Raw genomic sequence first — 51,651 nt, 5'->3', positions numbered from 1 at the left:
GCCGCCCTGCCATTCGTGGCCGTCGGCAAGGCCGATCGTCAGATCTGTGCCGGGGCCCGTATAGTGAAGCGAGTCGAAGCGCTGCCCATTGAGCCATTCAGTCCGCTCGCGAAGCCTGGCGTTGTGCTTTTCCCAGGATGCGACGGCGTCGTCGTTATCGACCCGCGAAGCACTGAAAATCGCCTCGGCGAGTTTGGCCAGCGCGACCTCTTCGCTCTCGTTGGGGAAAACCTGCTTTGCCCATGGCGTGGTGGGATACGCGACGATGTTCCAGTTGATGTCGAAGCCGACAATTTTCTCCAGAGCAGGCTTGTAGGCCATTGAATTGGCCTTGCTGGCGCGCGTAACTTTCGCGGGATCTTGCCCCGAAAGTAACATCGGATCGTCTCCGACGATCGCAAGCCTCGCCGTGTTGCCGGCAAACGCTTTGGCCATTCCTTCGTACAACCAACCGGCGGCGCGATCGAAGCCGATGTCCGATCCGAAGCGATAACGTGCCAATGTGATCTCATCATCAGAGAAAAAAGGCGTTACCAGACCGGCGCCGGCCTTGTAGGCATGTTCGGCAATTTTTCGCACAAACGGCAGTGCCGCGGTCGGCGCCGTGACCAGCAAATCCTGTCCCGGTTGGAGCCGAAGCCCCACTTTGATCGCGACTTCAGCGAGACGATCCAGCTTAACGGGATCGATTGGAGCGATGATCTTGCCGTCTTGAGGGTGCATGATGGGAGCGGGGCCTGACTTGAAATGTTACGTTTGCGCAGCATCCCCCGGTCCTGAACGAGATGGCATTGTCGGGTCTGATCAATAAAACGAATAAATAGTATTCAGCCGATCTTGAGCCCAAAGAGCGTGCGGTCATGCTCGTCTCTTGGGCTCGTGCTTCCGCGCACTCCTCGTCATCTTACATCGGATCACGATATTGCGACTGTGCCGGGAGCTAGTCGGAACGAGAAGATAACACGGTGTATCTTGTGCTGCTGACCTTTCCGATCCCACTCGGTAGTGCCAACAGCTAGATTTCCATAACAAGGAACATCGACGAAATATGGAGGTTATGGAGGTATTCGGAGACCTCCTATGCACATCACGGCGAAAGAAGAAACGACCTCCCGAGGACTAACCTCCACAGCACGCATTGGATCGCATCCTCTCCATCCAATGTTGGTGTCATTTCCCATCGTCTGCTTTGTCGGAGCGCTAGTTACGGACATCGCCTATTGGCAGACGGCGCAAATGATGTGGGCCGACTTCTCCGCGTGGCTGCTTGCCGTAGGTCTTGTGATGGGCGTGCTGGCGGCCATTGCCGGGCTGATCGATTTTCTCGGCAACCGACAAATCCGGAAACTGTCGGAGGCGTGGGTTCATTTGGCGGGAAACGTCTTGGTGCTGATTCTCGCCCTGTTCAATTCGTTCGTTCACAGCCGCGATGCCTGGACATCGGTGGTGCCGACCGGTCTCATTCTCTCTGCGCTGACCGTGCTCACGCTGCTGGTGACGGGATGGATGGGATGGGCCATGGTCTATCGCCATCGCGTGGGAGTGACCCGGTCATGACCGTGAACTCCTTTCTTCGCAATCGAACTTACCTCAGCCTCGCGACCTGTGTGATCGCGGCGCTCGGCCTGGCGAGCTGCAACGATCCCGGCGGCGATCCCAAAGAGCAACTCGGGGCGAAGTACAAACTTCCTGAATTGCAGCAATTTCTGATCCCGCCGATGCACGTCGCGTCGGTTGTCGGCTGGAAAGACGGTGAAACGCCGACGGTGGCGGACGGTCTGCAGATCAAGGCTGTGGCGTCCGGTTTGCAGCATCCGCGCTCGCTCTACGTGCTTCCCAACGGCGACATTCTGGTGGCGGAGTCGAAGGCACCGGGGACCGAGCCGATCAAGCGGCCGAAAGACTTCATCATGAACTGGGTGGAGTCGTGGGCGACATCAGGCGGCGATACCGGCAAGAGCAATCGAATAACGCTGCTGAGAGATGCGGACGGCGACGGCAAAGCGGAGGTGCAGACAACGTTTCTGGATAATCTGCATTCGCCCTTCGGCATGGTTTTGGTCGGCAATGACCTCTATGTCGCCAATACAGATGCCATCGTTCGCTACGAATACCACACGGGCGATACGCAAATCACCAAGCCAGGCACGACTCTGACCGAGTTACCCGGCGGACCGATCGATCATCACTGGACCAAGAGCCTCACCGCCAGTCCCGATGGTTCGCTGCTCTATGTCGGCGTCGGCTCGAACAGCAACATCACTGAAAACGGCATGGAAGCCGAAAAGAACCGCGCGGCGATCTGGGAGGTTGATCGCGCCACCGGGAGGTCGCGGATCTTTGCGAGCGGGCTGCGAAACCCGAACGGGCTGACATTCGAACCGAACAACCACACGCTATGGGCTGTCATCAACGAGCGCGATGAAATCGGTCCGGATCTGGTGCCGGATTATCTCACCTCGGTGAAAGACGGCGCGTTCTACGGCTGGCCGTACAGCTACTACGGCCAGCATGTCGACCCGCGCGTGCAGCCGCAGCGCCCGGATCTGGTGGCGAAAGCGATCCCGCCGGATTACGCGCTGAGCTCCCACGTCGCCCCTTTGGGTCTGACGTTCTACACCGGCGACAATCTGCCGGCGTCCTACAAGGGTGGCGCGTTTGTCGGCGAACACGGCAGCTGGAATCGGCCAAACCTGAATGGATACAAGGTTGTCTTTGTGCCGTTCGCTGATGGCCGTCCCAGCGGACCCGCGCGGGACGTGGTGACCGGATTCCTTAACTCGGATCAAAAGTCCAGAGGTCGGCCGGTCGGACTCGCGGTTAGTAAGAGCGGTGATCTGCTCATTGCCGACGATGTCGGCAACAAGGTCTGGGCCGTTTCTTCGAAGAAGTAGCGGCTTTCGCCGCTATCTCTCCATATCCTCCAAATTCAATGAGGCCAGCCATGAGGCATAAAGTTAAAGTCAAACCTTATGGGGGTGACGCCGGCGGTTGGGGATCAGTGAAGGTTGTTGCCAGTATCTTGACGCAGGAAGAGGTTGCGTTGCTGGGCAGTGAAATACTTATCAAGCAGAACAAGCCGGACGGCTACATGTGCGTGAGCTGCTCGTGAGCCAAGCCCAAGACACCGCGGCCGTTTGAATTCTGTGAGAACGGTGCGGAAGCGACGGCGTAGAAGGAGTTGCCGGGAACGGGTTAGTTGTCAGCGCGTACCGATGCGTTGCTGTCGCGGGCAGAAACCGGAAAAATGGCACCGCGTTCAACATCCCCATTGTGTCCGGTTGTCACCCGGCAAGACTCAACGCCATTTCGCACCTTTTGTTCTACGACAGCGGAGCAAGCCACTAACCGTGCTTCTAGGGTGGGGCATAGCTTTGGCCGTTTCGGCCTCGTTCACATCAATGGATGGCTTGAACGCGGCTCGAATGCCCGCGCAACCTGTCGCGGGCGTGCATTATAGGCATGTTCCAGGCTGCCGCCTCTCTCCTTGCTATCGGTTGTGGGAACAGGCTTGAGCTGGCTAATATCGTTCACAAAGGGATGCCGCCCGCGCGGTGCGAGGGGACGGATCGATCCGAAGAAAACGGCGACCGTCCAGCACCACGCTGCCTGGGATTATGCCAGACGACGTAAGGAGCGCAGAAGAAGTGTCAATAACCGACGACGTTTTGCCCGCTGACGATTACAAACCACACACATCGCATTGGGGAGTTTTTTCGGCGCGTTGGCGCGATGGCACGCTTGATGTTCGTCCCTATCCGAAGGATCCGGATCCCAATCGACTGATCCATAACTTTACAAATGCCCTGCGTCATAAGGCTCGGGTTGGGGAGCCAATGGTCCGGCGTGGCTGGTTGGAGAGAGGTCCGGGGCCCGACACGCGGCGCGGACGGGATGAATTCGTACCCGTGACATGGGAGAAAGCGATGACACTTCTCGCGACCGAGCTTGCGAGAGTGAAGGATCGCTACGGTCCAGAAGCGGTGTTCGGAGGATCATACGGATGGTCAAGTGCCGGCAGATTTCACCACGCACAAAGTCAGGTTCATCGCTTTCTGAATATTGCTCTCGGTGGCTACGTTAAATCCGTGAACACCTATAGTTCGGGAGCCGCTTCCGTACTCATTCCAAAGGTCATCTGTGATTATGAGGAGATGACAAAGAACAATGTGTCCTGGAATCAGATTGCTGAACACACTGATATCGTATTGGCGTTCGGCGGTATGGCTCTTAAGAACAGTATGGTTGCCGGGGGCAGCATCAGCCAGCACATCGAACGCCAGAGCATGGCCCGCGCAAAAGCGAGAGGCTGCAAATTCGTACTCATCAGCCCGTTGCGCGGCGACCTGCCGGAGGAAGCCGGCGCTGAGTGGCTTGGCATAACACCGGGCACGGACATCGCGTTGATGTTGGCGCTGGTCCACACGCTGGTCCGCGAAGGCCAGCACGATCAAGCGTTTCTAGATCGGTATACGGTGGGTTGGCCTATCTTCAAGGATTACGTCTTTGGGGCGGTCGATGGCCAACCAAAGGACGCCGCATGGGCCTCTCAGATTTGCGGGATTTCGGAAGACACGATCCTATCGATCGCTCGTCAACTCGCAGGTCGGCGTGTCTTAATTGGCGTCTCCCATTCGCTGCAGCGCTCCGAGCACGGCGAGCAGCCGGTGTGGATGGGAGCCGTCCTTGCATCAGTGTTGGGACAGATCGGTCTTCCGGGAGGAGGTTACGCATACGCGCTGGGATCGATTGCGTACTACGGACGGCGTTACAATGCTGTTTCGGGACCAACCCTTTCACAGGCCAAAAATGGAGTGAAAGACTTCATCCCGGTGGCTCGTATCGCGGACATGTTGCTAAATCCTGGCACGACATATCGCTACAGTGGTCAAACCCGAACATATCCCAACATCAAGATGGTTTATTGGGCTGGTGGAAATCCGTTCCACCACCATCAGGATATCAATCGACTGCGGGATGCTTTCGCAAGGGTGGATACATTGGTTGTTCACGAGCTTGCATGGACTGCGACCGCGCGGCATGCGGATTTCGTTTTGCCGGCCACGATGACCCTCGAACGAGAGGACATCGGCTACTCTTCAAATGATCCGCTGATGGTCGCCATGCACCCGGTGGCGGAGCCTTATGGTCAAGCCCGAGACGATTACGCAATATTCGCGGAACTCGCACAGAGACTCGGCAGGGGAGAGGCGTTCACTGAAGGCCGTACGGTGAGGCGGTGGCTTGAATATCTGTATGAAAGGACGCGCTCCGAATTGGTTGACCTTGGAGCCAACGCCCCGAGCTTCGAAGAATTTTGGGCCGCCGGTACACTTGAGATTCCGCAGGCACCGGATGACGGTGGGCAGCTACGTTCATTTCGGACGGATCCGATCGGCAATCCGCTGCCAACGCCAAGTGGAAAAATCGAGATTTTCTCGGAGGAGATTTCGAGCTTTAACGATGCGGACTGCCCCGGGCACCCGACGTGGTTGGGACCGACGAATGTTCCCAGCAAACTCGCGCCGTTCGTCCTCGTTTCGAACCAGCCGAAAACCCGCCTCCATAGCCAGCTCGATTTTGGCGATCACAGCGCCAACGCAAAAATGCGGGGACGAGAAATCGCGTCTATGCACCCAGAGGACGCAGCTCCGCTCAAGATCAAAGACGGAGATATCATCCGGCTCTTCAATGAGCGCGGAGCCTGCCTCGCCGGTGTCACTCTTACGCAAGATATCGTTCGAGGCATCATTCAATTGCCAACCGGTGCTTGGTACGACCCATCAGACCCCGAAGAGAACATGCCTCTTTGCGTTCATGGCAATCCAAACGTCCTGACGCGCGACATTGGGACATCCGCATTTGCGCAAGGATGTACGGGGCAACTCACCACGGTGAATGTCGAACGCTTCGAGGGAAATCTTCCGCCGATACGGGCTTATGATCCGCCGAATAGCGCAGACGGGTAGAGGACGCACACTCGGGCGAACATTGACGCTCGCGAGACTGTGACTGCGAAAGCCTCGACCGCCCGAGTTTGTCACGAAACAGTCAAGTCAACGCAGATAGAAGGACCGCTTAGGCGTATGTCGCCAGTCGGGAGCGTTGAGTGTTTGTTCGAAGGTGCTTAGTTGCGGCGTTTGCCATTGTCATGGCTGTGGTTGTCCAACAAGCCTTTGCGTTTCCCGTCGATGGCAACCAAACGACTTTACCCGCGGGAAGCGAGCTGAATGAGGATGCTCTCGACCTTCCGCGCGAGGTGTTTCATTCCGAGGCTGTCGGAGGTCGCAGGTCGCATCTGGTAAACCTCGGAGACATGGCGTTCAACGCGCCGGGTATTCTGGGGGGGACCGCACGGCAGGCAGGGATCAGTTGCGGTACATGCCACGTCAACGGCGCATCAAATCCCAAACTCTTCATCCCCGGGATGTCGACCCGGCCCGGCAATTTCGACACCACCGGCTCATTGTTCAATCCGAAAGCAAATAATCTTGCTCTCGACGCGGTGCGAATCCCGAGCTTGCGTGGCGCACGCTATCTGGCGCCCTACGGAAACGATGGGCGAATGACATCGCTGCGCGATTTCGTCCGCAATGTGATCGTGGTCGAGTTCGCTGGTCCCGAACCATCGCCCGCAATCCTTGATGGCCTGGTGGCCTACATCCAGGATATCGACTTTCTGCCCAACCCGAGTCTCGGCCCAGGCGGAAAGCTGACCACTGAGGCGAACGATGCAGAACGCCGCGGAGAGGTGCTTTTCCGCAAGCCTTTCCCGCATGATCCCAGTCTCAGTTGTGCAGGCTGCCATGATCCGGCGACTGCTTTTCTCGATCACAAGCAGCACGATGTCGGGACGGGCGGTCTGTACAAGACGCCCACCTTGCTGAACGCGGATTTCAATGCACCTTACTTTCACGACGGGCGCTACGACACCTACGACCAGGTGGTGGGGCACTTCGACAACAAATTCCAACTCGGGCTCTCGGCTCAGGACAAGGCAGATCTCGTGGCCTATCTGACCGCTGTCGGAGACGGCGTGCAGGCCCATGAGCGTGACGGTGCTGCCGCCCGACTGCAAGAGATCTCCGGCTTCGTCGGCGTTCTGACGAAAGCCATTCCCGAACACGATAACGACACCATTGATCTTGTGGTTGATACGGTGGGCGGCGAGTTGCGTGAGCTCACCGAGCGTGTGCCGGACCGAAAGAACACCATCGTGTCGGGAGGCGTGAAGCAACGCAATCTCGCGCGCATGGCTCTCAAGGAGGTCGTGCTGACATTGCGGCGCATTGGTAACGATGCCGCGTCCGGAAATTACGATGCCGCAGCTGCCGAATACAGAACCTATGATCGGCTGATGAACGCTGCGGTACCGGCCATCATCAGCAGCGCGGAGCCATGGTCGTTGTTCAACCCGATCGTTCACGACGCACACTATGCGGCACTACGCCGGATTCTGCAGTCGGATAAACAGCCTCCGCAGCAAGCCAACTGAATGCGCGCCGGGCGCGTGCAATATCACGTCCTGACGACTTCTGCCGACGCGCGAGGGCGAGTCAGCGGTGCATCACGTTCGTGCGCGTGACACGTGGCGCGTCACTGTGTCGCGATCCGGTGTCATCATTCATTCGCAAATGATGCAAGAATTTGAACGTGTACTGTCATTGATCGCGACTAGGACCTGCGGATCGTTCGTTTTGAACGACGATTCCTCTTAGAAAGACAGGTCCATGCTCCCACACACGATTCGCGGAAGGGGCCGGCTGCGATTGATCGCCGGCGTTTCTGCTACCGCACTCTTAGGTCTCGGCGGCGCGCTGCTGCCGCATGGTGAAGGCAGCCCTGCGTTCGCCGCCAATGAGGCACGCGCCGCGGCAAAGGCGGAAAAAGTCGCCACATCAAAGCCGGAAAACATTTCCACCGAAACGCCGATCAAGCACGTCATTTATATTGTCGGCGAAAATCGCAGCTTCGATAACATCTTCGGTACCTACAAGCCGAAGAATAACCAGAAGATCTGGAACCTGCTGTCCCAGGGGATCGTCAATGAAGATGGGACCCCGGGCAAGAATTTCGCCAAGGGTCAGCAGTATCAGATGGCCTCGAGCAATGGCCGGTTTGTCCTCAGCCCGCTCCACAAAAGCCCTTACACGTTCTTGCCTGTGCCGACGATTTCATCGGCGCAGCCTGTGGGCGTTGGTCTGGCGTTCGGCATCGTCGACGCGTCCGGAAAGCCGACCGCCGCATTCCCTGAAGGCGATCCCTCTCTGCCGCTCGACGATCAGATCACACTCGCGACAGGCGGCACCGGTTCGATTCCCAAGAACAGTCCGGATACCCGCATCCCTGGCGTCAATCGTTTGCCCGCGGGACCTTTCCAGCAGACCGGCCCGACGCTGGCCTACGACGCTTACGAGGGCGACACGATTCACCAGCTGTTCCAGATGTGGCAGCAGAACGACTGCGGCATGAAGAACGCGACTCCGGAGAATCCGACCGGCTGTCTGCACGATCTTTATCCGTTCGTCGCCACCACGAACGGAACGCTGCCGGGTAAGACGCCGACCGATGGCGGTCAGGACATGGCTTTCTTCAACATGAACACCGGCGACGCACCGATCTTCAAGGCGCTCGCCGACCAGTACACGATCTCGGACAACTTCCATCAGGCGATCATGGGTGGATCCGTGACCGGCGCGATCGGAATTGCTTACGGCGATAACGCTTTCTACAGCGACGCAAAGGGCCGTCCGGCGGCTCCTCCTGCCAACGGCATCATGAACCCGAATCCAGTGGTCGGTAGCGTCAACACCTACCAATCGAATGGGACGTGGGTGAACTGCGCCGATCGGAACCAGCCTGGCGTTGGCGAATTCCACACCTATCTCGCGTCGCTTCCTTATTTCGTTGGCCCGAACTGTGCGGCACATGCGTACTACCCGACCCGCGACGCCGACCCGCCGTACGATGCCGCCGGCGCGCTGGTGCCGGCGACGGCAACGACGATGCCGCCAGTGCTTCAGCGCCATATCGGCGATGCACTGAACGACAAGAAGGTTTCGTGGGCATGGTACGCTGGCGGCTACGATTCTGCCGTTGCGGTTGCCGGGGGTGCCACCGACATCTTCAATCAGGTATTCCGGGCCGGATACGGCGATCATACCAATCCGTTCCAGTACTCGAAGTCGGTCATGACGGATGCGAAGGCGCGCGCGGCGCATCTGAAGGACACCTCAAACAACCTGTTTGATGACATCGATAGCGGAAATCTCCCCGCGGTCACCTTCGTCAAGCCGGACGGCGCACTTCAGGGCCATCCCGGCAGCGGCAAGGTCAGCCTTCTGGAAGAATTCGTCCAGAACGTCGTCGAGCACGTGAAGGCCAATCCGAAGTTGTTTGCCGATACCGCAATCATCATCTCGTTCGACGAGAGCGGTGGCTTGTATGACAGCGGCTTCATTCAGCCGCTCGATTTCTTCGGCGATGGCCCTCGCATGCCGATGCTGGTGATCTCTCCGTATTCTACGGGAGGCCACGTGGTGCATTCCTACAATGACCAGGTTTCAGTCTTGAAGTTCATCGAACGGAATTGGCATCTCGACAAGATTTCTGATCGCAGCCGAGATAATTTGCCAAATCCGGTCATGAATCAGACGAACCTGTGGGTGCCAACGAATATGCCGGCGATCGGTGACCTGTTCGACATGTTTGATTTCGCGAATAGCGCATCACAGTGATGATCATCATCCACGGCAACTGCTTGTAGGACACGTCAGTCCCACACCGTGTGATGAAGCAAGAGTTGCGCCGGTCGAACCATCTGGTTCGGCCGGCGTTTTTTTAAGCATCTCGTGTTGGTGGCTATTTAGCGACGTGAAGGCGTCGGCTGTGTCGTTGACGGCGCCACGCGGGACGATCAAGTGCGAGCAGGGGCCATCGGAGGAAATGGGGCCAGCCGCTCTTCAGGATCAGGAATAACGCAGCGTGATTTCTGTTTGGCAGACGTCAGATTAAATTCTTGGCGAGAAACAACTCGCCAGTCTTTTTGATGTGCTCCAGCAGCAGGTGGGTCGATAAGTCGATGTCCCTTTTCAAGGCGGCGGTCATGATGTCCCGATGTTCGCTATTCACATCTCGTGAAAGCTTCGATGAGCGGGACATGATGCGGTATCTCTCGGATTGATCGAAGAGCTGTTCGCAAGAGGCAATGATCCATCGCGACTTGCAAGCCGATATCAAGGCTGTGTGAAACTTCCGGTGCCAGACGTTGTAGTCGCTGTCGGCTCCGTCACCGCCAACGTCCCATTGAGTCACGGATTCAAGTCTGTGAAACGAGAGAATAACGGCATCTTCCCAGGCGGCGTCGCCGTTCCTGATCGACTCGCGGACGGCGACCTCATAGAGCATGCATCGCGAGCGAATGAGCTCGTCCAAATCCTCCCGATTGATGGTTGTAACAAAGAAGCCTCTGCGGTCGCTCTGAAGGACCAGCCCTTCTTTGCCTAACCGGCTGAGCGCTTCCCGCATCGGGCTGAGGCCCGTTCCATAGCGTTCACACATCTCCGCCATCCGGAGCTTCTGACCGGGAGAGAGGGCGCCGCCGATGATGTCTTGGCGGATTCGCTTGTAGACGACCGTCGCGAGCGTTTCGGTGCCTGAGGCGGTCTCGGTATGGATGCGCTCGCTCATCTTGCTTCTCACGGGAGGAATGGCTTTTTTCGAAAAAAAGCTTGCAGAGCCATTTTTTTCGAATTTATGATAACTGCCACCAATGTTCAAATCGAAGTTCGGCAGGGGAATATGCCCAAGCAAATCATTCAGCCAAGAGGGATGGCGGAAGCCGTGGGCCCGTTCTCCCGAGCCATCCTGATCGACGGGCATCTCCATATTGCCGGTACGACAGCGTTGAGCCACATCAGCGGCGATTACTACGAGCGCTTCGTTCCGCCCACCATCGAGGAGCAGACGCGCTTGACGCTCGACAACATCAAGAAATGTGTCGAAGCCGTCGGCGGTACCATGGACGACATCTACAAGGTCGTCATCATGCTCAAGAATCCTGAAGACTATCGAAAAATGAACGCCGTGCGGGCGGAGTATTTCCGCTCGTCAGCGACGATCAGCACGTGCTTTCGCGCGGAAGTCATGCGGCCCGACATTTTGGTTGAAATCGAGGCCGTTGCTTATGTGCCGCACGCCAAGCCTTCTGCCTCTTGAGATGATCGGCGATGCCGCACGCCATCAGACTCGAAGCGCTGCGGATGATCTGCGACGTCGATCGGGCGAGCATCGCTCGGCCCCAATTCTTTCGCACATGGGACGTCTTATGAAATTTGTGACTTTTGAACTTGAGGGCAGGGCGAGGCCGGGACTGTGGCTTGATGACGGCATTCTCGACATCGAGCAGGTCGTCCCCGCGGCCGACCGCATCCTTTTCGCGAGCGTGCTGTCGATCGTTGCGAACAACGACAAAACCATCGGCATCCTGAAGCAGGTTCTCGATAGCGGAAACTCTCTGAAGGGCGCGCTGATCGACGCGTCCCGCTGCCGCCTTCTGGCGCCGATCCCCCGGCCTGCCAAGAACGTCTTCTGCGTCGGTCGAAACTACGTGGAGCACGTCGCAGAGGGCTACAGCGCCCGAGGTCTCGAACTCAAGCTCCCGGAGTATCCCCAGTTCTTCACCAAGCCGCCGACGGCAGTGGTGGGGCCAGATGCGGAGATTCCCTTCCAGCCGGACGTCATGGAAAAGCTCGACTATGAAGTCGAGCTCGCCGTGATCATCGGGAAGACCGGCCGCAATATCGCACCTCGCGATGCGCTGGATCATATCTTCGGCTATTCGATCATCAACGATCTCACTGCCCGCGATCTGCAGCGCCGACATGATCAGTGGTTCAAGGGCAAGGGCCTCGATTCCTCATGTCCCTTTGGTCCATGGATCGTCCACCGTGAGGAGATCTCCGATCCGCAGAAACTGACGATCCGGTTGTCCGTGAATGGCGAGATTCGCCAGGAAGCGACGACGGCGCAGATGATCTTCGATCTGCCGCGGATCATCGCGGATTTATCCCGCGGCATGACGCTCGAGGCGGGCGACATCATCGCGACGGGTACGCCCTCCGGCGTCGGCTACGCACGACAGCCTCCGAGCTTCCTGGTCCCGGGAGATGTTGTGCAATGCGAAATCGGCGGAATCGGCGTGCTGACGAACCGCATCGCTGCGTCGAGGATGTCTTAACAAGGTCAACTCACATTGGGGGCGAAGATGGCGAAGCAAATCATTCAGCCAAAGGGAACGACAAAAGCTATCAGCCCACGCACCACGTTCAGACGGAAGCTGGTTCTCGCGGCGGCCCTTGCAGTCTTGGCGTCTTCAATCGCGATGACCTCCACGGGAGCCCAGGCAGAGACCTATCCGGACCGGCCGATCAAGCTGATCATTCCTCTGGCCCCCGGAGGCGGCACGGACGTCACAGGCCGCACGCTTGCCGACGCCATTGCCGCGGAGTGGAAAGCGACCATCGTTCCGGAAAACAGAACAGGTGGCGGCACGACGATCGCTTCGGCAACGGTGGCAAGGGCTCCGGCCGACGGCTACACCGTGTATGTCAACACGGCGAGCTTCATCATCTCGGCGCGGATGATGCCCAATCTGTCTTACGATCCGCAGAAGGATTTTGTGCCGGTGTCGCTTGCCGCTTCGTCGGACCACGTTCTCGTGGTGAGTGCGAAGCTGCCGGTCAAGACGTTTGCTGAGTTCGTCGCCTGGGTGAAGTCCAGGAACGGCAACGCCACCTTTGCGTCGTTCGGCGCCGGCTCGTCGTCCCATCTTGGCTTCGAGCTGTTTCTGAACCGGCTTGGTCTGAACATGACGCACGTTCCCTATAAGGGTAATGCGCCGGCGATGACTGATCTGCTTGGAGGGCATGTCGATGCCATGTTCGCTGACCATGTCGACGAGAGCTTGAAGTCTGACAATCTGCGAGTTCTCGCGATCGCCGGGTCGAAGCGTTCGCCGGAATTGCCGGACGTGCCGACGCTTCAGGAGCTTGGCATGAAGGACTTCACCTCCCGCTCGTTCTACGGCGTGATGTTGCGCTCCGGCACGCCGCAGCCAATCATCGACAAGTGGAATGCAGCAATTCGCGCTGCACTCAAGGAGCCCGAGGTGCAGGCGAAGCTGCGGCTGCTGGGCATTGACCCGATTGGTTCAACGCAAGCCGAGTATGCCGACTACCTGAAAGCCGAAGATGCGAAATACGGGCAAGCGTTGGCGCTCCCGTCGGTCGCCGGCAGCCTGAAGTAGACGTCAGTGAATGACCAGGCCGCGTATTGCCAAGAACGCTATCTTGTCATGCCAATTTCATAGTCCGCGTTGAAGGATCAAGGCATTGTCATCAGGCGGCTGTTGTCAATCGGTGCACGGCAAGGCAAATGAACGCGGATAATCGGAAGACGTTCTTCGATCTGGCTGGTACCGCACTCGCTGTCGGGTGAGTTCGACCGTCGCAGACGTCCTTCAAGCAAGAGGACAATGTGATGGATCAGATCGCGACTGGAGAATTTGATGTTCAGCTCACCCCGATTGGAGCTGCCGATGCCGTTGTCGGTAGTATGGCGATCAGCAAAACATTTCGCGGCGATCTTTCCGGCAGCAGCACAGGTCAAATGCTTGCCGTTCGCACGTCAGTGAACGGGTCGGCTGGCTACGTCGCTATGGAGCGAGTATCAGGCACTCTTGCGGGGAAGAGCGGAACTTTCGCGCTTCAGCACAGCGGAACGATGGACAAAGGCACGCCAACCTTGTCGGTGACTGTGGTACCGGACTCGGCCACTGACGATCTGGTCGGGCTTACCGGCTCGATGGCAATCAAGATCGAGGGCGGTAAACACTTCTACACCTTCCAGTACACGCTGCCGCGGTAAGCGGCGTTGCCTTCAGCATTCAAAGCGGCTTGCGGTTCATCCGCACCACGTAAGTGGCAGGCGCTTTGTGCGCCTGCCAGTCTCACTCGCTGTGTTTTGTTGCCGCGGATTTCGGACTAGCCCCGCACATCTCCTGCCTTGATGTAGTCAACCATTTGGGTCAGCACAGTGCCCCAGCCGCCGTGGAAACCCATCTCCTCGTGCTTCTTGCGGGATTCGTCGTTGCCATGAATGGCAACCGCTTTGTAGCGCGTCCCTGATCCGTTTCTGTTGAACTCGACAACCGCGGTGAAGAACGGTCGGGCGGATGGCCTGTAACCGCCTTGCATCGTGTCTGTGAGGACCAGCCGCTCAAACGGCGTCACTTCGAGATAGCATTGGGTGTTCGGGTACTCTTGTCCTTCCGGCGAACGCATGACGAAATTGAGCGCTCCGCCCGGACGCAAATCCAGATCGCATGAGGTGATCGACCAAGGCTTCGGCGCAAACCATTGGCGCAGATGTTCCGGCGTTGTCCAAGCTTTCCAAGCGAGTTCGACCGGCACGTCGATCTCGCGTTCAAGCACCAAATCCAGTTTAGGGTCGATTTTGATGATGGGTGATGTCATTTGGATTCTTCCTCCTTCAGTTTCATCAAGTAGCTGTCGAATTGATCAAAGCGCCGTTCCCAGAGCTTGCGCTGTCGGCCGAGCCAGTCCTCGGCAATCTTCATTTGCTCAGGGGCGAGTTCATAGGTGCGTGTGCGCCCGGCTTTGCTCGACCGCACGAGTCCGCTCCCTTCGAGCAATTTGAGGTGCTCCAGGAAGGAGGGCAGGGCCATGTCATAGCGCGCTGCGAGTTCGCTCGTTGACGCTGGCCGATGCGTCAGCCGTTCCAGAACGTCACGTCGCGTCGGGTCCGATAGCGCGCGAAAGACGCGGTCCACGACAGCCGGGTTGGGTGTTCCGCGGCTGCGTCTTCGTGCGCCGTCATTTTTTTGTGGTGTCACCGCAATACTCCTCAAGCGAGCCACGTGATGTCACCATCGGCTCCCGCGGATCGGACAAATAGCGCGCAGTTTCCGCCAAGGCTTCCGAGACTGCGCGTCCTGGCGTTCCGACTCCGAAGTTCGCATGCGGGGTATAAGCACGAGGAAATACTTAGGTCAATTCCTAAGTATTGGATGATGCGACAATGGAATAGCAACGGCCGGTCGCGGCCTTGAGCAGCAGGCCTCGGATCCCTCGCAATGGCTTCCGAAGACGTATCGTCGCATTGATGCGCGCAGGGCAAAGCGGACGTGATCAGATAAGGGCGAGGGGCAGTCAGCCGGCGGTCCTTCTCCCGAAAATGATCCGCTTGGTCATCGGGTTGCGCTGAGCGGGCATCAACGATCGGTCCGGTAAGGACTAATCTCCTATCCGTTGGAAACGTAAGGGGCCTGCCATGCGCATGTACGATTGGAATACATATCGCCAGCAAGTTGTTGCCGGTGTTGGTGAAATCGCCAAACTCAGTCCGGATACGGTGAAAGGTTATGCCACGCTCGGTGGCGCCGGAGCCAAGACAGGGCGGCTGGACGCGAAAACGCGTGAGTTAATCGCGCTAGCAGTGGCTGTGAGCCTGCGTTGCGACGGATGTATCACTGTGCATGCCGCCGAGGCTCGCAAGCAGGGTGCGACCAAGGAAGAGATCGCCGAGGCGCTCGGTGTTGCAATCAGTGTCAATGCCGGTGCGGCTCTTGTTTATTCGACAAGAACAATGGACGCGTTCGACGCCGCCGGCGAAGCCTGAAGCCGAAAACATAACTCGTGTGTGATCACCGATCCGGCCCGTCCGGACCGGTTTTTTTTGTGCCGTGCGGGTTGCCTTGGTTGCGTCATTATGTTCTTGTTTTGTTCTTATGTATATCGGAGTGCGTATCATGTCCGAGCAACTTTCTTTTCCCGGATTTGAGCGGGGACCGCCGAATGGTTTGTTTTTCGCGCTCGTCCCGCCGGTTGCAAGCCGGCTTCGGATTGTAAACGTTATTGATCGATTGCGCGCAGACGTGGGTTTAGGAGGGCGCCCGTTATCTCCGAGATGCCTTCATATTTCAATGCACAGTCTTGGCGCTTACTCCGAACCTCCGAACGAAATAGTTGCTGCAGCGTGTAGGGCCGCGACGGAGATTTCTGCATCGGGCTTTGAAATGATCTTAGATCGCGCGTTGACGTTTCCGCGCAACGACAGAACACATCCTTTTGTCGTACTGCCCGGCGGCGAGATCGCTGCGCTTATGGAGTTGCACCGAGCTCTTGGTCGCGAGATGGCGAGAGTAGGCCTCAATAGATGGGTCGACCGGCGGTTTAAGCCACACATGACGTTGTCCTACGACCGGCAGATCATCGAAGAACGCGCCGTCGAGGCAGTGCGTTGGCCTGTGAATAACCTGGTGCTTATTTACAGCCTTCGCGGTCGAGGGCCCGGCCGCAATGAACACATCCATCTTGCGCGATGGCCCTTGCGATGAATGCGAGTGGTTGGTGCGTATCGATTTGAAAAACGGCAGTCTGTGAATAGCTGCCGTTTCTTGTGACTGAATTAGGCTTTGCGCTGGTTCATCGCCCAGAGAATACCGAACGGGTCGCGAAGCTGGCCGTAGCGGTCGCCCCAAAACATATCGGCCACGGGCATTACCATCTCAGCACCGGCATCGATGGCGCGTTTCCACCAGGTGTCGATGTCGTCGACCTGAAGCGTCAGGTTGAATGCCTGCGGCTTCTGCAGCGGATGGCCATGTTCAGGATAGGCATCGCCCAGCATCAGAGACGAGCCGTTGATGTAGAGATGGACGTGCATCGTGCGCCCCTTGTCATCGACGGGATGAGCTGCAGCCACCTCGGCGCCAAAGGCGCGCTGATAAAAGTCGGCGGCCTTCATCGCACCATCAACTTGCAGATAAGTGACAAGGCCGCCCTTTGTCGGGGGATTCGCATTCGCGGTATTGGCCGTCATGGTCATTGTCCTCTTTGGGAGCGATAAGTCGATTTGCTAAAGTGGTATGCTGTTTGAGTCCGAAGGGGCTCGAAGTGCGCGGCTGCATTCTGCACTTAAATCATATCAGGCAAACGAAGGGCGCCTCTCAAGTGACCATTACGATCTACGGCATCAAGAACTGCGATACGATGAAGAAGGCCCGTGCATGGCTCGACAAGCACGGCGTCGGTTACAGCTTTCATGATTACAAGGCCGTGGGCATCGAGAAAGATCGTCTGGCAACATGGAGCAAGGAAGTCGGTTGGGAGACGCTGCTCAACCGGGCCGGAACGACATTCCGCAAGCTTCCTGATGACGAGAAAGAGGGCCTGACTGAGAAGAAGGCGCTGGCGTTGATGGTGGCGCAACCGTCCATGATCAAACGGCCGGTGCTCGATATCGGCCGTGGACGCTTGTTGGTCGGATTCAAGCCGGAAATCTATGAAAAGATGGTTGGGAAGTAGGCTTCACTCGACTTTGCCGGCGGGTAGGGGGGGGGTGGGGTGGTTTGTCGCACCTCGTTCGTGACGTTTGTGGCGGCCGGTTAAGGAATTCTTGGAAGCAACCTTTCATTGTGCCGTTGATGGATTGCATCCATCAGCTGTGTAGTGTTCGGCATTATCAAGGATTGGTCTGCCATGAATATCTTTACGAACCGTGCTTTCGCTGGTGTCTGGTGGATGACGCCACAACCTCCCGCAGCTCCCAACGTCCTCCAGGCAGCCCCGGTTACGTCGCAGGAAGCGACAGCCGCTGCCATTCTTGGGCTGACCACGGGGGCAACTCCTACAAAGAACAGCATCGGCCAATCTCCGGTGGTGCAATCGTTTCTGATGCACTTGCAAGAGTTTGGCATGACGCACATCGAAGGAACCGACGGCAACGACGCGCTGGCGGGTTGGAGCGGTAGCCTCGTCGACAGTGGAGATGGCGACGACGCCATCGATGTCTGGTCGGGTAGCGTGGTTGACAGCGGGGCAGGGAACGACTCCGTCAGAGCGTGGTCGGGATCCGGCGTTTACGCAGGTGCGGGTAACGATCGGGTCGATGTGTGGTCAGACAGCGTCGTCGAAGGTGGCGACGGCAACGATATGATTAGGGCTTGGAGCAACACCGTCAGCAGCGGCGGCAGTGGTAATGACATCATGAGCGCCTGGTCTGACAGCCAGGTCAGCGGCGGCGCGGGCGATGACGTGATCAAGGCATGGTCCGACACACGTGTTGACGGAGGCGACGGCAACGACGCCATCAATGCTTGGTCTAACAGTCAGGTCAGCGGTGGGGCCGGCGATGACAAGATCAGCGCATGGTCCGACAGCCAGGTAGACGGCGGCGCGGGCAACGACACCATCAGCGTGTGGAGCAACAGCAGGGCCAGCGGCGGAGATGGAGATGATACTATCTCTGCCACCGTGGGCGGTTTTGTCGACGGCGGTGCCGGCAATGATGCGATCAATGCGGACAACGGAACGGTCGTTGTCGGAGGTGCCGGCGATGATGTTATTCGTGCTGATCGTGGGTCCACCATCATTTTCAACGCTGGTGACGGGAAGGACACCATTTACGCCGGCCGCGATATCACAGTTCAACTCGGCGACGGTTTGACTGCGGACAAGATGCAGGTCTCCGTGTCGGACGGCGTTGCGACGCTTTCTTTCAATGACGGAGCCGATCAGCTCGCACTGAATGTCGGTTTCGGTTCCGGGCCCGTCACTTTGGCTTTCGCAGACGGAACGAACCTGCAGGTCGGTTGAAGCCCCGTACTTATGAACAAGGGGGCCGGTCGCAGTGTGGCAGGTCTAGAATAAGAAACGGCCCTGGACACGTCCGGGGCCGTTTTTGCATTGGGAAAATTCCTCGATAAGCACTCGCGGGTATGGAGGCCTTGCAATGAGCATCGCGTGCGCGTGCCTGCGGTGGCCAGACTCACCGGTGCTCTGAAACCGCTGGAAGCTCGTCTCGGGCCGTTATCAGCCGCAAAATACCGGTTTCACAGGATTTTTTCTTGAGCGTTGCGACAATCTGGCGCAGGGTCGCCCGCCTGTGTATCCCCTGACATTCATTCTTTTTGATCAAGGCCCTTCTCAATGACCGTGACTGCCTCCGCGCCCGCGTCAGCTTCCGCGCGTTCCCCTTGGTATAGCATCCTGTATGTCCAGGTGCTGATCGCCATCGCTCTCGGTGTGCTTGTCGGTCATCTCTATCCGGGAACAGGCAAGGCCCTGAAGCCGCTTGGAGACGGCTTTATCGCGCTCATCAAGATGATGATCGCTCCTGTCATCTTCTGCACTGTGGTGCACGGCATCTCGTCGATGGGCGACCTGAAGCGGGTCGGCCGCGTCGGCATCAAGACGCTGTTCTATTTTGAAGTCGTCTCGACCATCGCGCTGCTGATCGGCCTTCTGGTTGGCGAACTGATCCAGCCGGGAAGCGGATTCAACATCGATCCGGCCACGCTCGATCCCAAGGCTGTCGCGACCTACGTCACCAAGGCCCAGCAGGACGGCATTGTCGCGCATCTGATGGCGATTATTCCGGAGAGCTATGTCGGCGCCCTGGCAAAAGGCGACCTGCTGCAAGTGTTGCTGATCTCGATCTTGTCCGGCTTTGCCATCGCGTTCCTGGGACCGGCGGGTGAGCCGATTTCAAAAGCCATCGACATGGCGGCGAAAGTCTTCTTCGGCATCATCCGCATTGTCGTGCGTGCGGCGCCCGTCGGCGCATTCGGCGCAATGGCGTTCACTGTCGGCGCCTATGGTCTTGGTTCGTTGTGGAATCTGGCCGCGCTGATCGGCACGTTCTATCTGACGAGTGTTTTGTTCGTTTTGTTCGTGTTGGGCGCCATCGCGCGTTTCTCCGGCTTCTCGATCCTCCGCTTCATCGGCTACATCAAGGACGAACTACTGATTGTCCTCGGCACCAGTTCATCTGAAACCGTGCTGCCGCAGATGATTCAGAAAATGGAGCGGCTTGGTGCTTCTCGCGGCGTGGTCGGCCTTGTCATTCCGACCGGCTACAGCTTCAACCTCGACGGCACCAACATCTATATGACGCTGGCGACGCTTTTCCTTGCGCAGGCAACGAACACGCATCTGACGATCTGGCAGGAGCTCGGCATACTTGGCGTCGCGATCCTCACGTCGAAAGGTGCATCGGGCGTCACGGGGGCTGGATTTATTACCCTGGCTGCGACGCTGGCGATCGTGCCGGATATTCCGATTTCGGCGCTCGCGATCCTTGTTGGCATCGACAAGTTCATGAGCGAGTGCCGCGCGCTCACTAATCTTGTCGGCAATGGTGTTGCGACGATCGTGATCAGCCGATGGGAAGGTGAGCTGGACAAGGACAAGCTGCACGAGGCGATGGCGCATCCCATCGAACTCGGCGAAGAGATGGAGCATATCCGCGCCTGACGCGCGGATATCCAACCTCAAACGAATTCGATAATATCGCCTGGTGCGATCCGGCCCGGCCTCTTGTGAAAGAGGTCGTGGTCGATGATTGCGCGAAGCTGATAGATCGGCAGCACGTTGTTCGCGCGCATCAGATTCCGGATTTCAAATCCGCCGTCGTCGGAAATCGTTTTCAGCGAGGCGACAATATGAGTGATGTCTTCGCCGGTTGAAAACGGCATCAGCAAGCGTTCGTAGTCGACCTTGCGCCCATAGAGATCTTCAACTTTTGAGATCGTAAAGACGGGAAGCCGCCGGCGAACACACTCCTGGTAGATCGGAATGATGATCGGTGCGAGCTTGGCGCCGACATATTCATCGAGGTAGCGGCCTTTGCCGCTGGCGCCGTAAGCGTTCGACATCCGCGTGCCGTCGCTTTCGATGACAAATCTCGACATGCCGCTTTCGCGGATCACGTTGTAAAAGACGAGGTCGTCGACTTCGTCGGCAATGCGTTCCGGTTGGTAGTCGGACAGTCCCGGAATGCGTTCTTGCCTGGCATAAAGACGCAGCCAGGTATTCAAAAGGTCCCGTTGCTTGATCGATCTCACGATCGCCGGGCTGGCGCTTTCGAATTCCATGAACAAGATCCTGAAAAATGGAACGTGCTTGGAAATAACTGATCACCATTCATCCGCATGATGTTGAAATTTTCCGTGAAAAGGCGGTTTGCCGCAGGAATAGGCTTAACGATCTCTTTCCAAGCGTTGTTGCACGCGCTAACAGCGGTGACGCATGTCACGGTCGGTATTGGGCTTTTTGCTTAGATGAAGCTTTTCGCTGAGCAGCATTGCATCTTGCGCAACGCTTGCAATTCGCTGCATATTCCTGCCCGGAGGTTGCCGGTCAGGTGCGCTTTCATCGAAGCGGATCGCACGGTACAGCGACAAAAATTCGGTCACACGCGGCAGCATGCGTGAAGGCTGACGGGGGAAATTTGCTTGTCTGATGAGTTCATCCTTGAAACCCACGGGTTGACAAAGGAATTCGCGGGCTTTGTGGCCGTGAGTGATGTCAGCCTCCGGGTGCGACGCGGAAGCATTCACGCGCTAATCGGTCCGAACGGGGCCGGCAAGACCACGTGCTTCAATTTGTTGACCAAGTTCCTGCAGCCGTCCCGTGGCCAGATCCTGTACAAGGGCCAGGACATCACCGCGATGGCGCCGGCCGATGTGGCGCGGCTGGGCCTGGTGCGCTCGTTTCAGATCTCGGCGGTGTTTCCGCACCTCACGGCGCTGGAGAACGTGCGCGTGGCGTTGCAGCGCCAGCACGGCAGCTCGTTCGATTTCTGGCGCTCGAAAGCGGTGCTCAACCGCTTCAATGACCGGGCGCGCGAACTGCTCAACGATGTCGGCTTGAGTGAGTTTGCCAACACGCCCGCGGTGGAGATGGCCTATGGCCGCAAGCGCGCGCTGGAAATTGCCACCACCTTGGCGCTCGATCCGGAGATGATGCTGCTCGACGAGCCGATGGCTGGCATGGGCCACGAAGACATCGACAAGGTGGCGGCGCTGATTAAGCGCATTTCGGCGAAGTACACCATCCTGATGGTCGAACATAATCTGAATGTGGTGGCCAATCTGTCGGACACCATCACGGTGCTGACGCGTGGCAAGGTGCTTGCGGAAGGCAATTACGCCACGCTGACCAAGGACCCGCGGGTCAAGGAAGCCTATCTGGGAGCTGGCCATGAGTAACGCGGCAACTCCTGTGCTGTCCGTCAAGAACTTAGAGGCCTGGTACGGCGAATCGCACATTCTGCACGGCATCAATTTCGATGTCCGTCCGGGCGAGGTGGTGACGTTGCTCGGCCGCAACGGCGCCGGCAAGACCACGACACTGAAGTCGGTGATGGGGATTCTTGCCAAGCGCACCGGCTCGGTGATGTTCGAGGGCAAGGACCTGATCCGCTTGCCGGCGGAGCGGATCGCGCGGCTCGGCGTGGCGTTCTGTCCGGAAGAGCGCGGCATTTTCTCCAGCCTCGACGTCAAGGAAAACCTGATGTTGCCGCCCACCATCCGCAGCGGGGGCATGTCGATCGAGCAAATCTTTGAGCTGTTTCCAAACCTCAAGGAACGGCTGAACAGCCAGGGCACCAAGCTGTCCGGCGGCGAGCAGCAGATGTTGGCGATTGCCCGCATTCTGCGCACCGGGGCGCGCTTTTTGATGCTCGACGAGCCGACCGAAGGTCTGGCGCCGGTGATCATCCAGCAGATCGGGCGTATGATCTCTCGCCTGAAGTCGGAAGGCTTCACCATTTTGCTGGTGGAGCAGAACTTCCGGTTTGCGTCGACGCTGGCGGACCGCTTCTACATCGTGGAGCACGGCAAGATCATTGACGCATTCTCGAACTCCGAGCTCCAGGCCAACATGGACAAGCTGCACACCTATCTCGGCGTGTAGGGACACGAGAGAAAGCGATCGAGATTTAACAAGAAATCGCTCAATCACAAGCAAAGGGAGGAACTCATGAAAAGAACAGTTTCGACTTTGATGATGAGCGCTGCCTTGGTGTTCGGTGCGGGGCAGGCGGCCTTCGCGCTGGACAAGGTCGCAAAGATCGGTGTGCTGAACGACCAGTCGGGTTTGTATGCCGACGTCACCGGGCCGGGTTCGACGCTTGCCGCGCAAATGGCTGTCGAAGATTCAGGCCTGCTTGCGAAGGGATGGAAGATCGACATTGTTGTCGGCGATCATCTTCACAAACCCGATGTCGGCGTGAATATTGCCCGTCAGTGGTTCGATCGCGACAAGGTCGATGTCATCGTTGATGTGCCGACATCGTCTGTCGGCCTCGCCGTCAATAATGTGGTGAAGGAAAAGAACGGCGTCTATCTGAACTCGGGTTCTGGGACGTCCGATCTCTCCAACTCTCAATGTTCGCCCAACACCATTCATTGGGCTTACGACACGTATCAACTCGCCAATGGCACGGGCTCCGCCATGGTCAGGAGCGGCGGAGACACCTGGTTCTTTCTGACCGCTGACTACGCTTTCGGTTCGGCGCTGGAGCGCGACACCACCAACGCCGTGACCGCGATGGGTGGAAAGAACATCGGCAGCGTCCGGCACCCTCTCAACACTTCCGATTTCTCTTCCTTCCTCCTGCAGGCTCAAGCCTCGAAGGCAAAAGTGATCGGCCTTGCAAACGCTGGCGGCGACACCATCAACGCCATCAAGCAGGCGTCAGAATTCGGAATTGTGAAGGGCGGGCAAAAGCTCGCCGGGCTGTTGATGTTCATTTCCGATGTGCATGCGCTCGGGCTGAACGTTGCAAACGGTCTGAGCTTTACCGAGACCTTCTACTGGGATCTGAACGACAACACCCGGGGGTTCTCCAAGCGCTTCCAGGAGCGTTCGAAGAATAAGAGCATGCCGACGACTGTGCAGGCGGGGGTGTATTCGTCCCTCATCCACTACTTCAAGGTGCTGGATGCGATGGGCGGAAATTCTCATGACGGCTTGAAGGTCGTAGAGAAGATGAAGGCGACCCCGACCGATGATATCATCTTCGGCAAGGGAACCATCCAGCCGAACGGTCGCAAGCTTCACCCGGCTTACCTTTTTGAAGTAAAAAAGCCCTCGGAGTCGAAGGGGCCGTGGGACTATTACAAGCTGGTTGCGACTATTCCGGCTGACCAGGCGTTCACTCCGCTTGAGAAGAGTTCCTGTCCGCTGCTGAAGATGTAGCTGAATTTCCCCGACGGTCTCACCGCCGCCGGGGCTGAAGGTGGAAGTTTAATAAGCGCTCTCGTTCGTGGGCCGCGAGGAATGGTTCAGGAGCGAGTTAAATAAGTCGATGGAGGAATTATGAATAAACGTGTTTCTGCGCTGTTGCTCGGCACCGCTCTGGTGTTGGGTATGGCCACTGGCGCCTCGGCGCAAACCATGGACAAGAACGTCAAGATTGGCTCGCTCAGCGATCAGTCGAGCTTGTATGCCGACGTGGGTGGTCCAGGTTCGACAATCGCGGCGCAAATGGCCGTTGAGGATTCCGGCCTGACCAAGAAGGGTTGGAATATCGAGGTCGTTTCCGGCGATCACCAGAACAAGCCGGATGTCGGCGTCAACGTCGCGCGCCAGTGGTATGACGTGGACAAGGTCGACGTCATTGTCGACGTGCCGAATTCCGGCGTGGCGTTGGCTGTCAGCAACCTGACCAAGGAAAAGAACAAGGTCTTCCTGAATTCGGGAGCAGGGACTTCCGATCTCACGAATGCCCAATGCACGCCCAACACCATTCACTGGACTTACGACACCTATAACCTTGCGCATGGCACTGGCGGTGCGATGACCAAGGCGGGAGGCGACACCTGGTTCTTCCTGACTGCGGACTATGCGTTCGGCGCGGCGCTCGAGCGTGATACGTCTGCCGTCATCAAGGAAGCGGGCGGTAAGGTCCTCGGCTCCGTCAAGCATCCGCTGAACACCTCCGACTTCTCGTCCTTCCTGCTGCAGGCGCAGGCCTCAAAAGCGAAGGTCATCGGCCTTGCCAACGCGGGTGGCGACACGACCAACGCGATCAAGCAGGCCGCAGAATTCGGCATTGTCGCCGGTGGTCAGAAGCTCGCCGGTCTTCTGGTCTTCATCAGCGATATCCATGCGCTTGGCCTGAACACGGCGCAGGGGCTGAACCTGACCGAGACCTTCTACTGGGATATGAATGACCAGACCCGCGCGTTCAGCAAGCGCTTCGCGGAGCGCATGAAGAACCACGCGATGCCGACCATGGTTCATGCCGGCGTCTACTCGGCCGTGACGCACTATCTCAAGGTGCTCGCCGCTCAGGGTGGCAATTCGCATGACGGCGCCAAGATCGTCGCCGCGATGAAGGCCATGCCGACGGACGATCCGCTGTTCGGTAAGGGCTCGATCCAGCCGAACGGTCGCAAGATCCATCCGGCGTATCTGTTCGAAGTCAAGAAGCCTTCCGAGTCCAAGGGACCGTGGGATTACTACAAGCTGGTCGCCACCATTCCGGCAGATCAGGTTTTCACGCCGCTCGACAAGAGCTCGTGCCCGTTGCTGAAGAAGTAATGACGTAATTTGAGATGCCCGGCGTCGCCGCCGGGCATCTCTCGCTACCATGTCAAACTGAGCGCGAAAGACCGAATACGATGCAAGCTCTCTACGCCCAGCTTTTGGTCGGACTGATCAATGGCTCCTTTTACGCGCTGCTCAGTCTTGGGCTTGCCGTGATTTTCGGCATGCTCAACATCATCAATTTCGCGCATGGCGCGCTCTACATGATGGGAGCGTTCTGTGCGTACTTCCTGCTGACCTATGGCGGGATTAACTACTGGTGGGCGCTGATCCTTGCGCCGGTCATTGTCGGCGGATTCGGCATTCTGCTCGAGCGCACCATGCTGCAGTGGCTGACCGGGCTTGATCACCTGTACGGCCTGCTGCTGACCTTCGGCCTCGCGCTCATCATCCAGGGCGTGTTCCAGAACTATTTCGGCTCATCCGGTCTGCCGTATGCGATCCCGGATCTGCTTAAGGGCGGTGTCAATCTCGGCTTCATGTATCTGCCGATCTATCGTGGCTGGGTGGTGATCTTCTCGCTCGTGATCTGCGTGGCGACCTGGTATCTGATCGAGCGTACCCGGCTCGGCGCCTACCTGCGCGCGGCCACTGAAAATCCCACTTTGGTGCGCGCCTTCGGCATCAACGTGCCGCGCATGATCACCCTGACCTATGGGCTGGGTGTCGGCCTTGCCGCATTGGCCGGGGTACTCTCGGCTCCGATCAACCAGGTGCGTCCGCTGATGGGCGCCGACCTCATCATCGTCGTGTTCGCGGTGGTGGTGATCGGCGGCATGGGTTCGATCATGGGATCGATCATCACCGGATTTGCGCTCGGCGTGATCGAGGGATTGACCAAGTATTTTTATCCGGAAGCTTCCAACACCGTTGTGTTCGTTTTGATGGTGCTGGTGCTGCTGGTGAAGCCAACGGGACTGACGGGACGGGCAAACTAATATGGCGACAATCACTGACAATGCCGTTCCTGCAACGGGGCGTTCCACCAGCGACGAAATGATCGCGTTCGTCATCATGGCGGTGCTGCTGGCCGCCGTGCCGCTGACCCCGATTTACCCGTACTTCGTGATGCAGGCGCTGTGCTTTGCGCTGTTCGCCTGTGCCTTCAACCTGCTGATCGGCTATGGCGGCCTGCTGTCGTTCGGCCACGCCATGTTCCTCGGCACCGCCGGCTACGCCACGGCGCATGCGGTGAAGGAGTGGGGCTTCCGCCCGGAATTCGGCATCCTGTTCGGCATGCTGGCGGCTGCCGCCATGAGCGTGGTGACGGGACTGATCGCGATCCGGCGTCAGGGCATCTATTTTGCGATGATCACGCTGGCGCTGTCGCAGCTGATCTACTTCATCTACCTGCAAACCCCATTCACCCACGGCGAAGACGGCATTCAGGGCATTCCGCAAGGCATCATGCTCGGCCTTTTCGACTTGTCGAAGCCGATCACGCTCTATTACGTCGTGCTGGCGATCTTCCTGGCGGCCTTCCTGCTGATCCACCGCACCATCAATTCGCCGTTCGGCGAGGTGCTGAAGTCGATCCGCGAGAACGAGCAGCGGGCGATCTCGCTCGGCTACAAGACCGACCAGTACAAGCTGTTGGCCTTCATCCTGTCGGGCACGCTGGCGGGCCTGGCCGGTGCCGTGAAGGTGTTCGTGGCGCAGAACGCCTCGCTGACGGACGTGCACTGGAGCATGTCGGGCGAGGTGGTGCTGATGACCCTGGTGGGCGGCCTCGGCACCGTGTTCGGGCCGGTGGTCGGGGCTTTTGTCATCATCGCCATGCAGCAGTATCTGGCCGGCTTCGGCCAGTGGGTGCAGGTGATTCAGGGCGCGATCTTCGTCATCTGCGTGCTGACCTTCCGCCGCGGTGTCATCGGCGAAATCGCCCATTTCTTCAAGCGGTCGCTGTAATCGACTGATTTATAGAGCTTTCTCGGTCGCACAAACCAGTGGATGACCGCCCAAGATATCTTGGGCGGCATCAGTTGGCGTGCGAAGCGGTTTGTGACAGATAGATGACGTCTGTCCTTCCGGAGAATGATCATGCTTGGCTGGTTTCGTGCTCTCTTGCCGAAGGAGGAGAGGTTCTTTGACCTGTTTGCCAAGCATTCACAGGCGGTGCTGAAGGGGGCAGAAGCGCTCGAGGAAATGATGCGCGGGGGCGAGGAAACCCCGGTGTATTGCCAGCGTGTCAGCCAGTTCGAAAACGATGCCGATCAGGTCACCCGCGAGGTGCTGATGGCCGTTCGGCGCACCTTCATCACGCCGTTCGACCGCGGCGATATCAAGAACCTGATCACGGCGATGGATGATGCCATCGACCAGATGCAGCAGACGGCGAAGGCTGTGATCCTGTTCGAGGTGCGGACGTTTGAACCGCCGATGCGCGAGATCGGAACCATCCTGGTCCAATGCGCGACGCTTGTGGGCCGTTGCATTCCGTTGATGCAGTCGATGGGCGAGAATGTCGTGACCCTCACGGCGCTGACCGAGGAAATTACCCGGCTCGAGGGCCGCGTCGACGATCTGAACGACATTGGTCTCAGGGAGCTGTTCCTCAAACATCGGGATGGCAGCGCCATGGACTTTGTCGTCGGCACTGAAATCTACAAGCACCTCGAAAAGGTGGCGGATCGGTTCGACGACGTGGCGAACGAGATCAACAGCATTGTAATCGAGCAGGTCTAGGCCGTGGATGCTTCGCTGGCTTTTCCGGTCCTGGTAGGGCTGATCGCTGTCGCGCTGGTGTTCGATTTTCTCAACGGACTGCATGACGCTGCCAACTCGATCGCGACCATCGTGTCCACCCGTGTGCTGCGACCGCAATACGCGGTGGCATGGGCCGCCTTCTTCAATTTCATTGCATTTGCCGTGTTCGGCCTTCACGTCGCACAGACGATCGGTACGGGCATCATTCACCCCGAAGTCATTGACTCACAGGTGATCTTTGCCGCGTTGAGCGGCGCCATCGTATGGAACATTGTCACGTGGGCCCTTGGCCTGCCGTCGAGCAGTTCGCATGCGCTGATCGGTGGGTTGTTGGGGGCAGGTGTCGCCAAGGCCGGAATTTCGGTTGCCGTGTGGAGCGGGTTATCGAAGGCGCTGCTCGCCATCGTGCTGTCGCCGCTCGTCGGGTTTCTGCTCGCATTGTTGTTGACGGCGATCGTGTCATGGGCCTCGGTCCGCTCGACGCCGTTTGCGGTCGATCGCGCGTTCCGAATTCTGCAGTTTGCTTCAGCCTCGCTGTATTCGCTGGGGCACGGCGGCAACGATGCCCAGAAGACCATGGGCATCATTGCGGTCCTGCTGTACTCGCAAGGCTACCTTGGAACCGAGTTCAGCGTGCCGTTCTGGGTGGTGCTGTCCTGTCAGGCTGCCATGGCGCTGGGCACTTTGATGGGCGGTTGGAAGATCGTCCGCACCATGGGCTTGCGCATCACCAAGCTGACGCCGATGCAGGGCTTTTGTGCGGAGACCGGCGGCGCCGCCACGCTGTTCATGGCGACGTTCCTTGGTGTGCCGGTGTCGACCACGCATACCATTACGGGCGCCATCGTTGGTGTCGGTGCCGCCCGTCGCGTGTCGGCCGTGCGCTGGAACGTGGCCGGCTCCATCGTGATTGCCTGGATCTTCACGATCCCAGCATCGGCGCTCGTCGCGGGCGCAACGTTCTATGCCGTCTCGTTGTTCGTCCACTGATTGCGTCAGGAGACGAGTTTCAGCCCGATGATGCCGGCGATGATCAAGCCGATATAGGCGAGACGGATGGCGGTGGCGGGTTCGCCGAGCAGCCAGATGCCCAGCAGGGCGGTTCCCACGGTGCCAATGCCGGTCCAAACCGCATAGGCCGTGCCGACCGGGAGTGTCTTGAGCGACAGGCCGAGCAGGACGACGCTGGCGACCATGCTGACCAGGGTCAGCGCCGAGGGCACCAGACGCGTAAAACCGTCAGTATATTTGAGGCCGATCGCCCAGCCGATTTCCATCAATCCGGCGATGAACAGTATTCCCCATGCCATGGAGGTATCCTTTCATGGCAGGGCCGTCCCTGCAGATGTCGGTGATGTCGAGGTCGTCCTCGCATCCCAAATATACAGGGAGAGGAACAAGATGCAAGTGCATGGAGTTCTGAATCTTCCTTGATCCTGCCGCGTTTCTTTGCCACACGCTCGCCACCATGACCGACATTGCAGTGACCACTGAGTCCCCATCGCGCGCGCCGCTCGCCCAGGAGGTGAAGCGCCGGCGTACGTTCGCGATCATCTCGCATCCTGACGCCGGTAAAACGACGCTGACGGAAAAGTTGTTGCTGTTCGGCGGCGCTATCAATCTGGCAGGGCAGGTGAAGGCGAAGGGCGAGCGCCGCAACACGCGTTCGGACTGGATGAAGATCGAGCGCGAGCGCGGCATTTCCGTCGTCACGTCGGTGATGACGTTCGAGTTTCAGGACCTCGTTTTCAACCTGCTCGACACCCCGGGCCACGAAGACTTCTCGGAAGATACCTACCGGACTCTCACGGCCGTCGACTCGGCTGTGATGGTGATCGACGCGGCCAAGGGCATCGAGGCGCGGACCCGCAAGCTGTTCGAGGTCTGCCGGTTGCGCGACATTCCGATCATCACCTTCATCAACAAGATGGACCGCGAAAGCCGCGATCCCTTCGACCTGATGGATGAGATTGAAAAGACGCTGGCCCTCGACACCACGCCGATGACATGGCCGGTGGGTCGCGGCCGCGATTTTCTCGGCACCTACGACATTGAAACCGGCGGTGTGCGGCTGCTTGAGGGCGGCGGCGCCAAGACGGGACAGGCCGAGCAGATCGCAATTTCGGATCTTGCCTCGCGCAATCCCAACCTCGACGCCAATGCGGTTGAGGAAGAACTTGCGCTGGTATCGGAGGCATGCAAGCCGTTCGATCTAGAAGCTTTCCGTGAGGGCCATTTGACGCCGGTGTTTTTCGGCTCGGCGTTACGTAATTTCGGCGTCGGCGATCTGCTGGAAGGTCTCGGCCGTTATGCCCCGCCGCCGCGCGCGCAGGAGGCCGATAAGCGCAAGGTTGAAGCGGCTGATCCCAAGATGAGCGCCTTTGTCTTCAAGATTCAGGCGAACATGGATCCGAACCATCGCGACCGCATTGCCTTCGCGCGACTTTGTTCCGGCAAGCTGACCCGTGGCATGAAGGCGAAGCTGGTGCGCACCGGCAAGAACATGAGCCTGTCGTCGCCGCAATTCTTCTTCGCGCAGGATCGCGCCATCGCCGATGAAGCATTTGCGGGCGACGTCGTCGGCATTCCCAATCACGGCACATTGCGCATCGGCGACACGTTGACCGAGGGCGAGGATATCAACTTCGTCGGCGTGCCGAGCTTCGCGCCGGAAATTTTGCGCCGCGTGCGTCTGACGGATGCGATGAAGGCCAAGAAGCTCAAGGAAGCTCTGCAGCAGATGTCGGAAGAGGGCGTCGTGCAGGTGTTCCGGCCGCGCGACGGTGCGCCGGCGTTGGTCGGCGTCGTCGGCATGCTGCAGCTCGACGTGCTGAAGGCGCGACTGGATGCTGAGTATTCGCTGCCGGTGGATTTCGAGATCAGCGAATTCCAGCTGGCGCGCTGGATCGCGGCGGAAGACAGAAAAAAGCTCGACACTTTTCTGGCGGCCAATAATTCCGGTGTTGCCGACGACGTCGACAACGATCCGGTGTTTCTGGCCAAGAACCAGTTCTATCTTGACTACACCCGCGAGCGTTCTGACGGCATCACCTTTTCGAGCGTCAAGGACGTGAAGAAGAGGGCGTGAGCCCGAAATAGCTCATTTAGTCCGGCTTCCCGTATTGCATCGATGTGTCGCGCGGTCTTCAACTTCGCGCGATGACCTTGATGCGAGGTGTTCGTGCCTTATTTCTAAGGTGTTCACGGGCTGCGAGCGGTTTCATGCTCCAACGTACGGCTTTATTCATCCTCACGTTTGCGGCGTTGATTGTTGCGGCCGCGCCATCCGACGCCCGCTCGCAGCGTCAGAATCAGAATAATCCAATACCCTTTTCACATTCGCCGTGCAGCGTGCTGAGCGAGGGGCCTTGCACGCCATATTATTGCAGCCCGCTCAATCACGGGCCATGCATACCCGAGATTGACTATCCGATCGGCGAAAACCTGCAACTGACCGTCCTGAGCAAACCGGACGGCAAAGACGCTTCGAAATATGTAAAGCCCGATCACGATCTCGACACGATTGGCGATCTGTTCGCGGCCCTGCGGTCCTGCTGGACGCCACCGCCGGAGAACGAAGCCCGCGAAGGGATGCAGATGTCGGTGAAATTCTCGTTCAAGCGCGATGGCGGGTTGATCGGGCCGCCGCGCGTCACTTACGCGACCGACGGCGTTTCTGGGCAGACGCGTGATGTCTATCTCGGCGCCATCAAGGAGGCGCTGAACGGTTGCACGCCGCTGACCTTGAGCCATGGGCTGGGCGGGGCCATCGCGGGACGGCCGATCATGATCCGCTACGTGGACAATCGTCCGCTCAGCCAGACTTCCCCAAAGCAATAGTGCTTCCTTTAGCAAGCTTTCTGCTGAACCCAACTCCTGCCTGCCGCGACCAATCTCCGAGGATCCAATAATTCGGATGGGAGTGGCGGGATGGATGGTCAACGGCACACACAAACCGGCCCAGAGGACACGCCCGAGCAGGCGCAGGTGCGCGCCCGCATGTTTCTCATTCTTTCACCGGTCGCGTTCGTAGTCTGCTGGATCGTCGCGCGCACACAAGATGTCTCCAATCAGGAAGCCCTGATCCTTGCCGGTGCTCTTTTCGTGATGTGTCTGTTTTTCTCCCTGTATCAGTGGCTGCGTGGTGAGCGCGCAGCCGGTGACGTGTTCTGGCTGCACATGATTTTTCATTTCTTTCGCCGTGACAATCATTCGGACTGATGCCAATGCGATTTCCAACATTGAGCTTTAGCGATGGAACGATTGAGATCGGCCGATTTGGTAAGGCACCTGTCGTGCTCCATCCGACATTCTTCCTTGCAGCCTTCGTACTGACGTTTCATTTCTGGCACTTGCCCGGCGGTATTGGACCTTTGCTGGTGATCTGCGGCGCAGGAGTGTTGCTAGGCTCGATCCTGCTGCACGAATTGGCCCATGCCAAGGTGGGGCGTCACTACGGCGTCACGGCCCGCCGTATCGATATTAATTTGTTTGGTGGCGTCGTCCATTTTGCGACCTCACCACGCCTGATGCGCCATGATTTTGCGATCACGATTGCGGGGCCGCTATCGAACGCCGCATTGGCGCTCTTAGCACTTCTCGTTCTTGCCGTTGTTCGGTACATCTCGCCTGAGCAGTTCTCGTTCAATCCTGCGGACGTACTCGTTCCTCCCACGAGCATCGTGCACATCGCGCGGTTCGCATGCTTTCTCAACGCCGCGTTAGCCATTGCCAACATGCTGCCGGCGTTTCCGCTCGATGGCGGCCGACTGCTGTACATGCTTGTCGCCAAGCGTTACGGCGCGCACACGGCGACCTTTGTCGTTGCTGCGCTTGGCACCGTGTTTGGAGCGATTGCCAAGTTCGTGCTGCTGGTGTCGACCATGGCCGGCGTCCCGATCTGGTCGCCGCCGCCGTTTATGATCAATTGGGACGCGCTTCAGCAGGCCCGCGGCGGCCGCGCGATCAGGATTTAAGTATTCGCTTCTCGACGTTCGCCTTGATGTTTTTCAGCCCGATTGCTGCTTCGTCATCGATACGTGTGAGTTGATCATCGGTGGGCGGCTTGGGGCGGGCAGGATTGCGCACCGTTCGGGTGAACGTTGTGCGTCCCTCTGCTTCCTCGCAGGTGTATTGAATGACGATGGGGCCCATGAAGTCGGTCTCAGCCTGCACGATCCAGAGCTTGGGACTGACGCAGGCCCGTACGATCCAGTTCAGCGAGACTTCGCCGGAGCGGATATGCCACTTCTCGCTGAACACTTCGCCCGTGTCGAGCGGCCGGTTTTCACTGTCGATGTGATGCGACGCCGCCAGCCATTCCGGCCAGGATTGCGGATTGGTGACGTAATCGAACACAGCCTTCGCCGGCGCGTCGATGATGATGTTATGGCTACGCTCGAAGGCAAAGGTCATGGCAATTCCGTATCCATCACGGGAAGCTAATTTATTCGGATATCACCGCGTTTGATCACATCCGCCCATAATTTGATCTCGGCCCCCATCCGTACGCGCAGGGCTTCGGGCGTTGAGGGAGTAGGCTCCATCAGTTGCGTTTCGAGTTTTTCGCGCACGCTCGGCTTGGTCAACGTGTCGCGCACCTCGTCGTTGATCTGGGCGATGATGGCTGGTGGCGTACCGGCAGGTGCGATCAGCGCGTTCCATGCATCCGACTCCACGTCGATGCCGCTTTCCTTCAGCGTCGGGACGTCCTTTAGAAAGCGCGAGCGTTGAGGGGTTGCAACCGCAAGGATCTTCACCTTGCCTTCGGCAAGCTGGGGCGTGACCGCGATGGCGGGAAGGCACGCCGCCTGAACGTCGCCGCGGATTACCGCCGTAATGGCCTGCGGCGAGCCACCATAAGGAATGTGGGTCATGGTCACACCGGCGCGCTGCGCGATGGCTTCCATGGTGAGGTGCGACAGCGAACCTGCGCCGATGGACCCGAACGCGAATTTGGAAGGATCACGCTTCAAGGCTGCGACGAAATCAGCCACCGAATTGATGCCAAGGCTGGTCGGCACCACCAGCACACTTGGTAACGAGGTGAGCAGCGTGATCGGGGCAATGTCTTTTGCCGGATCGTAAGGCAGCTTCGAGAACAGCAGCGTATTGATGGCAAGCGGTCCACCGAGGCTGATGCCGATCGTTGCGCCGTCCGGTTCAGCCTTGGCGACGGCATCGGTGCCGATATTGCCGCCAGCGCCGGTTTTGTTCTCGACCACAAAGCTGGAGCCGGGGTGCCGTGCTTGCAGATCGTCGGCGAGCACACGGCCGACGAGGTCCGGTGTCGAGCCCGCCGCATAGGGGACAACGATCTTGACCAGCTTGGGTGGCCATGGCGCGGGCGTTTGGGCCGGGGCGGCGGTGATCATGGCGACGGCAAGCGCCAGACCGGCAAGAGCAGCGATTTTCATGGGTTTTGAGGGGGTTAATGCAGGGTTGCGATGCGGAAGCGGCATTGCGCGCGGGACCCTAAAAATGATACCCGAGCACAGCGTAGCCCGACCCTAGCAGTCTCGGCACGCAGAGGAAACGTTCGACAGATAACGTTCTGGTGGTTTCAAGAGACCCGTCCCGGATGCGGGATTTGAGAGGTGGGGGACATGGGACTGCTGACGATGGTTGTAGGGTTGGTGCTGTTTCTTGGCACCCACGTCCTGACGACGTTGCGCGACACGCGCGCGGCGATCATCGCGCGTCTCGGTGAAAGCGGCTACAAAATCGCTTATTCAGTGATCGCCATCGTCGGCATTTACCTGATCGGACGAGGCTTCAGCACTTATCGTGCGACAGAGTGGATCAATGTTTGGTATCCGCCGGTTGCCATGCGGCACATTGCGCTGGGCCTGATGCTGCCTGCAATCATTCTCGTGGTGGCGTCTTATATCCGCGGGCGCATCTATGCGACGGTCAAGCACCCTATGCTTGCGGGCGTGAAGTTGTGGGCCGTGCTACACCTCCTCGCCAATGGCGATCTCGGCTCGATCATCCTGTTCGGCTCTGTTCTCGCGTGGGCAGTGTACGATCGTATTTCCCTGAAAAGCCGCGAAGATCCTGGTGCACCACCCATTCCGGTTGGTGGTCTCGGTAATGACCTGGTCGCGGTTGTGGTCGGGACAGTGGCCTATCTCGCTCTCGCTTTTGCCTTTCATCCACTGGTGATCGGCGTTCCTGTAGTTGGAGTTTAAGACTATGTCCGTGCAAACGACGGTAAAGCGTAAGACCGCCCCCGACATTCTCAAGCGCAAGGGTGGCGAGCCGATCGTCATGCTGACCTCCTATCATGCGCATACTGCGTCGCTGGTCGATCAGTATTGCGATGTCATCCTGGTCGGCGACTCGCTCGGTAACGTGATGCACGGCTTTGAGACCACGGTGCCGGTCACGCTCGATATGATGATCTTGCAGGGCCATGCGGTGATGCGAGGCTCAAAACAGTCTCTGGTCGTGGTGGATATGCCGTTCGGCTCCTATGAAGCTTCGAAGGAGCAGGCGTTTCATTCCGCAGCGCGCATCTTGAAAGAGACCCATTGCGGCGCGGTGAAGCTCGAAGGTGGGGTCCACATGGCGGAGACGATCGAGTTTCTCACCACACGGGGCATTCCCGTAATGGCGCATGTTGGCCTCACACCACAATCGATCAACACCCTCGGGAGCTTCAAGTCGCAGGGGCGCGAGGAAGCGTTGAAACTGATGGAGGGCGGCAACGGCGGTGGTCCTATTCAGGACGATGCGGTCGCAGTAGCTCAGGCCGGCGCGTTTTCGATGGTGGTCGAAGCCGTGGCGGAGCCTTTGGCGCGACGCATTACCGAAGTCGTGCCGGTCCCAACCATTGGCATCGGCGCCAGTGCCGCATGCGATGGCCAGGTGCTTGTGCTGGAGGACATGCTGGGGCTGTCGCCATGGGTTCCAAAATTCGTCAAACGTTATGGCAATCTCGGTCCAGGCATTGAGGCCGCGATCAAGGACTACGCCGCGGAAGTTCGTTCGCGGGCATTTCCCGGACCCGAGCACGTCTATGGAGTTAAGCCCAAAGGCTAAATCCAGGCTAAAGCCGTTTTGCTGATATAAATCCGGTACTTAATGGTAATCGCGCGGTCGGCTAAATGTGGGCCGGGTGATTACATTTCGTCAGGGTTAATGAAATTTCTTCGCTGATTACAAGAATACCAAGGAAGTATTTTAATTGAAGGCTGAGATGGTGCGACTCGCAGTTGAAAAAAGACAAGAACAATGCGAGCGGAATCCCAGGGATCAGCGAATCCGGATCGAAAGTCGGATGAGGCGCCAATGCGTCCTTCTCTGTTCAGAGGAGGTGCGCGGCAACTGAGCCGATGGATCATCGCAGTGACAGCGATTTTGGCGCTGCTGTTCGTGGCCGCCACGGCTGCCGTGATCCTGACATTGCACCAGAGCCTCGTCGAACATGAAAAATCGGACTTGCGAAACCTCGCGGTGATCCTCGCCGAGGAGACTGATCGCTCGTTCCAGTCGGTTGAAATGGCTCAACGCGCTCTGTCGAATGATATCGAGCGCTTCAAGATCACCACTCCCGACGCCTTCAACTTCCACATGGCGAGCAAGGAAGTTCGCACTGTTCTTAGAAATAATATCGCAGCCCTTCCGCACATCTCGGAGCTTGGCATCGGAGCTGTCGACGGCAGTCTGGTCAATAGCACTGCGACGATCGTGGCATCCGCGAACGGACCGCTAAGTTCAAAAGCCGCAGAAGCATTTCGCTCCAACCCCCAGTCGAGAGTAACAGTCACACGACCGGTCCGGATTCCGGCGAGTGACTCATACGGATTCAATATTGCGCGCAAGCTGACGGATTCTCACGGCCACTTTCTGGGGACGATCAACGGTGTCATTCACCTTGATTACCTCGAGCGCTACTTCGAGCGCATCAAGCCGAGCCAGAGCAGCACGATTGCACTCTTCCGCGAAGACGGCACGTTGCTGGTTCGCGTTCCCAGAAAGGCATCTGTCATCGGCCGGCTATTTCCGGGCATTCGCGACTCGCTGGTATCCGGCAATGCCGTGGAAGTGCGTGGCGTAAGCCCGATCGACGGTACTGATAAACTGATGGCGGTGCGCCGGCTGCCGAACCATCCCGTGTTTGTGGTGGTTACCGCAAGCGTTGCGGACGCCATGACAGTCTGGCGCGAGGCCGCGTTTTACTTGGTTGGCGCTGCCGCAATTGTCCTCATCGCAATCGGCATCGTCGTTTTTATCGGGACGAGACGTCTCGCAAGCAACATCAATGCCCACAATGCGCAGTTCAGCTCCGCAATCAACAATACCGCGAAAGGGCTTTTGATATTCGATGATAAGGCCCGGGTCGTTGTTGGCAACGAGGGCTATCTTCGCATGTACAACATGCCTGCCCAGGTCGCTCAGCCAGGGGCGCCGCTGAGGGATCTGCTGAATTATCGCAAGGCGTCAGGCACGTTCAAAGGCGATCCAGCCGAATACCAGCGCCGGGTCCTCGACGAAGTTGGAAGGGGTTTCCGAACCGAGCACACTCTGCAGGTTGCGGATGGCCGCACGATACGTGTGGTCAACGAGCCGATCCCGGGCGGCGGCTACATCTCTACGCATGAAGACGTGACCGAGAGTACGTTGCGCGAAGAATCGTTCAGGCTTCTGTTCGATAACAATCCGATCGCGATGTGGGTGTTCGATCGCGAAACGCTTGAATTTCTCGCGGTCAATGATGCGGCGATTGAACAATACGGTTACGACCGTGAGCAATTCCTCCAGCTATCCGTACTCGATATTCGGCCTGTCGAAGAGCGCGAGCGCTTTGCCACCTTCGTCAGATCAATGCCGAAAAGGGATACCGGGAGGCATATCCGGCGTCATCAGCGTGCGGACGGCAGCATTTTCGAGGTTTGCAGTTATTCTCATTCGTTGCATTACGAGGGCAGGGAAGCGCGACTTGTCGCAAGCGTAGACGTTACCGAACAACGAACGGCTGAGGCCGATCTGCGACGTGCGCAAAAGTTCCTCGACACGGTCATCGAGCATGTTCCGCTGCCCATTATCGTGAAGAAGGTCCCTCCATGCGCGACGGACGCGCGCAATTGCAGCGTGACCCTGGTTAATCGGGCGGCAGAAAATCTGTATGGTATCGAACGCGACAGGTGGATTGGAAGATCATCGTTGGAAATCTATCCCAACGCCGCCGGAGAGCTGTCCACTCAGCTCGATACGAACGCTCTGCTTCAAGAGGGACCACTGCTTTCCGGGGATCACTCGATCGAGACTTCGGCTGGAGCGACGAAGCTTGTCACGTCTCAGCGCGTGGCGATCCGGAGTGACGCTGGAATTGCAGAATACCTTGTCGTTTTGCTGGAAGACGTTACGGAGCGGCGCGAGGCGGAAACTCGTATCGCGTATATGGCTCACCATGATCGCCTGACGGATCTCGCTAACCGTAGCGCTTTTGATGAATGTTTCGCGGCGACCATTGCGAATGCAGCTGCGCAGAACACGCGCGTCGCCGTGATGTGTCTGGATCTCGATGGCTTCAAAGAGATCAATGACCTTCATGGGCATTCGGCAGGCGATCACGTTTTGCGTGAAGTTGCTGCTCGTCTTTCCGCAACAGCGACGGATGCATTCGTTGCCCGTTTCGGCGGCGACGAATTCATGCTCATCACGGCTGATGATGGGGATGGCAATATTTCGCTCGAATTGGCCTCACGGCTCTTGTCGGCTATGGCGGAAAAGATCGATTTCGATGGGCAATCGCTTCATGTTGGCTTGAGCATCGGCATCGCGGTGTACCCGGAGCATGGCACAGATACGCAGAGCCTGCTCGCGAACGCGGATTTGGCGCTTTATCGGGCAAAGGGCCATGACCGGGGAACGGCTCAATACTTTAATTCCGAAATGGACGTCCAGGTGCGCGAGCGCCGCGCGATGCAGGAAGATCTGCGGCAGGCGATTTCTGCAGGGGAATTCACGCTTTACTACCAACCTCAAGTCAGCATGCGCCGCGAAGTCACTGGTTACGAGGCGCTGGCGCGCTGGAATTCTCCCAAATACGGAAACGTATCGCCTGCCGTATTCATTCCGCTTGCGGAGGAGAGCGGCTTGATCGTTCAACTCGGCGAATGGATTCTTCGTGAGGCGTGTCGCGAAGCAGCGTCGTGGCCGCAACCTAAAAAGATTGCGGTCAACATTTCCCCGCGCCAATTCCAGCAGGGTAATCTGCCGGAGATCGTGGTTTCAGCTCTTCTAAGATCCAATCTCTCGCCGTCATTGCTGGAATTGGAAATTACCGAAGGCGTTTTGATCGACGACTTTTCGCGCGCGGTTTCCATCCTGAAGCGCCTCAAAGCAATCGGTGTCGATATCGCTCTTGATGACTTCGGCACCGGATATTCGTCGTTGTCCTATCTTCACTCGTTCTCATTCGACAAGATCAAGATCGATCGCGCATTCATTATGGATCTCGAGCGCAACAAGCATTCCCAGGCGATCGTTCGCGCGGTGATCGGTCTCGGTCGAAGTCTCAACATTCCCATCCTTGCGGAAGGCGTCGAGACCGAAGAACAACTGACGATGCTGGCTCGCGAGGGCTGTGACGCCGTTCAGGGATATCTGACGGGACGCCCACAGTCTGCCGAAACGTTGTTCGAGCGGGGCACGCGCAAGACGGCGTGAGTCCAAGACAGATCGAAACAGTTCGGCCACTGCAAGTCGCTTGTTTCGTCGGCCTGTCCTGTTGTTGCCGCGCAGCAAGTTCTGGTTCCAGTTTTCGGAACTCGTTTCGAAGCTCTCATCGCATTTGGAAAATACCGACCTCTTCGCCTTGGGGAACGAACTCTTCTGGCTATTCGAGGCGGACCTGCATGAGCTCTATCTGCCGATGCATAGGCCTTTATGGAACCTGACATCTGCGCGATCGTTGGCTCTTAAAGCACCGGGCTTTTCGGTCCGAGTGAAAATCACCTGATATTCCGTTGTGTTAGCGGAGCCTTATGTCGGGTTCCGGGCGGACAACGCGTTTGTTGCTCGCGTAGTGGAAATAATCCGCAGCGGCGTCGAATCGGGACGCCGGGTTTTCCTCATCTGCTGCGGTGCCAACAGCCCGGACGGGCAGGGTATTGAATTGAACGGTCCTCACATTGATCCGCGCGGAAATAAATTACTCGCAACCCTGTCGCGCGAAGCCTTCGAAACTCTCAGCCCACATTTCGTGTTCGGAGCTTTCGTGCAGGGCGTCGTGTTGGCTGAGGCCGGTGAGGAGATTGAGTCTGTCTACTTCCCTCTGAGCGGCATGATTTCAATCGTTGTTGTGATGAAGGATGGCAAGGCGATTGAGACCGCGACCGTCGGCCGCGACGGTGTCTTTGGTGCTATGGTTGGGTTTGGACCGTACATCTCGAGGGTCCGAGCAATTGTCCAGATGCCGATCACTGCGATCCGCGTTCCATCGCTGCAATTCAGAAAAGCTACGCAAGGAAGCCGAGAGCTTCAGAACCTCTGCATTGACTACAACGAGTTCTTGTTAGTTCAGGCGCGTATCAGTGCTGCGTGCAATGCTTTGCACAAAGTCGAGGCGCGTTTTTGCCGGTGGTTGCTGCAGACGCGCGAAACAACCGGAAGCGATACCATCACCCTGACGCAGGAGTTTCTGTCGGAAATGCTCGGCGTGCGCCGCACGTCAGTGACCGATGTTGCATCGAAGTTGCAAGGTGCAGGTGTGATTAGCTACTCCCGCGGCGTGATCAGGATCATCGACTTGCTGGCACTGAAAGCATTGTCCTGCGAATGCTATGAAACTCTGCTTGAGCAGCGCGCGATTTGATTTACGATTGAACTATTCCGCATGGTTGACCTGTCGGCGTTTTCGCCGCTCTGCTCGGCATTGAGAGCAAACGAAGCCGATCGTGTGAGGGTCTTCTTTGCGCTTGTAGTTCGAGCAGGGGGCGAGCCCCGGAATCCTTCTATCTTAGATTCAGATCAGATTTGTTGGCATGGTCGCGCTTCATCGGTGGTGAGCGCATCGGCTTTGCTGTTTTGAGCAAAGAAAAAGCCCGCCGTTCTGCCGGGCTTGAGTATTGGCAGATCGGGTGTTGCGATCTTCTTGCGGACTCATGATCGTCGAGATTTGCTTGACGGCAAATCGATCGATGGCGCAGGCAGCCATGCACGACGCGATCCGCTCTCTCCACAAGTAGGCCGGCTTACTTGGGGGGAAGCCGGCCTGGCTTGGGGTAGCAAGCACGGAGGGACCCGTGCTTACCTTCATCGAACAATGTTGTTGATGTGTGGTCGAGTCGGTCGTTGGCGTTAGCGGGTTAATGCTTTCGGAATGTCTGCGTCGGCATCAACCAAATTTCCTGCTCCATGCGGCAGGGCGGTTGCGAACTGTCCTGACCCAGATGAGGGCCGCGAGAGCGAACAAGCTCGCAGAGAGAAATAGAACGACGTACATTTCACGAATCTTTACGAATCTTCGAATTGAGAGGTCGCGGCTCTTATCATCGGCGCGCGGCACGCATCAACCATTCATCGATGTCGGTGATGTGCGAGGATGCCCGGCGCAATATGTCGAAACATCCCCGCGTACCAAGAGGGTTTACAGCGGCGAGATTATTGCCGCGCCCGCCGGCTCCAAATGCATAGCACCCGTGCCAAAATCAGTCGTCTCATCCAGCGCAAAGACTCCGCATCGGCACACTAAAGTTGAAGAAGGTTAGTGCCACTGTCGGGGACAGACCTTTGACTGATTGCCCGGCCCTCGGCCGGGAGGGGCAATGGACCTTGGCCGCCCGCCGGCCGGTATCGTTAAGGCTCTGGTCCGTCTTGCTTTGCCTTGTGGCCGCCATACCGGTACTGTATCGCCGCCGCCACATTGGGGAGCGCGCGCGAGCCGCGCGGCTGTGTGGCGTTCTCAATAAACATCGGCGGGACGACATAAGTGTCTGAATTATTTAGTGAAATTGACGAAGACTTGCGCCGCGAGAAGCTCAAGAAGCTTTGGGAGCAGTATTCGGTCTTCATCGTGGCCGGTGCGATTCTGATTATCGCAGCCGTCGGAGGCTGGCGCGGTTACCAGTATTGGCAGGCCAAGCAGGCTGCCGAGGCCGGTTCGGCTTTCGAAGCTGCCATCACCTTGTCCGAGCAGGGCAAACACGCCGAGGCAGAGGCCGCGTTCGCGAAGATCGCCGCAGGCTCGTCACGGGGATACGCCGGGCTGGCGCGGCTGCGCGCCGCTGCGGAGGTCGCGGTCCGCGATCCGCAGGAGGCCGCGAAGCTTTATGATTCAATCACTGCAAACCCAGCGATGTCGACTTCGGAACAGGATCTGGCTCGTCTTCGTGCGGGGAGCCTGCTGATGGAAACGGCACCTTATGATGCCATGCGGCAGCGGCTTGAGCCTGCGACGGGCCCGGACCGCACCTACCGGCATTCGGCCCGTGAGCTTCTCGCTTTGTCAGCATGGCGGAATAACGATGCCGTCGCGGCGCGTCAGTGGCTCGACATGATAGCCAATGATGGGCAAACGCCAGCGGGGATGCGTAGCCGCGCGGAGGCCCTGCAGGCGCTGCTGCCACCTGCGGCCAAAAGCTGAAGCTTGATCGGATGAAATCGATGCGTCTTTCGCAGCGCCTGATTGCTATCACCGTCTTGGCAGCCATTGGTATGGCATTGGCGGGATGTAGCAGTAGTAGTTTCGATCCGACCGATCTGATGGATTGGTTCGACACCAAAAAGAAGATTCCAGGCGAGCGTAAGCCGGTATTTCCGGATGGCGTTCCGGGCGTCGAGCAGGGCGTCCCGAAGGACCTCTACAAGGGGGCGCAACAGCAGCAGGATCAGGCGCCTGTAGCCGAGACGGCTCCGCCGCCACCGCCGGCACCCGAGCCGAAAGCCAAGCGCAGGTCCAGCTCTCACACCGCCGCGCGGTCTGCTCCAGCGGCCGAGCCAGCACAAAATGCGGCGCCGTCTGAGTCGGACGAGGGGGGCGCAGCTGCGGTCCCGCCAGCGCCGCCTCCGCCCAAGGTGAAGCGCAAGCGGATTACCGCTCCACCTCCGGATGCGCCGGCCCCGCAGGCCCAGCAAGCGGCTCCGCCGCCTCCTGCGCCGCCGCCACAGCAATCATCAACGCCATTCCCGGCGCCTTTGCCGAGCGGCGGATTCGCGCGCTGATTTTCTTAGGTTTGGCCGCGGTTCTTCATGAACCGCGGCGCTTCAGCTGATCCTTTTTATTGACACGTGGTCCGTAAAGGGCGAACGGATCGAACATGTCGTCGTTTACAATTGCCATCATAGGCCGGCCAAACGTCGGCAAGTCGACCCTGTTCAACCGGCTTGTTGGACAGAAGCTCGCATTGGTCGATGACCAGCCCGGTGTCACGCGTGACCGACGTGCAGGTGACGCCCGTCTCGGCGATCTCGAGTTCACCATTATCGATACTGCGGGTCTCGACGAAGGCGCCAAGGGCTCACTCACCGCGCGCATGCAGGAGCAAACTGAGGCTGCCATCGCCTCGGCAGATGCTTTGATGTTCGTGATCGACGCCCGCGCTGGATTGACTCCGAACGACCGTGCGTTTGCCGATTTTGCACGCCGTGCCAACAAGCCGGTTCTGCTGCTCGCCAACAAGAGCGAGGGCAAGCATGGCGATGCCGGTGCGATGGAGGCCTACGCGCTTGGGCTCGGTGATCCGATCCCGGTCTCTGCCGAGCACGGCGAAGGCCTTAGCGACCTCTACGATGCCTTGCGCGAATTGATGCCCGAGCCCGTCCATGATGACGAAGATGAGGATGGGGATCCGGATTCGTTTGCGAACGTTGACGGGGCCGATGAAAGTCTCTCGACACGCCCCATTCGCGTCGCCGTGCTTGGCCGTCCCAATGCCGGCAAGTCCACACTGATCAACCATCTGCTTGGCGAAGAGCGCCTGCTGACCAGCCCCGAGGCCGGCACAACCCGCGACTCCATCGCGGTCGACGTCTCCTGGAAGGGGCGTGATTTTCGTGTGTTCGACACGGCCGGTCTGCGGCGGCGCTCGCGTATCGAGGACAAGCTCGAGAAACTCTCGGTGTCGGACGCATTACGCGCGGTTCGTTTCGCCGAAGTGGTCGTGCTGATGATGGACGCGCAAAACCGTTTCGAAGAGCAGGATTTGCGCCTTGCGGATCTTATCGAACGTGAAGGCCGTGCGATCGTACTCGCGGTCAACAAATGGGATCTGATGGATCGGGCGCCAAGTCAGATCGCAAAGTTACGCGAGGATGTGGATCACTGGCTGCCGCAAGTCAAAGGCGCACCGGTCGTCGCCGTCTCAGGTCTGATGGGTGAGGGCATCGATCGACTGATGAAGGCGATTGAAGATGCTTATTCTGTATGGAACAGGCGTGCATCCACCAGTCAGCTCAATCGCTGGTTCGAGCAGGCGGTCCATAACAATCCGCCGCCTGCGGTGTCGGGCCGTCGTTTGAAGCTCAACTACATCACACAGACCAAGGCGCGTCCGCCGAGTTTCGTGGTGTTCTGCTCTCGCGCCGACGCGGTGCCGGAATCCTATCTGCGCTATCTGAGCAACAGCCTGCGCAGCACCTTTGAACTGCCCGGCACGCCGATCCGGATTACGCTGCGCGAGAAGGCAAATCCGTTTGCGCATAAAGCCAAACGGAAGTCCTAGAAATCCGGATGATCGATCTTAAGCTGGCAGCCGGAACGTCATGATTGTCTTGGTCCGGTAATCGTAGAGTTTGCCGGATTCCATCCATGATGGGGCGCACATCGGAACGATAAACTCCGCGACCTGCTCAGGCGTATCGAGCGTCATCGGATCTTCGCCCGGCATGACTGTCGCGCGCATGCGGGTGCGGATCGGCCCCGGGCTGAACAGATTGACACGGATGGGTGTTGTCGCCGTCTCGTGAGCCCAGACGCGAACGAGCGCATCCAGCGCGGCTTTGGACGCTGCGTAGGGGCCCATATAAGCGTTGGCCTGGTGGGCAATTCCCGAGGTGAGAAACACCGCACGCCCCGCATCCGACTGCCGCAGAAGCGGCTCCATACAGCGGATCAATTGAAAGTTTGCTGTGACGTTCACAGCCATCACATTGTCCCAGAACTTGGGATCGGTGTGGCCGAGGGGCGAGGATGTTCCCGCGAGGCCGGCATTGCCGACGAGGATGTCGAGCTTGCCGTGACGTTCGTTCAGTGCCGCTCCAAGCCGGGCGATGCCGTCGAGGTCCGTCATATCGAGCGGGACGAGGGTTGCTGTTCCACCATCCTTTCGGATGTCATCGTCGAGCTCCTCAAGCCCTCCCTGGGTCCGGGCGACCGCAATGATGTGGGCGCCTGCGCGCGCGAGGGCGCGAGCCGTAGCGTAGCCGATGCCGCGCGATGCGCCGGTCACAAGAGCGATGCGGGAGGAAAGATCGGCAGCCATCAAAGAAATCCTCATCACGCGGCCGACCTCGGCCGCTCGTGGACCGTCTTTTAAAGCGGTGGTCGTGCGGCACAAGACCGGAATGGCAGAATGGAGCCGCCATTCATGGTAGATGAGGTCATGGACCTGAACCTGCATTCCGCCGAGGGGCGGTGGCGGCCTATGGCTGAAGTGGACCTCCCGGCTGCCAGTGCCCTCGCGGCCTCCATTCATCCCGCGTTTCCGGAGGACGATGCGGTGTTCGTCGAACGGCTCGCGCTGTATCCGGCCGGCTGCGGAGTCTTCGACCGTGGCGGTCAAGCGGAGGCTTACGTCGTCAGCCATCCATGGCGGCGTTTTGAGGCGCCGCCGCTCAATTCGCTATTGGGAGCTTTGCCGGCCAGCCCGTCCACGTTTTACATCCACGATCTCGCGCTTTCGCCCGCGGTTCGAAACACCGGCGCAGCTGCCCAGATTGTCGCGTGGCTCGCGGAGTATGCGCTGGCGGAAGGGATCCGCCATATGTCGCTGATCGCGGTCAACGGGTCAGCGGGCTTTTGGCAACGGCAGGGATTCACCGCGACGCAGGATCGAACGTTAGCGCGAACGCTCGATAGCTATGAAGGTGGCGCGCAATACATGGTGCGCGACCTCTTTTAAGCTCACTGCAGCGAGCTTACGAAATGCGAGTTCTCAGCTGGCTTCCGCGAGGAGCGACAGCTGGTGCTGGTTTTGCTCGACCTGGCTCTGATCGGTGAGGGGCGTCGGATAATCGCCGGTGAAGCAGTGATCCGAGAACTTCGGATTGGCAGGATCGCGGCCCGGTTCACCCATGGCGCGGTACATGCCGTCGATCGACAGGAACGCCAGCGAGTCCGCGCCGATGATATCGCGCATTTCCTCGATGCTATGGCTCGCGGCCAGAAGGCCGCCACGATCCGGAAGATCGATGCCGTAATAATCGGGATGGATGATCTGGGGCGAGGCGAGACGGAAGTGCACCTCGCGTGCACCCGCATCGCGCATCATGCGGACGATCTTCTTCGAGGTGGTGCCGCGGACCAGTGAATCGTCGATCAGGATGATGCGCTTGCCTTCGATCGCTGCACGGTTCGGGGCGTGTTTCATCCGAACGCCGAGTTCGCGAACGCTCTGGCTGGGCTGAATGAAGGTGCGGCCGACATAGTGGTTGCGGATGATGCCGAGTTCGAACGGGACGCCCGAAGCCTGACTGTAGCCGACGGCAGCCGGCACGCCGGAGTCCGGTACCGGTACCACGACGTCGATATCCGCGTGGCTCTCCTGGGCAAGCTGTGCGCCGAACGCTTTACGGACTTCATAGACCGAACGCCCGCCGACGATGGAATCCGGACGGGCGAAGTAAATGTATTCGAAGATACAGGGGCGCGGAGGCACCGGTGGGAACGGCTTGTGAATTTCCTGGCCCTTCTCGTCGAACACGATGATCTCGCCGGGTTCGACATCACGGACGTATTTCGCCCCGATGATGTCGAGCGCACAGGTCTCGGAGGTCAGGATCGGGCAGCCATCAAGCTCACCGAGTACGAGCGGACGAATACCGCGCGGGTCACGCGCGCCGATCAGCTTCTTGTTGGTGAGCGATACCAGCGCATAGGCACCCTCGATCGTGCGCAGCGCTTCGATATAGCGCTCGATGAACCGGCTGCGCTTGGATTGCGCAACGAGATGCAGGATCACCTCGGTATCGGTGGTCGACTGCATGATGCCGCCATAGCGCACCAGTTCACGGCGCAGCGTCAGGCCATTGGTGAGATTGCCGTTGTGCGCGACGGCGAAGCCGCCGGCGTTCAGTTCAGCGAATAAGGGTTGCACATTGCGGAGAATGGTTCCGCCTGTGGTGGAATAGCGGACGTGCCCGACGGCACTGGAGCCGGGCAGACGATTGATGACTTCGGCGCGGGAGAAGGCATCACCGACGAGGCCAAGCCGGCGCTCGGAGTGAAAGCGCTGACCGTCGAAAGAGACGATGCCGGCAGCTTCCTGGCCGCGATGTTGGAGGGCATGAAGACCGAGCGCTGTAATCGCTGCCGCTTCGGGGTGGCCGTAGATCCCGAACACGCCGCATTCTTCGCGTAGCGTGTCGCCGTCTCCATGCAGGTCCAGATCGCGGTCGTAGTTGTCGGGCGTATCGGAATTGCTGGATTGGCCGTTCATATGGTCCACCGCACCTTGAATGTGTGGCTGCCGGACAGGGATCAACGCCCTGCCGCCTTGCCGTCGATCAACTGTTTGAGCCCGTCGCGGGCCGATTTCGCATACCCACCGTCGTTACCTGCCGCCGCCGTCGAACGCTGATCAGGAGCAGCATCCGTCTGCTGGTCCTCATCGCCTTTTTTCTTGAACCTCTTCAAGATGGTGTTCTCGGGGTCATCCGGCAAGAGCGACATCAGCCAATCGCCGGTTCCTTGCAGCATCACGCGCGACTTGGCGTTACGCACCCATTCAGGCTGTTGTTTGTCGGGCACCAGCCAGACAAAGAACAGGAAGGCCACGACCATGATCAACAGTCCCCGAGCGAGGCCAAAAAGGAAGCCTAACGTGCGGTCGAGCGCGCCGATCCGCGAGTCGAGGATCATGTCTGATATGCGCACGGTGATGATCGAAACGACGATCAATGTGAGGATGAACACACCGGCGACCACGGCGACGGTCGCGATCGTATCGTTGTTGAAGTAGGCTTTGGCGCTCGGAAGCAGCTTTTGATAGGCGTAAAGCGTGGTCAGGGCAGCGGTGCCCCATGCGGCGATCGACAGGATTTCGCGCATGAAACCCCGGATCATGGCCAAGAGTCCCGACAGCAGCATCACGGCAAGAACGATAATGTCGAGAAGCGTTATCGGCATCGGTCAGTCAGGTCCCGGTGATCAGGTCGAGGTGGCGAATCAGCTCATCGTCACGTCGATTAGGTGAAGGCCATATGCCATGTCCCGCAAGGTCACGGAACCCGCAAAAACCACACATCACAGTCAAAACCACGTCGTTCCCGGGGATCGTCCGTTGAGCTTAATGGACAGTTTCTTTGGTGACGCGTTTTGATGGATTGGGGCGGGGAACGCAGCCAAGTGATGGTTGTATAACCGCGGATCTTACGGACGTCATCCGCGCTTTGTCAGTCTTCGCCGCCGAATCCGGGCATCAGGTTCGATTTCTTCGCGGCTGTGGCTTTCTGGCGCGATGGGAACCGGCCTTGGACGATAGCCCGCGACCTAGTCGTTGTCATTGCTTTCAGAGCGAGGCTGTCCCTTCCGCCCACGGGCCGCGATGTCCGCCACCAGCGAGGTGAGTGAACCGACGCTGTTGATCGACAAGCCTGCATCGCCACCCGGTTCGCCGCGTGTGGTTTCGGGGAGGACAGCCCGGCCGAAGCCGAGCTTGGCGGCTTCCTTGAGACGTGCGGAGGTTTGGGCGACAGGGCGAACCGAACCGGAGAGGGATATTTCTCCGAAATAGACCGCATCCACCGGCAACTGCGCGTTGACCAGCGACGACACCAGAGCCGCTGCCGCGGCCATATCGGCCGCCGGCTCCTGAATGCGCAGACCGCCGGCGACGTTGAGGTAGACGTCGTGGCCCGAGAGCTTGACCCCGCAATGGGCCTCCAGCACGGCCAGCACCATCGAGAGCCGGCTGGAATCCCATCCCACCACCGCGCGCCGCGGCGTGCCGAGCGAGGTCGGGGCGACGAGCGCCTGCAATTCGACAAGCACCGGCCGTGTCCCTTCCATGCCGGCGAACACCGCGGTACCGGGACTGCCGAGATCGCGCTCCGACAAGAACAGCTCCGAAGGATTCATCACTTCGCGCAAGCCGAGCCCGGTCATCTCGAACACACCGATTTCGTCGGTCGGACCGAAGCGGTTCTTGATCGAGCGCAGGATACGAAACTGCTGCGAGCCTTCGCCTTCGAACGACAGCACCGCGTCGACCATGTGCTCGACCACCCGTGGACCGGCGATCTGTCCATCCTTGGTGACGTGACCAACCAGGATCAGGGCCGTGCCGGATTTCTTGGCAAACCGGATCAGCGCCTGCGCGGATGCCCGCACCTGCGTCACGGTGCCCGGCGCGGACTCGACAGTGTCGGTCCACATGGTCTGGATCGAGTCGATCACCACCAGGCGCGGCGGCGTGCCTTCCGACAGCGTTGCAATGATATCCTCGACCGAGGTTTCCGCGGCGAGCTGAACGGCGGCGTCTGCCAGTCCCAGTCGCGCCGCGCGGAGCCTCACCTGCGCGACGGCTTCTTCACCTGAAATATAGACAGCGCGATGTCCCGCCCGCGCGAGCAGGCTGGTGGCCTGGGTCAGCAGTGTCGACTTACCGATGCCGGGATCGCCGCCGACCAGCAGCACCGAGCCGCGCACAAAGCCGCCGCCGGTGACGCGATCAAGTTCGCCCATGCCGGACGGTAGCCGCGGCGCGTCGGGGCTGGAGCCGGTCAACGTCTCCAGCTTGAAAAGCCGGCCCTTGCGCTTGGGGCGTAGGTTCGCCGGCATGGTGGTCACGCCGGAGACGTCTTCCTCCGCGAGCGTATTCCACTCGCCGCAGGATTCGCACTTGCCTTGCCACTTGTTGTAGGCGGAGCCGCAATTCTGGCAGACGAAGGAGAGGGCGTTTTTCGCCATGAACTTGAGACTCAGTGCGGCTGGGATTTGCGTTCCTCTTTTGTTCACAATTGCTTTCTGAAAGTCAACCGAATTCGCACCGTCGTCGATAGCGGATGACCGACAGATGCGCCTATCCTGTGCCTTGCATAACGATAGGGAGTCTTCCGCGTCATTCTTCGCTTCCAACCACCTCAACAAATCAAACAACGACCGCGCATGACCGATCACTGCTGACGGCTCGACGCGGCACTAGGGAGTAACGTTATGAGATGGATCGTTGCGCTCGCAGGTCTTGTTGTCGCCACCGCGGTTCACGCGGCCGACGCGCCGAAATTCCAGGTCGACCCACAATGGCCGAAGCCGTTACCGAACAACTGGATCATGGGGCAGGCGGCAGGTGTCGCTGTGGATGCCGACGATCATATCTGGGTGGTACAGCGTCCGCGCACGCTGACCGACGATGAGAAAGCCGCAAGCCTGACACCGCCACGGAGCAAATGCTGCGTTCCGGCCCCGCCGGTCATGGAATTCGATCAGGGAGGAAATCTGATCAAGGCCTGGGGCGGCAAGGGGGAGGGCTTCGATTGGCCCGCCAACGAACACGGCATCTATATCGACAGCAAGGGCTTCGTCTGGCTTGCCGGAAATGGCGAAACCGACGGGATGATCCTCAAATTCACCCGTGACGGCAAATTCGTAATGCAGATCGGCAAGTCCGGCCCGCAGACGGACAGCAAGGACACGACGCGTCTCGGCCGGCCCGCCAACATGACCGTCGATACGGCCGCCCACGAACTTTATGTGGCCGACGGTTACTACAATCACCGCGTCATCGTCTTCGACAGCGAGACCGGTGCGTTCAAGCGCATGTGGGGCGCGTACGGCAAACCGCCGACCGACGAGAAGTTGCCTGCGTACACGCCTGCCGCCGCGCCATCACAGCAGTTTGGCAATCCGGTGCATTGCGTGCGCATCGCGCAGGACGGTCTCGTTTATGTCTGCGACCGGCAGAACGACCGCATTCAGGTGTTCAAGAAGGACGGGACTTTCGTGAAGGAAATGTTCGTCGAGAAGAACACCTTGGCGAATGGCTCGGTGTGGGATCTGGAAATCTGGCCGGACGCCAACGAGACGTTTCTGCTCAACGCCGACGGCGCCAACAATGAAGTTCGAACACTGGTGCGCGATACCGGTGAGATCGTCGGCCGTTTCGGCCGGAACGGCCGCATGGCGGGCGACTTCCACTGGATCCACAATCTTGCACTGGACTCCAAGGGCAACGTCTACACAACGGAAGTGGATAATGGGAAGCGGGCTCAGAAATTCCTGCTGACCGGCAACATGGTCCTGAAGAAACGAACCGCGCAATAATGCGGTCTAGCCAAATCCACGCCACGAGGCAGGGCGGTTAATCCGCCTCGCCGACATACACGCGCGTGAAGCGCCTGCCGAGGTTCGTCAGCACCTCGT

50 protein-coding genes and 1 pseudogene (1 of these 51 only partly in view) are annotated in these 51,651 nt (G+C 58.7%); 36 read left to right on the top strand and 15 right to left on the bottom strand.

Annotated features, from left to right (window positions below):
• Window positions 1–723 (bottom strand): aminopeptidase (locus tag ACP0KA_RS26625; protein ID WP_424631962.1); only part of this gene is annotated, 723 nt, incomplete at its 3' end.
• Between the two features lie 357 nt (window positions 724–1,080).
• On the opposite strand from ACP0KA_RS26625, the gene ACP0KA_RS26620 reads away from it, so the two are divergent.
• From ACP0KA_RS26620 to ACP0KA_RS26595, 6 genes and pseudogenes are all read left to right on the top strand, one after another.
• Window positions 1,081–1,557 carry a DUF2231 domain-containing protein gene (locus ACP0KA_RS26620; RefSeq protein WP_424631961.1) on the top strand — a complete coding sequence of 159 codons (477 nt, stop codon included), beginning with the start codon at window positions 1,081–1,083 and terminating at the stop codon, window positions 1,555–1,557.
• Window positions 1,554–2,894 carry a PQQ-dependent sugar dehydrogenase gene (locus ACP0KA_RS26615; protein ID WP_424631960.1) on the top strand — a complete coding sequence of 447 codons (1,341 nt, stop codon included), beginning with the start codon at window positions 1,554–1,556 and terminating at the stop codon, window positions 2,892–2,894. Before ACP0KA_RS26620 ends, ACP0KA_RS26615 begins: the two co-directional genes overlap by 4 nt.
• A gap of 50 nt (window positions 2,895–2,944) precedes the next feature.
• Window positions 2,945–3,172, top strand: a pseudogene (locus tag ACP0KA_RS26610) (hypothetical protein); the annotation flags it as partial.
• 445 nt (window positions 3,173–3,617) lie between these two features.
• Window positions 3,618–5,969 (top strand): molybdopterin guanine dinucleotide-containing S/N-oxide reductase, encoded by a 2,352-nt coding sequence (locus tag ACP0KA_RS26605; protein WP_424631959.1) that lies wholly within the window; start codon window positions 3,618–3,620, stop codon window positions 5,967–5,969.
• A gap of 140 nt (window positions 5,970–6,109) precedes the next feature.
• On the top strand, window positions 6,110–7,495 hold the full coding sequence (locus ACP0KA_RS26600) for a cytochrome c peroxidase (protein WP_424631958.1): 1,386 nt from the start codon (window positions 6,110–6,112) through the stop codon (window positions 7,493–7,495).
• 235 nt (window positions 7,496–7,730) lie between these two features.
• The gene (locus tag ACP0KA_RS26595; protein WP_424631957.1) at window positions 7,731–9,737 is read left to right on the top strand and encodes an alkaline phosphatase family protein; all 2,007 of its coding nucleotides are present in this window, start codon (window positions 7,731–7,733) and stop codon (window positions 9,735–9,737) included.
• A 268-nt stretch (window positions 9,738–10,005) separates the two neighbouring features.
• On the opposite strand, the gene ACP0KA_RS26590 is transcribed toward ACP0KA_RS26595, so the two are convergent.
• Window positions 10,006–10,881 carry a GntR family transcriptional regulator gene (locus tag ACP0KA_RS26590; protein ID WP_424631956.1) on the bottom strand — a complete coding sequence of 292 codons (876 nt, stop codon included), beginning with the start codon at window positions 10,879–10,881 and terminating at the stop codon, window positions 10,006–10,008.
• Here ACP0KA_RS26590 and ACP0KA_RS26585 point away from each other — a divergent pair.
• The 4 genes from ACP0KA_RS26585 (at window position 10,801) to ACP0KA_RS26570 (ending at window position 13,926) form a co-directional block, all read left to right on the top strand.
• Window positions 10,801–11,217, top strand: a complete 417-nt coding sequence (locus ACP0KA_RS26585; RefSeq protein ID WP_424631955.1) for a RidA family protein — start codon at window positions 10,801–10,803, stop codon at window positions 11,215–11,217. The genes ACP0KA_RS26590 and ACP0KA_RS26585 overlap by 81 nt on opposite strands.
• Window positions 11,218–11,326: 109 nt before the next feature.
• The gene (locus ACP0KA_RS26580) at window positions 11,327–12,238 is read left to right on the top strand and encodes a fumarylacetoacetate hydrolase family protein (protein ID WP_424631954.1); all 912 of its coding nucleotides are present in this window, start codon (window positions 11,327–11,329) and stop codon (window positions 12,236–12,238) included.
• Between the two features lie 27 nt (window positions 12,239–12,265).
• The gene (locus ACP0KA_RS26575; RefSeq protein WP_424631953.1) at window positions 12,266–13,306 is read left to right on the top strand and encodes a Bug family tripartite tricarboxylate transporter substrate binding protein; all 1,041 of its coding nucleotides are present in this window, start codon (window positions 12,266–12,268) and stop codon (window positions 13,304–13,306) included.
• Window positions 13,307–13,539: 233 nt separating this feature from the next.
• Window positions 13,540–13,926: a DUF3224 domain-containing protein gene (locus ACP0KA_RS26570; protein WP_424631952.1), complete on the top strand. Its 387-nt coding sequence runs from the start codon at window positions 13,540–13,542 to the stop codon at window positions 13,924–13,926.
• 116 nt (window positions 13,927–14,042) lie between these two features.
• On the opposite strand, the gene ACP0KA_RS26565 is transcribed toward ACP0KA_RS26570, so the two are convergent.
• Both ACP0KA_RS26565 and ACP0KA_RS26560 read right to left on the bottom strand, forming a co-directional pair.
• Entirely contained in the window at window positions 14,043–14,534 is a 492-nt protein-coding gene (locus ACP0KA_RS26565) for an SRPBCC family protein (protein ID WP_424631951.1), read from the bottom strand.
• Window positions 14,531–14,914: an ArsR/SmtB family transcription factor gene (locus ACP0KA_RS26560; protein ID WP_424631950.1), complete on the bottom strand. Its 384-nt coding sequence runs from the start codon at window positions 14,912–14,914 to the stop codon at window positions 14,531–14,533. The genes ACP0KA_RS26565 and ACP0KA_RS26560 overlap by 4 nt, the downstream gene beginning before the upstream one ends.
• Window positions 14,915–15,351: 437 nt before the next feature.
• On the opposite strand from ACP0KA_RS26560, the gene ACP0KA_RS26555 reads away from it, so the two are divergent.
• Together ACP0KA_RS26555 and ACP0KA_RS26550 are read left to right on the top strand one after the other, a co-directional pair.
• Window positions 15,352–15,699, top strand: a complete 348-nt coding sequence (locus ACP0KA_RS26555) for a carboxymuconolactone decarboxylase family protein (RefSeq protein ID WP_424631949.1) — start codon at window positions 15,352–15,354, stop codon at window positions 15,697–15,699.
• Window positions 15,700–15,808: 109 nt separating this feature from the next.
• Window positions 15,809–16,417: a 2'-5' RNA ligase family protein gene (locus tag ACP0KA_RS26550; protein ID WP_424631948.1), complete on the top strand. Its 609-nt coding sequence runs from the start codon at window positions 15,809–15,811 to the stop codon at window positions 16,415–16,417.
• A gap of 71 nt (window positions 16,418–16,488) precedes the next feature.
• Here the strand turns inward: ACP0KA_RS26550 and ACP0KA_RS26545 are convergent, their stop codons facing one another.
• Window positions 16,489–16,908 (bottom strand): VOC family protein, encoded by a 420-nt coding sequence (locus ACP0KA_RS26545; RefSeq protein ID WP_424631947.1) that lies wholly within the window; start codon window positions 16,906–16,908, stop codon window positions 16,489–16,491.
• A 125-nt stretch (window positions 16,909–17,033) separates the two neighbouring features.
• Between ACP0KA_RS26545 and ACP0KA_RS26540 the strand changes: the two genes are divergently transcribed.
• From ACP0KA_RS26540 to ACP0KA_RS26530, 3 genes are all read left to right on the top strand, one after another.
• Complete coding sequence (locus ACP0KA_RS26540; RefSeq protein WP_424631946.1) at window positions 17,034–17,387, top strand: ArsC family reductase; 354 nt, start codon at window positions 17,034–17,036, stop codon at window positions 17,385–17,387.
• Between the two features lie 174 nt (window positions 17,388–17,561).
• On the top strand, window positions 17,562–18,677 hold the full coding sequence (locus ACP0KA_RS26535) for a calcium-binding protein (RefSeq protein WP_424631945.1): 1,116 nt from the start codon (window positions 17,562–17,564) through the stop codon (window positions 18,675–18,677).
• 333 nt (window positions 18,678–19,010) lie between these two features.
• On the top strand, window positions 19,011–20,336 hold the full coding sequence (locus ACP0KA_RS26530) for a dicarboxylate/amino acid:cation symporter (RefSeq protein WP_424631944.1): 1,326 nt from the start codon (window positions 19,011–19,013) through the stop codon (window positions 20,334–20,336).
• Between the two features lie 17 nt (window positions 20,337–20,353).
• Here ACP0KA_RS26530 and ACP0KA_RS26525 read toward each other — a convergent pair whose 3' ends face one another.
• On the bottom strand, window positions 20,354–20,956 hold the full coding sequence (locus ACP0KA_RS26525; protein ID WP_424631943.1) for a PAS domain-containing protein: 603 nt from the start codon (window positions 20,954–20,956) through the stop codon (window positions 20,354–20,356).
• Between the two features lie 138 nt (window positions 20,957–21,094).
• On the bottom strand, window positions 21,095–21,421 hold the full coding sequence (locus ACP0KA_RS26520; protein ID WP_424631974.1) for a hypothetical protein: 327 nt from the start codon (window positions 21,419–21,421) through the stop codon (window positions 21,095–21,097).
• Here ACP0KA_RS26520 and ACP0KA_RS26515 point away from each other — a divergent pair.
• The 8 genes from ACP0KA_RS26515 (at window position 21,317) to ACP0KA_RS26480 (ending at window position 29,114) form a co-directional block, all read left to right on the top strand.
• On the top strand, window positions 21,317–22,072 hold the full coding sequence (locus ACP0KA_RS26515) for an ABC transporter ATP-binding protein (protein WP_424631942.1): 756 nt from the start codon (window positions 21,317–21,319) through the stop codon (window positions 22,070–22,072). The genes ACP0KA_RS26520 and ACP0KA_RS26515 overlap by 105 nt on opposite strands.
• Window positions 22,065–22,778 carry an ABC transporter ATP-binding protein gene (locus ACP0KA_RS26510; protein WP_424631941.1) on the top strand — a complete coding sequence of 238 codons (714 nt, stop codon included), beginning with the start codon at window positions 22,065–22,067 and terminating at the stop codon, window positions 22,776–22,778. Before ACP0KA_RS26515 ends, ACP0KA_RS26510 begins: the two co-directional genes overlap by 8 nt.
• 66 nt (window positions 22,779–22,844) lie before the next feature.
• On the top strand, window positions 22,845–24,065 hold the full coding sequence (locus tag ACP0KA_RS26505; protein WP_424631940.1) for an ABC transporter substrate-binding protein: 1,221 nt from the start codon (window positions 22,845–22,847) through the stop codon (window positions 24,063–24,065).
• Between the two features lie 120 nt (window positions 24,066–24,185).
• The gene (locus ACP0KA_RS26500) at window positions 24,186–25,412 is read left to right on the top strand and encodes an ABC transporter substrate-binding protein (RefSeq protein WP_424631939.1); all 1,227 of its coding nucleotides are present in this window, start codon (window positions 24,186–24,188) and stop codon (window positions 25,410–25,412) included.
• Window positions 25,413–25,492: 80 nt separating this feature from the next.
• Window positions 25,493–26,356 carry a branched-chain amino acid ABC transporter permease gene (locus ACP0KA_RS26495; RefSeq protein ID WP_424631938.1) on the top strand — a complete coding sequence of 288 codons (864 nt, stop codon included), beginning with the start codon at window positions 25,493–25,495 and terminating at the stop codon, window positions 26,354–26,356.
• A 1-nt stretch (window position 26,357) separates the two neighbouring features.
• Entirely contained in the window at window positions 26,358–27,326 is a 969-nt protein-coding gene (locus ACP0KA_RS26490; RefSeq protein WP_424631937.1) for a branched-chain amino acid ABC transporter permease, read from the top strand.
• 132 nt (window positions 27,327–27,458) lie between these two features.
• Window positions 27,459–28,103 (top strand): DUF47 domain-containing protein, encoded by a 645-nt coding sequence (locus ACP0KA_RS26485; RefSeq protein ID WP_424631936.1) that lies wholly within the window; start codon window positions 27,459–27,461, stop codon window positions 28,101–28,103.
• A gap of 3 nt (window positions 28,104–28,106) precedes the next feature.
• On the top strand, window positions 28,107–29,114 hold the full coding sequence (locus ACP0KA_RS26480; protein WP_424631935.1) for an anion permease: 1,008 nt from the start codon (window positions 28,107–28,109) through the stop codon (window positions 29,112–29,114).
• Window positions 29,115–29,119: 5 nt separating this feature from the next.
• Here ACP0KA_RS26480 and sugE read toward each other — a convergent pair whose 3' ends face one another.
• Window positions 29,120–29,434 (bottom strand): quaternary ammonium compound efflux SMR transporter SugE, encoded by a 315-nt coding sequence (gene sugE / locus ACP0KA_RS26475; RefSeq protein ID WP_424631934.1) that lies wholly within the window; start codon window positions 29,432–29,434, stop codon window positions 29,120–29,122.
• Window positions 29,435–29,592: 158 nt separating this feature from the next.
• On the opposite strand from sugE, the gene ACP0KA_RS26470 reads away from it, so the two are divergent.
• The 4 genes from ACP0KA_RS26470 (at window position 29,593) to ACP0KA_RS26455 (ending at window position 33,100) form a co-directional block, all read left to right on the top strand.
• Window positions 29,593–31,212 (top strand): peptide chain release factor 3, encoded by a 1,620-nt coding sequence (locus tag ACP0KA_RS26470; protein WP_424631933.1) that lies wholly within the window; start codon window positions 29,593–29,595, stop codon window positions 31,210–31,212.
• Between the two features lie 134 nt (window positions 31,213–31,346).
• Window positions 31,347–31,964: a hypothetical protein gene (locus tag ACP0KA_RS26465; protein WP_424631932.1), complete on the top strand. Its 618-nt coding sequence runs from the start codon at window positions 31,347–31,349 to the stop codon at window positions 31,962–31,964.
• Window positions 31,965–32,054: 90 nt separating this feature from the next.
• The gene (locus tag ACP0KA_RS26460) at window positions 32,055–32,345 is read left to right on the top strand and encodes a hypothetical protein (protein ID WP_424631931.1); all 291 of its coding nucleotides are present in this window, start codon (window positions 32,055–32,057) and stop codon (window positions 32,343–32,345) included.
• Window positions 32,346–32,350: 5 nt separating this feature from the next.
• Window positions 32,351–33,100, top strand: a complete 750-nt coding sequence (locus ACP0KA_RS26455) for a site-2 protease family protein (protein WP_424631930.1) — start codon at window positions 32,351–32,353, stop codon at window positions 33,098–33,100.
• Here ACP0KA_RS26455 and ACP0KA_RS26450 read toward each other — a convergent pair.
• Together ACP0KA_RS26450 and ACP0KA_RS26445 are read right to left on the bottom strand one after the other, a co-directional pair.
• The gene (locus ACP0KA_RS26450; protein WP_424631929.1) at window positions 33,090–33,539 is read right to left on the bottom strand and encodes an SRPBCC family protein; all 450 of its coding nucleotides are present in this window, start codon (window positions 33,537–33,539) and stop codon (window positions 33,090–33,092) included. The two genes, ACP0KA_RS26455 and ACP0KA_RS26450, sit on opposite strands and share 11 nt — an antisense overlap.
• A 26-nt stretch (window positions 33,540–33,565) precedes the next feature.
• Complete coding sequence (locus ACP0KA_RS26445) at window positions 33,566–34,540, bottom strand: Bug family tripartite tricarboxylate transporter substrate binding protein (RefSeq protein WP_424631928.1); 975 nt, start codon at window positions 34,538–34,540, stop codon at window positions 33,566–33,568.
• A gap of 189 nt (window positions 34,541–34,729) precedes the next feature.
• On the opposite strand from ACP0KA_RS26445, the gene ACP0KA_RS26440 reads away from it, so the two are divergent.
• The 7 genes from ACP0KA_RS26440 (at window position 34,730) to der (ending at window position 44,794) form a co-directional block, all read left to right on the top strand.
• Window positions 34,730–35,314: an NnrU family protein gene (locus ACP0KA_RS26440; RefSeq protein WP_424631927.1), complete on the top strand. Its 585-nt coding sequence runs from the start codon at window positions 34,730–34,732 to the stop codon at window positions 35,312–35,314.
• Window positions 35,315–35,318: 4 nt separating this feature from the next.
• Window positions 35,319–36,167 carry a 3-methyl-2-oxobutanoate hydroxymethyltransferase gene (gene panB / locus ACP0KA_RS26435; protein WP_424631926.1) on the top strand — a complete coding sequence of 283 codons (849 nt, stop codon included), beginning with the start codon at window positions 35,319–35,321 and terminating at the stop codon, window positions 36,165–36,167.
• A 306-nt stretch (window positions 36,168–36,473) separates the two neighbouring features.
• Window positions 36,474–39,800, top strand: a complete 3,327-nt coding sequence (locus tag ACP0KA_RS26430; protein WP_424631925.1) for an EAL domain-containing protein — start codon at window positions 36,474–36,476, stop codon at window positions 39,798–39,800.
• A 301-nt stretch (window positions 39,801–40,101) separates the two neighbouring features.
• Complete coding sequence (locus ACP0KA_RS26425) at window positions 40,102–40,947, top strand: Crp/Fnr family transcriptional regulator (protein WP_424631924.1); 846 nt, start codon at window positions 40,102–40,104, stop codon at window positions 40,945–40,947.
• A gap of 1,116 nt (window positions 40,948–42,063) precedes the next feature.
• A complete protein-coding gene (locus tag ACP0KA_RS26420) occupies window positions 42,064–42,717 on the top strand; it encodes a tetratricopeptide repeat protein (protein ID WP_424631923.1) in 654 nt (217 codons plus the stop codon).
• A gap of 20 nt (window positions 42,718–42,737) precedes the next feature.
• Window positions 42,738–43,295: a hypothetical protein gene (locus ACP0KA_RS26415; RefSeq protein ID WP_424631922.1), complete on the top strand. Its 558-nt coding sequence runs from the start codon at window positions 42,738–42,740 to the stop codon at window positions 43,293–43,295.
• Between the two features lie 95 nt (window positions 43,296–43,390).
• Entirely contained in the window at window positions 43,391–44,794 is a 1,404-nt protein-coding gene (gene der, locus ACP0KA_RS26410) for a ribosome biogenesis GTPase Der (protein ID WP_424631921.1), read from the top strand.
• 18 nt (window positions 44,795–44,812) lie between these two features.
• Here the strand turns inward: der and ACP0KA_RS26405 are convergent, their stop codons facing one another.
• Window positions 44,813–45,553, bottom strand: coding sequence for an SDR family NAD(P)-dependent oxidoreductase (locus ACP0KA_RS26405; protein ID WP_424631920.1), 741 nt, complete (start codon window positions 45,551–45,553; stop codon window positions 44,813–44,815).
• Window positions 45,554–45,658: 105 nt separating this feature from the next.
• Between ACP0KA_RS26405 and ACP0KA_RS26400 the strand changes: the two genes are divergently transcribed.
• Window positions 45,659–46,192, top strand: coding sequence for a GNAT family N-acetyltransferase (locus ACP0KA_RS26400; protein WP_424631919.1), 534 nt, complete (start codon window positions 45,659–45,661; stop codon window positions 46,190–46,192).
• A 33-nt stretch (window positions 46,193–46,225) separates the two neighbouring features.
• On the opposite strand, the gene purF is transcribed toward ACP0KA_RS26400, so the two are convergent.
• The 3 genes from purF to radA all read right to left on the bottom strand — a co-directional run bounded on the left by purF (window position 46,226) and on the right by radA (window position 50,199).
• Window positions 46,226–47,728: an amidophosphoribosyltransferase gene (purF, locus tag ACP0KA_RS26395; RefSeq protein WP_424631918.1), complete on the bottom strand. Its 1,503-nt coding sequence runs from the start codon at window positions 47,726–47,728 to the stop codon at window positions 46,226–46,228.
• Between the two features lie 41 nt (window positions 47,729–47,769).
• Window positions 47,770–48,417: a CvpA family protein gene (locus tag ACP0KA_RS26390; RefSeq protein ID WP_424631917.1), complete on the bottom strand. Its 648-nt coding sequence runs from the start codon at window positions 48,415–48,417 to the stop codon at window positions 47,770–47,772.
• Window positions 48,418–48,780: 363 nt separating this feature from the next.
• Window positions 48,781–50,199, bottom strand: a complete 1,419-nt coding sequence (radA, locus tag ACP0KA_RS26385) for a DNA repair protein RadA (protein ID WP_424631916.1) — start codon at window positions 50,197–50,199, stop codon at window positions 48,781–48,783.
• A 246-nt stretch (window positions 50,200–50,445) separates the two neighbouring features.
• Here radA and ACP0KA_RS26380 point away from each other — a divergent pair, with 246 nt between their 5' ends.
• Complete coding sequence (locus tag ACP0KA_RS26380; RefSeq protein ID WP_424631915.1) at window positions 50,446–51,552, top strand: hypothetical protein; 1,107 nt, start codon at window positions 50,446–50,448, stop codon at window positions 51,550–51,552.
• Window positions 51,553–51,589: 37 nt separating this feature from the next.
• On the opposite strand, the gene alr is transcribed toward ACP0KA_RS26380, so the two are convergent.
• Window positions 51,590–51,651, bottom strand: partial view of an alanine racemase gene (gene alr, locus ACP0KA_RS26375; protein ID WP_424631914.1) — the 3' portion only. It continues 1,120 nt past the right edge of the window; only the last 62 of its 1,182 coding nucleotides appear in the window; its start codon lies off the right edge, out of view; its stop codon occupies window positions 51,590–51,592.

Source organism: Bradyrhizobium sp. SYSU BS000235 (genome assembly GCF_049747295.1).
In the GTDB taxonomy this organism is placed as follows: domain Bacteria; phylum Pseudomonadota; class Alphaproteobacteria; order Rhizobiales; family Xanthobacteraceae; genus Afipia.
Note: the sequence above shows the minus strand (reverse complement) of the source record. Positions and strands in the feature narration are given on the sequence as shown.

Bases quoted from the DNA above. Each gene is read 5' to 3' on its own strand.
- ACP0KA_RS26620 (WP_424631961.1), top strand. From the start codon at position 1,081: ATGCACATCACGGCGAAAGAAGAAACGACCTCCCGAGGACTAACCTCC.
- ACP0KA_RS26615 (WP_424631960.1), top strand. From the start codon at position 1,554: ATGACCGTGAACTCCTTTCTTCGCAATCGAACTTACCTCAGCCTCGCG.
- ACP0KA_RS26605 (WP_424631959.1), top strand. From the start codon at position 3,618: ATGCCAGACGACGTAAGGAGCGCAGAAGAAGTGTCAATAACCGACGAC.
- ACP0KA_RS26595 (WP_424631957.1), top strand. From the start codon at position 7,731: ATGCTCCCACACACGATTCGCGGAAGGGGCCGGCTGCGATTGATCGCC.
- ACP0KA_RS26585 (WP_424631955.1), top strand. From the start codon at position 10,801: ATGCCCAAGCAAATCATTCAGCCAAGAGGGATGGCGGAAGCCGTGGGC.
- ACP0KA_RS26590 (WP_424631956.1), bottom strand. From the start codon at position 10,881: ATGCCCGTCGATCAGGATGGCTCGGGAGAACGGGCCCACGGCTTCCGC.
- ACP0KA_RS26580 (WP_424631954.1), top strand. From the start codon at position 11,327: ATGAAATTTGTGACTTTTGAACTTGAGGGCAGGGCGAGGCCGGGACTG.
- ACP0KA_RS26575 (WP_424631953.1), top strand. From the start codon at position 12,266: ATGGCGAAGCAAATCATTCAGCCAAAGGGAACGACAAAAGCTATCAGC.
- ACP0KA_RS26570 (WP_424631952.1), top strand. From the start codon at position 13,540: ATGGATCAGATCGCGACTGGAGAATTTGATGTTCAGCTCACCCCGATT.
- ACP0KA_RS26565 (WP_424631951.1), bottom strand. From the start codon at position 14,534: ATGACATCACCCATCATCAAAATCGACCCTAAACTGGATTTGGTGCTT.
- ACP0KA_RS26555 (WP_424631949.1), top strand. From the start codon at position 15,352: ATGCGCATGTACGATTGGAATACATATCGCCAGCAAGTTGTTGCCGGT.
- ACP0KA_RS26550 (WP_424631948.1), top strand. From the start codon at position 15,809: ATGTATATCGGAGTGCGTATCATGTCCGAGCAACTTTCTTTTCCCGGA.
- ACP0KA_RS26545 (WP_424631947.1), bottom strand. From the start codon at position 16,908: ATGACCATGACGGCCAATACCGCGAATGCGAATCCCCCGACAAAGGGC.
- ACP0KA_RS26535 (WP_424631945.1), top strand. From the start codon at position 17,562: ATGAATATCTTTACGAACCGTGCTTTCGCTGGTGTCTGGTGGATGACG.
- ACP0KA_RS26530 (WP_424631944.1), top strand. From the start codon at position 19,011: ATGACCGTGACTGCCTCCGCGCCCGCGTCAGCTTCCGCGCGTTCCCCT.
- ACP0KA_RS26525 (WP_424631943.1), bottom strand. From the start codon at position 20,956: ATGGAATTCGAAAGCGCCAGCCCGGCGATCGTGAGATCGATCAAGCAA.
- ACP0KA_RS26510 (WP_424631941.1), top strand. From the start codon at position 22,065: ATGAGTAACGCGGCAACTCCTGTGCTGTCCGTCAAGAACTTAGAGGCC.
- ACP0KA_RS26505 (WP_424631940.1), top strand. From the start codon at position 22,845: ATGAAAAGAACAGTTTCGACTTTGATGATGAGCGCTGCCTTGGTGTTC.
- ACP0KA_RS26500 (WP_424631939.1), top strand. From the start codon at position 24,186: ATGAATAAACGTGTTTCTGCGCTGTTGCTCGGCACCGCTCTGGTGTTG.
- ACP0KA_RS26495 (WP_424631938.1), top strand. From the start codon at position 25,493: ATGCAAGCTCTCTACGCCCAGCTTTTGGTCGGACTGATCAATGGCTCC.
- ACP0KA_RS26490 (WP_424631937.1), top strand. From the start codon at position 26,358: ATGGCGACAATCACTGACAATGCCGTTCCTGCAACGGGGCGTTCCACC.
- ACP0KA_RS26485 (WP_424631936.1), top strand. From the start codon at position 27,459: ATGCTTGGCTGGTTTCGTGCTCTCTTGCCGAAGGAGGAGAGGTTCTTT.
- sugE (WP_424631934.1), bottom strand. From the start codon at position 29,434: ATGGCATGGGGAATACTGTTCATCGCCGGATTGATGGAAATCGGCTGG.
- ACP0KA_RS26470 (WP_424631933.1), top strand. From the start codon at position 29,593: ATGACCGACATTGCAGTGACCACTGAGTCCCCATCGCGCGCGCCGCTC.
- ACP0KA_RS26465 (WP_424631932.1), top strand. From the start codon at position 31,347: ATGCTCCAACGTACGGCTTTATTCATCCTCACGTTTGCGGCGTTGATT.
- ACP0KA_RS26460 (WP_424631931.1), top strand. From the start codon at position 32,055: ATGGATGGTCAACGGCACACACAAACCGGCCCAGAGGACACGCCCGAG.
- ACP0KA_RS26455 (WP_424631930.1), top strand. From the start codon at position 32,351: ATGCGATTTCCAACATTGAGCTTTAGCGATGGAACGATTGAGATCGGC.
- ACP0KA_RS26450 (WP_424631929.1), bottom strand. From the start codon at position 33,539: ATGACCTTTGCCTTCGAGCGTAGCCATAACATCATCATCGACGCGCCG.
- ACP0KA_RS26445 (WP_424631928.1), bottom strand. From the start codon at position 34,540: ATGAAAATCGCTGCTCTTGCCGGTCTGGCGCTTGCCGTCGCCATGATC.
- ACP0KA_RS26440 (WP_424631927.1), top strand. From the start codon at position 34,730: ATGGGACTGCTGACGATGGTTGTAGGGTTGGTGCTGTTTCTTGGCACC.
- panB (WP_424631926.1), top strand. From the start codon at position 35,319: ATGTCCGTGCAAACGACGGTAAAGCGTAAGACCGCCCCCGACATTCTC.
- ACP0KA_RS26415 (WP_424631922.1), top strand. From the start codon at position 42,738: ATGCGTCTTTCGCAGCGCCTGATTGCTATCACCGTCTTGGCAGCCATT.
- der (WP_424631921.1), top strand. From the start codon at position 43,391: ATGTCGTCGTTTACAATTGCCATCATAGGCCGGCCAAACGTCGGCAAG.
- ACP0KA_RS26405 (WP_424631920.1), bottom strand. From the start codon at position 45,553: ATGGCTGCCGATCTTTCCTCCCGCATCGCTCTTGTGACCGGCGCATCG.
- ACP0KA_RS26400 (WP_424631919.1), top strand. From the start codon at position 45,659: ATGGTAGATGAGGTCATGGACCTGAACCTGCATTCCGCCGAGGGGCGG.
- purF (WP_424631918.1), bottom strand. From the start codon at position 47,728: ATGAACGGCCAATCCAGCAATTCCGATACGCCCGACAACTACGACCGC.
- ACP0KA_RS26390 (WP_424631917.1), bottom strand. From the start codon at position 48,417: ATGCCGATAACGCTTCTCGACATTATCGTTCTTGCCGTGATGCTGCTG.
- radA (WP_424631916.1), bottom strand. From the start codon at position 50,199: ATGGCGAAAAACGCCCTCTCCTTCGTCTGCCAGAATTGCGGCTCCGCC.
- ACP0KA_RS26380 (WP_424631915.1), top strand. From the start codon at position 50,446: ATGAGATGGATCGTTGCGCTCGCAGGTCTTGTTGTCGCCACCGCGGTT.